37 protein-coding genes and 6 pseudogenes are annotated in these 51,628 nt (G+C 43.3%); 20 read left to right on the top strand and 23 right to left on the bottom strand.

What is annotated here, in order from left to right:
* The first annotated feature begins 317 nt into the window (after window positions 1-317).
* Entirely contained in the window at window positions 318-542 is a 225-nt protein-coding gene (locus DXA15_RS12060; RefSeq protein ID WP_009859970.1) for a DUF4248 domain-containing protein, read from the top strand.
* A 27-nt stretch (window positions 543-569) separates the two neighbouring features.
* Here the strand turns inward: DXA15_RS12060 and DXA15_RS26420 are convergent, their stop codons facing one another.
* From DXA15_RS26420 to DXA15_RS12040, 5 genes are all read right to left on the bottom strand, one after another.
* Complete coding sequence (locus tag DXA15_RS26420) at window positions 570-1,409, bottom strand: VapE domain-containing protein (protein WP_233567216.1); 840 nt, start codon at window positions 1,407-1,409, stop codon at window positions 570-572.
* Between the two features lie 11 nt (window positions 1,410-1,420).
* Window positions 1,421-2,635 carry a BT4734/BF3469 family protein gene (locus DXA15_RS26415; protein WP_233567215.1) on the bottom strand — a complete coding sequence of 405 codons (1,215 nt, stop codon included), beginning with the start codon at window positions 2,633-2,635 and terminating at the stop codon, window positions 1,421-1,423.
* Between the two features lie 118 nt (window positions 2,636-2,753).
* The gene (locus DXA15_RS12050; protein ID WP_128134180.1) at window positions 2,754-3,125 is read right to left on the bottom strand and encodes a hypothetical protein; all 372 of its coding nucleotides are present in this window, start codon (window positions 3,123-3,125) and stop codon (window positions 2,754-2,756) included.
* A gap of 599 nt (window positions 3,126-3,724) precedes the next feature.
* On the bottom strand, window positions 3,725-5,536 hold the full coding sequence (locus tag DXA15_RS12045; protein WP_128134179.1) for a DUF6383 domain-containing protein: 1,812 nt from the start codon (window positions 5,534-5,536) through the stop codon (window positions 3,725-3,727).
* Entirely contained in the window at window positions 5,533-7,371 is a 1,839-nt protein-coding gene (locus DXA15_RS12040) for a hypothetical protein (protein WP_128134178.1), read from the bottom strand. Before DXA15_RS12040 ends, DXA15_RS12045 begins: the two co-directional genes overlap by 4 nt.
* Before the next feature lie 671 nt (window positions 7,372-8,042).
* Between DXA15_RS12040 and DXA15_RS12035 the strand changes: the two genes are divergently transcribed.
* The 6 genes and pseudogenes from DXA15_RS12035 to DXA15_RS12010 all read left to right on the top strand — a co-directional run bounded on the left by DXA15_RS12035 (window position 8,043) and on the right by DXA15_RS12010 (window position 11,801).
* Window positions 8,043-8,393, top strand: a complete 351-nt coding sequence (locus DXA15_RS12035) for a CidA/LrgA family protein (RefSeq protein ID WP_009859976.1) — start codon at window positions 8,043-8,045, stop codon at window positions 8,391-8,393.
* A pseudogene (locus tag DXA15_RS12030) lies at window positions 8,386-9,082 on the top strand (LrgB family protein). The gene DXA15_RS12035 and the pseudogene DXA15_RS12030 overlap by 8 nt, the downstream one beginning before the upstream one ends.
* A 166-nt stretch (window positions 9,083-9,248) precedes the next feature.
* Window positions 9,249-9,815 carry an elongation factor P gene (gene efp / locus DXA15_RS12025; RefSeq protein WP_009859978.1) on the top strand — a complete coding sequence of 189 codons (567 nt, stop codon included), beginning with the start codon at window positions 9,249-9,251 and terminating at the stop codon, window positions 9,813-9,815.
* A 68-nt stretch (window positions 9,816-9,883) separates the two neighbouring features.
* Window positions 9,884-10,564, top strand: coding sequence for a DNA repair protein RadC (gene radC / locus DXA15_RS12020; RefSeq protein WP_199676299.1), 681 nt, complete (start codon window positions 9,884-9,886; stop codon window positions 10,562-10,564).
* Between the two features lie 151 nt (window positions 10,565-10,715).
* Window positions 10,716-11,033, top strand: a complete 318-nt coding sequence (locus tag DXA15_RS12015; RefSeq protein WP_009859980.1) for an SUF system Fe-S cluster assembly protein — start codon at window positions 10,716-10,718, stop codon at window positions 11,031-11,033.
* Between the two features lie 4 nt (window positions 11,034-11,037).
* Window positions 11,038-11,801, top strand: a pseudogene (locus tag DXA15_RS12010) (UDP-2,3-diacylglucosamine diphosphatase).
* Window positions 11,802-11,931: 130 nt separating this feature from the next.
* Here the strand turns inward: DXA15_RS12010 and DXA15_RS12005 are convergent.
* The 5 genes from DXA15_RS12005 to folP form a co-directional block, all read right to left on the bottom strand.
* Window positions 11,932-13,095 (bottom strand): hypothetical protein, encoded by a 1,164-nt coding sequence (locus DXA15_RS12005; RefSeq protein ID WP_128134176.1) that lies wholly within the window; start codon window positions 13,093-13,095, stop codon window positions 11,932-11,934.
* A 73-nt stretch (window positions 13,096-13,168) separates the two neighbouring features.
* Window positions 13,169-14,368, bottom strand: coding sequence for an acetate/propionate family kinase (locus DXA15_RS12000; RefSeq protein ID WP_128134175.1), 1,200 nt, complete (start codon window positions 14,366-14,368; stop codon window positions 13,169-13,171).
* A gap of 20 nt (window positions 14,369-14,388) precedes the next feature.
* Complete coding sequence (pta, locus tag DXA15_RS11995) at window positions 14,389-15,405, bottom strand: phosphate acetyltransferase (RefSeq protein ID WP_009859984.1); 1,017 nt, start codon at window positions 15,403-15,405, stop codon at window positions 14,389-14,391.
* A gap of 127 nt (window positions 15,406-15,532) precedes the next feature.
* Entirely contained in the window at window positions 15,533-16,318 is a 786-nt protein-coding gene (cdaA, locus tag DXA15_RS11990; protein ID WP_128134174.1) for a diadenylate cyclase CdaA, read from the bottom strand.
* Between the two features lie 4 nt (window positions 16,319-16,322).
* Window positions 16,323-17,183, bottom strand: a complete 861-nt coding sequence (gene folP, locus DXA15_RS11985; protein WP_128134173.1) for a dihydropteroate synthase — start codon at window positions 17,181-17,183, stop codon at window positions 16,323-16,325.
* Window positions 17,184-17,302: 119 nt separating this feature from the next.
* Here folP and murF point away from each other — a divergent pair.
* Window positions 17,303-18,585 (top strand): annotated as a pseudogene (gene murF / locus DXA15_RS11980) (UDP-N-acetylmuramoyl-tripeptide--D-alanyl-D-alanine ligase).
* Between the two features lie 115 nt (window positions 18,586-18,700).
* Here murF and DXA15_RS11975 read toward each other — a convergent pair.
* Window positions 18,701-21,052 (bottom strand): DUF2339 domain-containing protein, encoded by a 2,352-nt coding sequence (locus DXA15_RS11975; protein WP_128134172.1) that lies wholly within the window; start codon window positions 21,050-21,052, stop codon window positions 18,701-18,703.
* Window positions 21,053-21,096: 44 nt separating this feature from the next.
* A complete protein-coding gene (locus DXA15_RS11970) occupies window positions 21,097-22,062 on the bottom strand; it encodes a helix-turn-helix domain-containing protein (RefSeq protein ID WP_233567214.1) in 966 nt (321 codons plus the stop codon).
* Between the two features lie 109 nt (window positions 22,063-22,171).
* Here DXA15_RS11970 and DXA15_RS11965 point away from each other — a divergent pair.
* Window positions 22,172-23,064, top strand: a pseudogene (locus tag DXA15_RS11965) (PfkB family carbohydrate kinase).
* A 258-nt stretch (window positions 23,065-23,322) separates the two neighbouring features.
* Here DXA15_RS11965 and DXA15_RS11960 read toward each other — a convergent pair.
* Window positions 23,323-24,534: an MFS transporter gene (locus DXA15_RS11960; protein ID WP_128134170.1), complete on the bottom strand. Its 1,212-nt coding sequence runs from the start codon at window positions 24,532-24,534 to the stop codon at window positions 23,323-23,325.
* Between the two features lie 89 nt (window positions 24,535-24,623).
* Between DXA15_RS11960 and DXA15_RS11955 the strand changes: the two genes are divergently transcribed.
* Window positions 24,624-25,424: a DUF4846 domain-containing protein gene (locus DXA15_RS11955; RefSeq protein WP_128134169.1), complete on the top strand. Its 801-nt coding sequence runs from the start codon at window positions 24,624-24,626 to the stop codon at window positions 25,422-25,424.
* 150 nt (window positions 25,425-25,574) lie between these two features.
* Entirely contained in the window at window positions 25,575-26,135 is a 561-nt protein-coding gene (locus DXA15_RS11950; RefSeq protein ID WP_128134168.1) for a DUF4840 domain-containing protein, read from the top strand.
* A 75-nt stretch (window positions 26,136-26,210) separates the two neighbouring features.
* Here DXA15_RS11950 and DXA15_RS11945 read toward each other — a convergent pair whose 3' ends face one another.
* Together DXA15_RS11945 and uvrA are read right to left on the bottom strand one after the other, a co-directional pair.
* The gene (locus DXA15_RS11945; RefSeq protein ID WP_233567213.1) at window positions 26,211-27,170 is read right to left on the bottom strand and encodes a Fic family protein; all 960 of its coding nucleotides are present in this window, start codon (window positions 27,168-27,170) and stop codon (window positions 26,211-26,213) included.
* A 136-nt stretch (window positions 27,171-27,306) separates the two neighbouring features.
* The gene (uvrA, locus tag DXA15_RS11940; RefSeq protein WP_128134166.1) at window positions 27,307-30,093 is read right to left on the bottom strand and encodes an excinuclease ABC subunit UvrA; all 2,787 of its coding nucleotides are present in this window, start codon (window positions 30,091-30,093) and stop codon (window positions 27,307-27,309) included.
* 146 nt (window positions 30,094-30,239) lie between these two features.
* Between uvrA and DXA15_RS11935 the strand changes: the two are divergent.
* The 7 genes and pseudogenes from DXA15_RS11935 (at window position 30,240) to DXA15_RS27615 (ending at window position 36,583) form a co-directional block, all read left to right on the top strand.
* A pseudogene (locus tag DXA15_RS11935) lies at window positions 30,240-31,768 on the top strand (glycoside hydrolase family 10 protein).
* A 9-nt stretch (window positions 31,769-31,777) separates the two neighbouring features.
* Complete coding sequence (locus DXA15_RS11930; protein WP_128134165.1) at window positions 31,778-32,629, top strand: AraC family transcriptional regulator; 852 nt, start codon at window positions 31,778-31,780, stop codon at window positions 32,627-32,629.
* A 124-nt stretch (window positions 32,630-32,753) separates the two neighbouring features.
* Window positions 32,754-33,668, top strand: coding sequence for a DUF5119 domain-containing protein (locus DXA15_RS11925; RefSeq protein WP_233567211.1), 915 nt, complete (start codon window positions 32,754-32,756; stop codon window positions 33,666-33,668).
* Between the two features lie 56 nt (window positions 33,669-33,724).
* Window positions 33,725-34,660: a fimbrillin family protein gene (locus DXA15_RS11920; protein WP_158579655.1), complete on the top strand. Its 936-nt coding sequence runs from the start codon at window positions 33,725-33,727 to the stop codon at window positions 34,658-34,660.
* 78 nt (window positions 34,661-34,738) lie between these two features.
* Complete coding sequence (locus tag DXA15_RS11915; protein ID WP_128134163.1) at window positions 34,739-35,671, top strand: fimbrillin family protein; 933 nt, start codon at window positions 34,739-34,741, stop codon at window positions 35,669-35,671.
* A 7-nt stretch (window positions 35,672-35,678) separates the two neighbouring features.
* Window positions 35,679-36,026 (top strand): annotated as a pseudogene (locus tag DXA15_RS27620) (fimbrillin family protein); the annotation flags it as partial.
* Between the two features lie 74 nt (window positions 36,027-36,100).
* Window positions 36,101-36,583, top strand: coding sequence for a fimbrillin family protein (locus DXA15_RS27615; RefSeq protein WP_255419958.1), 483 nt, complete (start codon window positions 36,101-36,103; stop codon window positions 36,581-36,583).
* 837 nt (window positions 36,584-37,420) lie between these two features.
* On the opposite strand, the gene DXA15_RS11905 is transcribed toward DXA15_RS27615, so the two are convergent.
* Window positions 37,421-37,957, bottom strand: a complete 537-nt coding sequence (locus tag DXA15_RS11905) for a DUF3868 domain-containing protein (protein WP_128134162.1) — start codon at window positions 37,955-37,957, stop codon at window positions 37,421-37,423.
* Window positions 37,958-37,964: 7 nt separating this feature from the next.
* Window positions 37,965-38,525, bottom strand: coding sequence for a DUF3575 domain-containing protein (locus DXA15_RS11900; RefSeq protein WP_128134161.1), 561 nt, complete (start codon window positions 38,523-38,525; stop codon window positions 37,965-37,967).
* A gap of 118 nt (window positions 38,526-38,643) precedes the next feature.
* On the opposite strand from DXA15_RS11900, the gene DXA15_RS11895 reads away from it, so the two are divergent.
* A complete protein-coding gene (locus DXA15_RS11895) occupies window positions 38,644-39,774 on the top strand; it encodes a clostripain-related cysteine peptidase (protein WP_128134160.1) in 1,131 nt (376 codons plus the stop codon).
* 63 nt (window positions 39,775-39,837) lie between these two features.
* On the opposite strand, the gene DXA15_RS11890 is transcribed toward DXA15_RS11895, so the two are convergent.
* Genes DXA15_RS11890 through DXA15_RS11880 form a run of 3 tightly spaced genes read right to left on the bottom strand, consistent with a single transcriptional unit; the run spans window position 39,838 to window position 42,826 of the window.
* Window positions 39,838-40,176, bottom strand: coding sequence for a hypothetical protein (locus tag DXA15_RS11890; RefSeq protein ID WP_128134159.1), 339 nt, complete (start codon window positions 40,174-40,176; stop codon window positions 39,838-39,840).
* A gap of 3 nt (window positions 40,177-40,179) precedes the next feature.
* Window positions 40,180-40,431 carry a hypothetical protein gene (locus DXA15_RS11885; protein ID WP_128134158.1) on the bottom strand — a complete coding sequence of 84 codons (252 nt, stop codon included), beginning with the start codon at window positions 40,429-40,431 and terminating at the stop codon, window positions 40,180-40,182.
* A gap of 37 nt (window positions 40,432-40,468) precedes the next feature.
* Window positions 40,469-42,826 carry a lamin tail domain-containing protein gene (locus DXA15_RS11880; protein WP_128134157.1) on the bottom strand — a complete coding sequence of 786 codons (2,358 nt, stop codon included), beginning with the start codon at window positions 42,824-42,826 and terminating at the stop codon, window positions 40,469-40,471.
* 128 nt (window positions 42,827-42,954) lie between these two features.
* On the opposite strand from DXA15_RS11880, the gene DXA15_RS11875 reads away from it, so the two are divergent.
* On the top strand, window positions 42,955-43,962 hold the full coding sequence (locus DXA15_RS11875; protein WP_128134156.1) for an aspartate-semialdehyde dehydrogenase: 1,008 nt from the start codon (window positions 42,955-42,957) through the stop codon (window positions 43,960-43,962).
* A 454-nt stretch (window positions 43,963-44,416) separates the two neighbouring features.
* Here DXA15_RS11875 and DXA15_RS11870 read toward each other — a convergent pair whose 3' ends face one another.
* The 3 genes from DXA15_RS11870 to DXA15_RS11860 all read right to left on the bottom strand — a co-directional run bounded on the left by DXA15_RS11870 (window position 44,417) and on the right by DXA15_RS11860 (window position 51,487).
* Complete coding sequence (locus tag DXA15_RS11870; RefSeq protein ID WP_128134155.1) at window positions 44,417-45,976, bottom strand: sulfatase-like hydrolase/transferase; 1,560 nt, start codon at window positions 45,974-45,976, stop codon at window positions 44,417-44,419.
* 182 nt (window positions 45,977-46,158) lie between these two features.
* Window positions 46,159-48,093, bottom strand: a complete 1,935-nt coding sequence (locus DXA15_RS11865) for a RagB/SusD family nutrient uptake outer membrane protein (protein ID WP_128134154.1) — start codon at window positions 48,091-48,093, stop codon at window positions 46,159-46,161.
* A 13-nt stretch (window positions 48,094-48,106) separates the two neighbouring features.
* Entirely contained in the window at window positions 48,107-51,487 is a 3,381-nt protein-coding gene (locus DXA15_RS11860; protein ID WP_128134153.1) for a TonB-dependent receptor, read from the bottom strand.
* Between the last annotated feature and the right edge of the window lie 141 nt (window positions 51,488-51,628).

Below are 51,628 nucleotides of genomic sequence, written 5' to 3'. Positions count from 1 at the left end.
ATAGATCATGGATTACTTGTTGTGTGGTAACTTTAAAGTAATTCTTTCTTTGATATTTCCAATGGCTTTTTTCGTTTTAAGGGTATTTTTTCTTAAATTGATGACATTGGGTTAGAACCCTGGGCTGGTTTGTTAAAGCCTTACAGGCTTACATTGACACCGTAAGAGCGTTCGCGAACCGCCCCTACCAACGATGCTACATTCAAATTTGATAAATTCTGAAACAAAAAATCAGCAAAATCCCTGAAAAAACGAAGCTAAAACCTTGATTCATACATTGATTATTCGTATCTTAGAGAAATAAACCCATTCATATTATGAAACAAACAACCTTCGAAATACGAGCCTACGGAGTAGGTGAGCTGGCCGAGCTTTACAGCCCTCATATGAGTCACAGAGGAGCGATTATGCAACTTTGGCGGTGGATCAATTATCATGGCGTACTGAAAGCGAAACTGCTTGAACTGGGCTTCCGTCCCGGCATACGAAGCTTTACGCCCCGCCAGGTAGAATGTATTGTCGAGCATCTGGGAGAGCCTTGAAGAAAAAGATAAGTGCCGCAGCTGTTTTTACCGGCTGCGGCACCCATTTCCGGTGGCTGCCGCAGTAAAATAAAATAGCTGCGGCAGCCAATCTGTCCGGGGGCGGATGGGGGCGGCAAAAAGACGCTTTCCATGTCTCTTTTGCGACTCAAAACCGGCACCTTTTAACACTTTTCCCAGTTGATTTACGCTCATTGTGGTCACGGAATAGCGTGTTCGTTCCGCTATTTTAGACATGATTTCGCTGGTGGAGAGCAAAATATACACCTCGAAACGCACCGGTTTGCGAAAATACGTGAAAAGCAATTCCGCTTCGGGACTCGATTGCTGGAAAGGCTCGTTGTTCTCGTTTATCTCCGTTATATCCTGGTCGGCAAACCAATAACGGAACCCCTGTTTATAAAGCGCCAGCGCCTGAGCATAAATGGCGGTATGGTCTATCCCGGAGGTATAATCGATGCGGAGCGTTTCAAAACAAAGGAAACGGCGCGAACCGGTACGGTCGGTCAGTATCTGGCTGTCGTTCACCGTGGCGGCAAACGAAGCACGGCGCACGAACGTCTCCGCATTGCGGGCATACGGGCGGCGTTCAAGGATAGAGTCTTTCGTAATCAACGCCTTCAACTGGTTCAACTCCACGCGGCTCTGTCCCGACAACTCATCGAGGATGATCAGGAAACAATCGCTCATCAGCAACGACGAGTCTTTTGCCGTAGGATCGAGATTGCCCGAATAAACATAGTTTCTAAGTGCGGGAGGCACCAGGTTACGCAACCAGGTAGTCTTGCCCAATCCCTGCGCTCCGCTCAGCAACAAGACCGTATGGTTTGCCTTCTGCTCGTTGATGGCACAGGCCACAACGGCCACCAGCCATTTCTTCAGGCACTTCCCCCAATATTCAGGCAGGTGGTGTCGACAGTGCCGGCCAGCTGCCCGATAGCGTCCGTCTTCCCGTCCCAGGCTGGCAGGTTTTCGAAGTAAGACCGGAATGGATTGTATTCGGGACTGAAATCGGAATGGATCACCGAACGCAGGTCAGACACACGGCAAAACACATCCGCTTTCTGCAAGGCACACCAGACAGAGTTTTCCCAATAATCGGTGACAGGCTGATAAGCATCGTGCTTCGTCAGGCTCCGATACTCCACTATACGCCGGACGATATTGCGGCGAAGTTTGAAACTTTTGTTTAGAAACTCCTGTATCTGAACGACAAAACTATCCCCACGATGCGAGCGAAGCGCCGTCTTCCCGGCACCATGTTCCTCCGTATGCATATAAGCGCTATCCACAGCTTGCAGGCACTCTTCGGCCGGCAGGTCGGTAAAGGTTTTACAGGCATACTTCACAACTTCTTCTTTGGCCACTCCCAGACGGTTGCAGTTGGCGGCAAAGAGATGGACGTAATTGTTGCGGTTGCCCTCGGCATAAGTAAATTTACGAGTAGTCTGTTTACGGGCGGAAGAAATCAGCTGCATGACATCTTTTCCGATAACGGCTTCTATCGGCGGCAGATCGCCGGGCAAAGTGCCCTCCCCTCTCAGCCAGGGTTCGAAACGGGGGGAGAGATAAAGTTGCGGATCGTACGAAACAATGCAGAGACGCCCGGCATCGCTTCCCGAAGTATCGGCTTTAGTACCCAGCAGGCGTTGATACCAGTCTTTCACCCGCTTGTAGATAGCCGGATGACTCTGAGGCACCAGTTCAAGTCCGACCACCGGGTAGACAATGACTTTGATGCCATGCTCGCGCGGACTGATCCAGCAGGCCACCGTATAAACAGCCTCACGCACCAGAGCGAGCAGGTGGGGTAAATCCTCTTTTTTCAAGTCATCAAAATCGAGGATAATCAATGGATTGTAGGCTGTCATATATTCTACAAGGCGTTGCCCGCGATAGGTAGCGGAAATTGTTATAGCCGGCAATGCTTTTTTCAGCATATCGGCCGCTTCGAGATCCCCCTTGTCCATACAGGCACGGATACGGTTAATAGACGTGGCATATTTGCCATTCCGGATATCAGAAAGAACGTCTATCAGGTTGACGTCGCCCATACAGGTTTTAAACCGGGCAAACACAGTTACTTTTATCATAACAGTTCGTTTAAAATTGAGGTTATTATTACTGCTTTCAAGGTCGGCAATTCTTTACAAAGGGGCCCGTTATTTTCTCTTTTATTATGATAAACACGGGCCCTGTAAATTCAAGCGCTTATCCGGGGAGATCGTCATCCCGGTGATTGTCGAGATATTCCTGTACGACATTCGTCAGTCTGCCCAACGCCAGGTAGTCTTTCTCCGGATCATAGCGTACATGAAAGACCGAGTCGAGCGAACGGAGGAAAGGTTGCACATCGTGCCGTCCGTTCACCGTCCATTTACGGCTCATCACCAAAGGACCGATCAGTTCCACGAAATCGGCCGTCAGTCCGTTGAAGACGATAGGTTCTTCCGCTATCATATCTTCTTCCCAAACGGCATGTTCCAGCAGGTGTGCCAGTTTGTTACATTGTTTTTTCACTTCCCGAAGTTCGCCTTCGAGCTGCTCGCAACGGAGCCTCAATTCTTGTGCCGCCTCTGTCAAAAGGCCGGCTTCCAGTTTTTTTTCATTTGGATTGTTTTTATTATTAGTGATTGACTGGTTGTTGGTTCAGAGTTTATCAGAAGTGAATGAATGTAGCATCGTTGGTAGGTGCGGTTCGCAAACCGCCCTTACGGTGTCAATGTAAGCCTGTAAGGCTTTAACAAACCAGCCCAGGGTTTAACCCTGGGTTTATGAAAACTCGCTCTTGTCTTTCCGCCCTGTAGGGGTGGTACAAGATAAATATCAACCATTTCCTTCTTGTCGCACCCTTACAGGGTGCCTCAGAAAAAGAAGGATTCAAGGGAACCCAGGGTTCTAACCCTGGGCTAGTTTGTTACAGGCCTACAGCCTGAAGGCACCGTCACTAATTGGCTCATCCTATAATTTGCAGATAACTCAATTTTTTCTAACAACGAAGCCCCGGAGGAAATCCCCCGGGGCTTGTTTTTGTCTGCCTTCGCTCTTCACAGAGATCGAACAGAAGAACTTTATTTCATTACTTTAGTATTAATACTGACCGCTTGTTCGCCCTCACGGGGTAATTATCATTGTCCGAAGACAAGACACGCAGTCAAAATCTATTGATTATAAATAGTTTCTTATTTTACGATTGCTTTAACAGCAGCTTCGCCTTCTACAGCTACAAATACTACACCTGCAGGAACAGAGATAGTAGCTTCGCTTGAAGTGATCACTGTGTTAGCTACTGCCTGACCAAGTACGTTGTTGATAACAACTTTCTTGCCCTGTGCACCCTTAACGATTACAGCACCGTCAGTTGCTACTACGCTGATTGCAGAAGTACCGATAGTTTCGTTCTCTGTCGGAGTTGTAGCATTTTCAAAGTCAAATGTGAACGGAGTAGCCTGGTTGATACCTTCGTTGATTGCATCATCAGAACCTTCATGGTTACCGTTCTTGTTTGCTTTCTGAGCTAATACGGCAACACCGTCTTCTTCTTTCAACCAAGCAGCTGTTTCACCCTTGAATGTACCATAACCTGTTGCAGCTGTTTCGATATAGAACTGATTTTCTACAGCTGAACCGTCACCTTCGAAACCAACTCTTCTCAAAGCAAATGCAGCTTTGTTAGCATCGTCAGCCTTAGTTACATCAATTACAGCCAGGAATGCTTCGTTATCCTTGAAATATTTCGGATTGATATATTTGTGACCATCCTGTTCGATAGCGATAACAGTCTTGCTGTCTTTCTTTTCCCATGCTTTCAAACCTAATGTATAGTCAGATTTCAGGATATACAGCTTATCTCCTTTATGGATTGCTTCTACAAATGCCAAACGAGTTTTGTTGTTATGTTTGAAGATGCTGGCATTCTGGAGCTTATTGATGTTTTCATACAGGTCTACTGAATCCTGCAAGTTGATCATGAAACGACCAGCCAGGTAACCATCATAAGATTCTTCGTGTCCGCAAGAAGGATTCAATCCGTGAGGAGCTTCGATATTACCGTCTTTACAGAATGTGTAAGCAGGTACGCTATCCGGATCAACAACAAACATATACAACGGTCTGTAATCATCTTTCTTTGCAAGGTCGATATATACAGACGGAGCTTCCGGAGTTACATTCTTCGGCTGAACACCTACGAAATTCATGCCTTTACCTGCTGAGTAAACAGAACCACCATCTTCATACAAGAATGCCTGATACGGTTCTTTCTGGATATTAGCAGGAACATAAACCTGTTCGTCAGCCAACTGTACATAGATATGACTCTTAACCGGTTTGATATCGAAGATTGTAGTAGTTGTTGTACCCATTGATGTACACAGATCATCCACTTTCATTTCATTGCTGATCGGTTGACGACGCAATACCTGCAGAGCTTCACCTTTTGCATTTGTAAGGATCATTGCATAATAATGAGCGCCATTTGCATGTGCATCTTCTTTAAATGCAAACCAAGCCATTGTCAAAGAAGGATCGCTTGTAATATCTTCTTCGTATTTAGCTACAAACTTATGATTCTGATCCAATGCGATATACTTGTAATCGTTATCGATCTGGTTAGCATCTTTAATCTTCAATCTGTAGATAGTCTTCGTCCAACCGTTTGCCGTAACAGATGTTGCGTTGTCCAACTGGAATTCCAATTGTTCTTTAGCAATTGTCAATGTGTCATTTACATCTGCAGTCAGGAACATTTCATTGTTCAAACCATCGATCAGGTTGAATACGTAAGTTGTATCGGTAACTTGTTTGCCGCTCAGGTCCAGATAACCTCTTGTAGCATCTTTCACGTCATCGAAATAGATTGTATCGCCACAGTTCAGGAAGTTATAAGCTGCACCATGCTGGCTCAGACCTTCCAGATAATTTACATTAGCATCTTTTGTATGATCGATAAAGTAATATTTACCGGCAACAACATTACCTTCAGCATCTTTCACATTGTAAAGCTGACCTCGAATGCTATATTATCAAACTCGCGGTTAGTAATTTTTACGCGCGGAGTTTCATTGTCCTGAGGAGCAGTTCTGTTATCACATCCCAGTTGTTTAACCACCCACTGAGTGGCAGGCATATGATTGAAGTCCTGTTCGTTTTCTTTTACATCATAATACATATGTCCGGCAAAATCGGAAACGATATATGAACCGTCTACTCTCTTTTCACCCTGGCTAGCTGCTTTTGTTGTAGACAAACGAACAAAGTAAGTACCGTCCACTTTTGAAGCACGAGCCAAATAAGAATAATCGTGATCGAAACCGATACGGATTAACATATCAGCCTGCTTGTTAGTTACATAAGCCTTACCATTTGCTTTATCCTGAACTGTCAGACCTGCATTTGCAAATTCGTCACCTGCATATGTGCGAGCACGACCTACAGTCGGAACAACAGATCCATCAGATAGGTAAGCGATTGTTATTGCAACCGGTTCTTGCGCAGCTTTCTTTACACCTGTATTATCAGCAGCAGTTAAAGCACCTGTACCACGAGCTTTACCTTCGTTCACTGAGTTATAGAATTGATCGATAGTTGCATTTGCCAATGTTGTAGCAGTCCAAGCTGTATTTGCCTGATATTCGGCAACAGACATAGAAGAAGCATTCAACGGTTCAATAACCAAACTGTCCTGAGTCGGGAAATAAGTAAACTTAAAGATAGAACGTGCATTATATGCAGTCAAGTTTGCATAATTAGCAGGAGCCGGAGCATTCACCAACTTCAAGTTAGGACTCTTTTCCGGGTTCAATTTATCTGCTTCGTAAGCTTCTGTAGATACCATTAATACAGAATCAGGCTCACTAGTTGAAACCTTCTTCACATTCAAAACGATGTTGAAGCCTGCATAAGCTGTACTTGCTCCATTTTCTAAAAGTGTATGTTCTTCTGCCACATAACCTTTTTCTCTTACGAAATAGCTATAAGCATCAGCAAGAGCTACTTCTGCTGTTTTGCCAGAATGGAACATATCGAACATAGCCTTATTCCAATTATCTCCGGCAACACTATTACCATATTCCCATGAGCCATCGGCATCGATCATGCTATTGATATCATCAGCAGAAAGAACTTTAGCACCAGCAACAACCGGAGTCAAAGCAATTACATTCTGGTCTGCCATGTTTACACCGGCATCTGCATCTGAATATTTAACAGCTACAACTTCGCCATTATCATTCTGAGCTAAAGCGACTGCTACTTTAGTATCATGTACAAAAGCCCATAATTTTTGCGCACCAAACGTTCCTTTTGTTAATTTAGCAACATTGTACCAAGTCCATCTGTCGATACAACCGTCTACTAATGTTTTAGTTGCACCAGCTTTCACAGATTCAGAAGTAAGAGTTCCTCCATCAACTGCATTTTCATGGTCAAATGTCAAAGGATAACCAGTTTCCTTATTTACAAATTTGAAGTTGACGCCATTAGATGCATCAGGCTGTACATCAATCTTCCATAAAGAAGATGTCAGTTTAGCTCCATTCTCTTCGGCTTCACTAAGAGCAACAACCTTCAAATACAATTTGCCGGTTGTATAGTCTCTGTCTTGTACAAGTACTTTTACTTCTGCTCCTTCCGCTTCTGCTCCAGTTTTTTCATTTACCACCAATTGGTAATACTTGTTTGAATCAAATTTATTGATTTTAGCAACATCGGCCTGATCCAGCTTGGCTGCAGTTACATCTTGGGTGCGAAACGGTACTTCCCAATCACTCTTGTTCGCATGCTGAGCACTTGCGACAGTAATTGATCCTACCAATAACGCTCCCGTCATCAAAGTAGAAAACTTTTTGTTCATAATCTTTCGTTTAATATTAATAATAGTGTTATTTAAAAAGTCTTTTAACCTCAGATCAGGAACGTCTCTAAGAGCAGATGACTAGAGAAAACGTTCCTTTTTTCTAATCATTGTTTCTTGCCTATTTTGTCTTTGTAGTCAAAAGGATGATTTTCGTACTAGTTTTGCTATTCTGTTGATAAGAAAGGATATAGGAAAGGAAAAAATATTTTGAAAAAGATTGGAGGATTAAAAGAATGTAGTAACTTTGCTGGCGAGAAAAAAGGAACCTTAAAATTAGTCATTCTCATTTCACGTTCCATCCTTTATTATTCAACAGATCATAAGCTATTATTTATTACCATTATACATATAAATATGTACCCACGCGCGTTCATAATAGACTGTGTTTCAATATCTACTTTTTCAGCTTTTTGCCGAGAATTGTTAAAAGATAGGATTTAGCCTGTTTTAGGAGGGAATAAGCGGGGGATTTTCATTCAGAAAAAAGACTATAGTATAGAACAAATACATCAAGTTATAACACAACCACGCTAAAGTACCTAGCAGCCTCATTCAACAAGTATTTATGTTAAATTACTATGTTGTAGAACATATTTCCTACAAAGCTGTTATCTTTGCAGTGTCTATTTAAACAGCAAAGAAATATGCTAAAACAAGCATTTTACATTCTGTTCTTCTATTTTACCGGAGAGTTTATCAGCTCTTTTATCGACGGTTTCATTCCGGGAAGCGTGATCGGTATGATATTGTTATTCCTGGCATTGGTCTTTAAGCTGGTAAAGCCTGCCAACGTAAAAAAACTATCCACGATCCTCACTGAAAACATGGGGCTGTTCTTCCTTCCCGCAGGCGTCGGGCTTATGACGTCGCTGGGAGTCATATCACAATATTGGGCAGTTATTCTTACTGCCTCCGTGGTCAGTACGATCCTGGTAATAGCGAGTGTCGCACTTATCCAGCAAAAACTCGGCAAGGAGGTCGGAAGCAATGAATAACCTCGCGCAATCGGAAGTATTTTCACTCACACTGGTGATCGGTACTTATATGGCGGCATTGGCTTTGTATAAGAAAACCCGCATCAGCCTGCTGCATCCGCTGTTGACATCTATCCTCGTTATTATTGCCGTACTGAAAATGATGGGAATCGAATATGAGTCTTTTCAGCGGGGAAGCCATCTGATCCATTTCTTGCTGGGGCCATCGGTTGTCGCATTGGGATTTGTCTTATACGAACAGATGCAATACCTGAAAGGAAATGTGATCTCTATCCTCACCTCCGTATTCGTCGGAGCCATTATCGGCATCGTGAGCGTGATCGTGATCGGCGACTGATGGGAGCGACCAGGCATTGATCGCCACCCTCCAACCGAAATCCGTAACGACTCCTATCGCTATGGGTATTGCCGAAAAGGCCGGAGGAATGCCTTCGCTAACAGCCGTTATCGTTGTAGCAGTAGGTATATTCGGCAGTATTGTCGGCCCGTTCGTGATGAAAGTATTAGGTATTGAAAGCCGGATCGCCAAAGGGCTGGCATTGGGCGCATCATCACATGGACTGGGAACTTCCGTTGCCATACAGATCGGAGCTGTCGAAGGAGCACTGAGCGGACTGGCTATCGGCCTGATGGGAATTATGACCGCCATTCTGGTTCCGGTAATCAGTTTTATCATTTCCCTGTTTTAGGATAATACCTTCTTCTGTGCCTTCTGAAATCATATCAGACTGATTTGCAACCTATTTCTGAATAAAAACATAGGCATATATTGGTACTTTAAGAGGAAAACACTACTTTTGTACCCGAAAATGATCGAAGACAATTCAAAAAAACATTATAAATAAAAACATTCATATGATTAATTCACAAGACATTAAAAAAGGGACTTGTATACGTTTGGACGGTAAACTCTATTTCTGTGTTGACTTCCTTCACGTAAAACCGGGAAAAGGTAACACAATTATGCGTACTACATTGAAAGACGTAGTAAAAGGAGGCCAGATCGAACGCCGCTTCAATATCGGTGAAAAACTGGAAGATGTACGTGTAGAACGTCGTCCTTACCAATATACTTATGCAGAAGGCGAACATTACCACTTCATGAACCAGGAAACATTCGATGACGTAATCATCGACAAAGACTTGATTAACGGAGTAGATTTCATGATCGAAGGTCAGATTGTGGAAGTTGTTTCCGATGCATCTACAGATACTGTTCTTTTTGCTGACATGCCTACCAAAGTACAGTTGAAAGTAACTTATACAGAACCGGGTGTAAAAGGCGATACCGCTACAAACACATTGAAACCGGCTACCGTGGAATCTGGTGCAGAAGTTCGTGTTCCGTTATTCATCAATGAAGGCGAAATCATCGAAATCAACACAACAGACGGTTCTTACGTAGGACGTATCCGTGAATAATATTTATATATTGTAAGGGCGGTTTTATGGACTGCCCTTCTATTTTTTCTTATCCAAAACATATCACTATGAAAATAAAAGAATGGGCAGCAGAAGACCGCCCGCGCGAAAAAATGTTACTCAAAGGTGTCGCCTCTCTCAGTGATGCCGAACTTTTAGCCATCCTCATCAGTTCGGGTAACAGCAATGAAACAGCCGTACAGCTATCGCAGCGTATCCTCAACACGGCAGACAATAATCTGAATGCATTGGCTAAACTGACAATCCGGGAACTGATCTCCGGATTCAAAGGTATCGGTGAAGCGAAAGCGATCACAATATGTGCTGCACTCGAGCTCGGCAAACGCCGCAACCTGTCCGATCCGGTCCTGCGCCAGTCGATCCGGAGCAGCCACGACGCCTACTCTTTGTTTCACCCCTTGCTCTGCGATTTACCTCACGAAGAATTATGGATTGCCCTGACAAACCGGGCCGGAAAAGTGATCGGCAAAACCCGGATCAGCCAGGGAGGAACGGCCGAAACCTCCGCCGACCTGCGTATCATACTGAAAACGGCTATCAACGGACTGGCTGCCGGCATTATTCTCTGCCATAATCATCCTTCAGGAAACACTCACCCGAGTTCGCAGGATGACTCCCTGACCAAACGCCTGCATAAGGCCGCCGAATTACTTGAAATAAACTTATTAGACCATATCATCCTTGCCGACGGCAGCTACTTCAGTTATGCAGACGAAGGACGGCTTTGAGGAATTGAAAATTAAGAATTGAAAATTGAAAATTAAATGAGAGACGATAAGGGTGAACAAGAGGGACTTGCAGAGTGTTTTCTTATAAATTTTCAATTTTCAATTTTCAATTCTCAATTATTTAGTAAGTTTGCATTCAAATTAAAAGAAGATGAACAACGAATTCCTCCAAACAGAAGAAGCGATTGTCGCCATGCTGAAAACGGTATATGATCCGGAAATACCGGTCAACGTATTCGATCTCGGCCTGATTTACAAAGTAGATATAGACGACGAAAAGAACGTCCGCATAGATATGACCCTGACGGCTCCGAATTGCCCGGCCGCCGATTTTATTCTGGAAGATGTCCGCATGAAAGTGGAATCGGTAGATGGTGTGAACAACGTGGAAGTCAACCTCGTATTCGAACCGGAATGGGATAAGGATATGATGTCGGAAGAAGCGAAACTCGAACTAGGTTTCCTATGAATACATCCCGGAAGAAATATATTTTGCCTCGGACGCCCATTTGGGCGCCCGTTTTCATAAAGACCCGCTGGCCGTTGAGAAAAAGTTGGTGCGTTGGCTCGACAGCATCAAAGACGAAGCTATGGCAATCTATTTTCTGGGAGATATGTTCGACTACTGGTACGAATATAAATATGTAGTACCCAAAGGATTTACCCGTTTCCTCGGTAAGCTGGCCGAATTATCGGACAGCGGCATAGAAATCCATATTTTTATCGGCAACCACGACATCTGGATGTTCGATTACCTGCCAATGAAATCGGTGCAGTGATCCATCGGGACGTATTGACGACCGATCTGCTGGGCAAACGTTTCTTTCTCGGCCATGGCGACGAGGTGGACTACCGCAGCAAAGCCTTCCGTTTTATCCGTGCCCTTTTCCGTAACAAATTCTGCCAGTGGCTTTATGCCGGCATTCATCCTCGCTGGACTTTCGGTTTTGCCCTAGGCTGGTCACTGAGCAGTCGTAAAAGCGGACTGGAAAAAGAAGATGCATTGAAATATAAAGGTGAAGCGGCAGAATATCTCGTCCTTTTTGCCAAAGACTATCTGAAAACACATCCGGACATCAATTTCTTTATTTTCGGCCATCGTCATATCATGCTCGACCTGATGCTTTCACGCACCTCCCGCCTGCTGATCGCCGGCGACTGGATGACACTCTTTTCTTATATCGTATGGGATGGGGAAAACCTGTTCCTTGAACAGTTCGAACTAATTGAAGATTAAAAAAACTGCCCCAACCGGTGTCAGAGCAGTCTAAACACTAATCCTGTGTTTTGTAAGCTGTGAGGATTAGTTATTATTAACCGGATGCAAGTTACACAGTTTTCTCTAATTATAGACAAAAACAAGAGGATTATTTTTCCGAAGTATTACCGGATAGAATAAAATTGCGTATCAACCCAATGATTACCAAGAAATAAAAAATAGTCATCGGTACTCCCAGATAATGAATCAATGTCTCGTTGAGCGAAGTACAAAGTGCATAAGAAAAGAAAGAGACAATAGGAATCCCCACTGCATAATAGAATTTCCGGGGGAAATACAACATATAAACAACGGCCAGCAAATCACCCGCATACATATATCGTTCATGCATTCCCGGCAAAATAAAAGGAAAAACCACAGCCGAAAGCAATGCCAACTGAACCAAATACTCGTTCGTCAAATTAACCGGACGTTTCCAGGCCAGATATCCACCCCCTATTAACGCGAACAAAAAAGTAAACAGTATTCCTATCCATTTTACCGGTTCGTAGTAATCATTGCTGATCCACATATAAATATTGGGAAACTGTAAAGAAAGTTCCTCATAATGCGATGACTGTTTTATAAACACAGACAACAAATCCACCAATGGCCGACCGGCTATATAAGAAGGAAGAAGCGATACCAGATAAACAGCAGGAATCAACAAAAAATAATACCATTTAATCCTGTTCCTCAGCAACAAAACAAAGAAAAAAGGAAAGAGAAGTACAGCCTGTAATTTAAAGGAAAAAGAAATCCCCAGAAACAAAACGGAAAGAAGCGAGCGCTTCTTCATCACAAAATAAATACTCCCCAACAGGAAAGAGACATAAATTGAGTCACATTGAGCCCAGTAAGAACTATTAATAAGGACTGTCGGAAGAAGCGGCACCACAGCAAACGCACACCATCTCACCCAATTTTCCTTATATTTCTGATAAGCAATCGCCCCCACAAACCAGGCAGCCACATACTCAAAGAGAACAGACAACAATTTAATCCCCACTAAAGGAGCTACCCCAAGCTTAGCTATCAGTAATAAAAAATACAGATAAGCCGGTGTGTAATTAGCAAACGGATAACGGAAAGCCTCAAAATAACCGTTCGACTTGATAAATTCCACCCACGGCAGAAGGAAAAAAGTATAATCCCCCGGTTGAGGGTAAAAAGGAAGCATACATAATTTTACTACTATGCCGAACAAAATCAACAAAACCAGAAACTTTTTGTTTCTGAAAAGAGAAAACAAAAAAGAGATAATTTTCTGCATAATAGTAGTCTTTAATGAAAAGACCGGAGAAAAGCTTTTACACCCTTCCTCGGTCTTTATCAATTACCAATATTTATTTACCTAATATATCCATTGTATCGGAAGCGATCATATATTCTTCGTCAGTCGGCACAACGATAATTGTAACTTTACTGTCCGGAGTGCTGATCACCATTTCTTCACCACGCATACCTTCGTTCTTTTCAACATCGATCTTCATGCCCATGAATTCCATGTCTTCACATACAACACGACGAGTAGCCCATTGGTTTTCACCTACACCACCAGTCCATACCAGGATATCGCAACCGCCCATAGCAGCAGCATACGCACCGATATATTTCTTGATGCGGTAGTTATAAATATTCAATGCCATGATAGCACGTTTATCTCCTTCGGCAACAGCAGCTTCGATTTCACGCATATCGGAAGAAATACCGGAAAGTCCCTGTACACCGCTCTGTTTGTTGATCAGATCAGACAAACCTTTGGCATCCAGTTTTTCCTTATCCATGATAAATGCAAGTGCACCGGCATCTACATCACCACAACGGGTTCCCATCAGCAAACCTTCTACCGGAGTCAGTCCCATAGAAGTATCTATACTCTTACCGTTTTTAACAGCTGCGATAGAACCACCGTTACCTACGTGAGCCGTAATGATACGCTGTTCTTCGTAAGGAACACCCAAGATATCGCAAGCACGTTTTGATACATAGCGATGGCTGGTTCCGTGGAAGCCATAACGACGGATACCATATTTCTTATACAAAGAATAAGGCAGACCGTACATATAAGCATAATCCGGCATTGTCTGATGGAAAGCTGTGTCGAACACACCTACTTGACGGATTCCCGGAATCAATGCGCTCATGGCACGGATACCTTTCAGGTTTGGCGGATTATGAAGCGGTGCCAAGTCGATGCACTCAACCATTTTACCGATCACTTCCGGAGTAATTTCCACACTACTGCTGAATGCTTCACCACCGTGTACCACACGATGACCTACAGCATCAATTTCGTTAAACGACTTGATACAGCCGTATTTATCGTCAGTCAGCACACTCAGGATGAACTCGATAGCTGCATTGTGTTCAGGCATTTCTTTTTCGAGAATCACTTTCTTGCCATCCGGCTGAGTGAATTTCAGGAAAGAACCCGGCAAACCCAGTTTCTCTACGCCGCCCTGTGCCAGTACTTCGTGTGTGTCCATATTGAACAGCTTGTACTTAACAGACGAGCTTCCGCAATTTAATACTAATATCTTCATATCTTTCTTGTTGTGTCTTTTTACTTTTTAGCAGCTTTTAAGCCGATAGACTGATTGCTGGCGATAGCAACCATCTTATAAATATCATCTACTGAACAACCGCGTGACAGGTCATTAACAGGAGCAGCCATACCCTGAAGGATCGGGCCTACAGCTTCTGCGTCACCCAAACGCTGAACCAGTTTATAAGCAATATTACCTACTTCCAGTGTCGGGAATACCAGTACGTTAGCCTTTCCTGCCACTTCGCTGCCCGGAGCCTTCAATGAAGCAACCGATTCTACCAAAGCTGCATCCGACTGCAATTCGCCGTCGATCTTCAGTTCCGGAGCCATTTCTTTTGCCAGACGGGTAGCCTCAACTACTTTGTCTACCATTTCATGAGAAGCACTGCCTTTTGTAGAGAAGCTCAACATAGCCACACGCGGTTCAACACCAACGATATCGCGGGCTGTTGCAGCTGTTGCTACAGCGATACTTGCCAGTTCCGGAGCAGTAGGATTCGGCATTACGGCACAGTCGGCAAAAACCAAAAGACCTTCTTTACCGTATTCCGGTTTCTTTGTAAACATAAGGAATGCACCTGATACGCAACTCATGCCCGGAGCAGTCTTGATGATCTGCAAAGCAGGACGAAGCACGTTACCTGTCGTATTCTGCGCACCGGCAATTTCACCGTCGGCATCACCGGCCTTGATCATCAGGCAGGCAAGGAACAAAGGATCTTCTACCATAACGGCTGCCTTTTCAGGAGTCATGCCTTTTTTCTGGCGCAATTGGAAAAGCAGGTCGGCGTAAGCGGCTTTCTTTTCATGATTTTTGGGGTCAACAATAGTAGCCTGTCCGATGTGGTTTAGACCGTAGTTTGCTGCCAGAGAAGAAATCTCGGCAGGATTTCCGATCAAAATGATGTCAGCAACTCCATCGGCCAATAAACGGTCGGCGGCTTTTAATGTTCTTTCTTCTGTTCCTTCGGGAAGAACAATGCGCTGCTTGTCAGCTTTAGCGCGTGCAATAATCTCTTGCATTAAATCCATAGCGGAAGATATTTTTATAGAATTTAGTAATTGCTACTGTTTGCGGATACAAAAGTAGACAAAATGCAACATAGAGTTTGCAAAAAGTGCAAAAGAATTGCATCCCGACCTGCCACTTTCAGAACATTTAACAGTAATTCACTACTTCACGCTCTCCGGAAAGGATTTGCTGGAGTTCTTCGGCTGAGATATTGATTGCCAGCCTGCCGTTATGAGCCACAGATATCTTGCCGCGTTCTTCCGATACGATAATAATCAAAGCATCCGTCTCCAGCGACATTCCCAGTGCCGAACGATGGCGTAAACCCAGGTCTTTCGGCAGATTGGCGTTCTGCGCAACCGGCAGGATACAGCCGGCAGCCTTGATCCTTCCGTCCGCTATGATCATGGCACCATCATGCAAAGGACTGTTTTTGAAGAAGATATTTTCTATCAAACGGGCATTCACATCAGCATTGAACATTTCGCCGGTATGTTCATAAACCGACAGGTCTACATCTTGTTGGATAACGATCAGGGCACCGGTCTTTTTACGCGCCATATTCATACAGGCCAGAACCACCGGAGCGACAAACTTACCTTCACTCTCCTTATCCGCTCCTCTTTTTGAAAACAGTTTCCCCAGAAACTTCCAGCCGCGGTGCGAACCGAGGGCCAGCAGGAAACGCCTGATTTCATCCTGAAACAATATAACCAGTACGACAAAACCGACACTGATAAACTTATCCAGTATGGCACCCATCAAACGCATTTCCAACACCTGCGAAACCAGGATCCATACAACAATAAACGAAACGACCCCGCTAAAGATAGCCAGCGTGCCCGAACTTTTCATCAGTTTGTATGTCTGATAAAGGAAGAAGGCTACCAGCAGTACATCGATCAGGTCTTTTATTCCGAAATGCATCCACATAATATTATGAGTTGATAGTTGACAATTGACAGTTAACAGTTTTGGTGACCAGCTTCACCGCTTCTACAGCAGCTTTCACATCATGAACGCGAAGAATATCGGCTCCGTTTATCAGTGCCAGCGTATTCAGTACCGTAGTTCCGTTCAGGCTGTCGGCAGGCGTTCCTCCCAGGAAACGGTAGATCATACTTTTGCGGGATATACCGACTAAAAGAGGAAGATCGAACACGCCGAACTCCTGTAAACGATTCATCAAAAGGTAATTCTGATCGACCGTTTTACTGAAACCGAACCCTGGGTCAAGGATAATATCGTTTACCCCCAGCAAACGAAGTTCACGTACTTTCGATGCGAAATACAGCATGATCTCTTCCATCATATCCGTATAACCGGTATGCTGCTGCATTGTTTGGGGAGTTCCGCGCATATGCATCATAATATAAGGAACATTCAGCTCGGCAACAGTACCGAACATAGCCGGATCCAATTCGCCGCCCGATATATCGTTTATGATGGCAACACCATAATCCTCCACACATTTACGGGCCACATCAGCACGAAATGTATCGACCGATACGACAGCCTCCGGATAATGTGCGTTCAATATCTTTAAGGCAAAAGCCAGCCGTTCCATCTCTTCTTCCGGCGAAACCTCCTCTGCATCGGGACGGGACGAATATCCGCCGATATCAATGATCTGACCGCCTTCCGACAATATAGCCCGTATGCGTTCTTCAATATCTGCTTCCGTTTGTTTACGGCTTCCGGCATAAAAAGAATCAGGGGTAACATTCAGAATCCCCATCACTACCGGAGTAGAGAGCGACATGAGTGTTCCCTTAATATTGAGCGTTTTATCTGACATTTCAATTTTATATTTCCAGCAAAGATACACGATTATCACTGAAATCTTCCCTCTTCATTCCTCATTCTTCATTTAATTACTACTTTTGCTCTCTAATAATCAGCAAACGAAAGAAAGCTATGAGTATTTCAGAACTGTATGAATTATTTATACACCATCCGAAAATAACGACAGACAGTCGCAATTGTCCGCGTGGTTCCATCTTTTTCGCCCTGAAAGGGGAAAAATTTGACGGAAACCAATATGCAGAAAAGGCACTGGCTACAGGTTGCTCTTATGCCGTGATCGATAACCCGGACTATGTCACAGGCGAACGCACCATCCTGGTCGACAATGCATTGACGGCCTTACAGCAATTGGCACACCGCCATCGTAAAGCATTAGGTATTCCCATTATCGGTATTACCGGGACAAATGGGAAAACAACCACCAAAGAATTACTGGCGGCCGTATTATCCACCAAGTTCAACCTGCTTTATACCGAGGCAACCTGAACAATCATATCGGTGTCCCCCTGACCTTGCTTCGACTAACACACGATCATGAGATGGCTGTTATCGAAATGGGCGCCAGTCATCCGGGAGACATCAAGGAGCTGGCGGAGATCGTTTTGCCGAACTACGGTATCATTACCAACGTCGGACGCGCCCATCTGGAAGGTTTCGGTTCCTTTGAAGGCGTCGTAAAAACAAAAGGGGAATTGTACGACTATATCCGCCGCACAAAGGGAAAGATATTTATAAAGAAAGAAAATAAAGACCTGCAGGGGATAGCTAAAGGGATCGAACAAATCACTTACGGAGCAGACGATACTTCGTTCGCTTCAGGTCATGTGATCAGCTGTAACCCGTTCCTCACTTTCGACTGGAAACAACAGGGAAAAATTCATACTGTAGATACACACCTGATCGGGGCATATAATCTGGATAATGTACTTGCCGCCGTCGCCATAGGCCGTTACTTTAAAATTCCGGCAGAACGCATCAGCCGTGCCATTGCCGCTTACGAGCCGACAAACAACCGGTCGCAGCTAAAAGAAACAGCAAGCAACACCTTACTGATCGATGCTTACAACGCAAACCCAAGCAGCATGAAAGTTGCGTTAGAGAACTTTACAGCCATGCCGGTATCCCCTAAAGCCGTCATTTTGGGTGACATGCGTGAACTGGGGCCGGCTAGCGACGAATTGCATGCCGAAGCGATAGAAGAAATCAAAGCCGGAAAATTCGATAAAGTATTCCTCTGCGGAGAACATTTCCAAAAAGCAGGCAAAGACTTTGCCACCTATGCCACAACAGAGGAATTGATCGACGCATTAAAAGCCAACCCGTTAAAAGGATACCATATCCTGATCAAAGGTTCACACGGGATGGCATTGGAAAAGACAATAGAAGTTCTATAATAACTTTCTGTCCTGTTCGCTTGCCGACAATTGTCGGCAGGCCTGCTCACAATTATCGACAGGTTTGCTCATAATTGTCGACAAGCCTGTCCATAATTATCGGCAGCCAATATGATCAAGTAGTTCCTTCCTCCTGATTATCCATAAACAATACCTTCTTCAGCTTCTGATACAGGAAAGACAATACGAGCAGGATGACTCCCAGCATGATAAATACAATGATCTTACCAACCGTTGGCAGTAACCACAGATCGACAATGACCAGCTTCAAGAGGACAAGACCGAAAACAACCAGACTGATCATACGCAATATTTTCAGATGCAAACGCATCCCCAACGCCATCAGGATAAATCCGGCAATGCTTAAAGAAATGGACAATGCCGCACTCGATTCATTCTGCAAACCGGTCAGATATAACATATTATTAACCGCTACCGCCAACAGGACCGTTGAGATAACCGCAATAAACGAAGTCATCTTATCCGAACTCTTCCGTCTGAAATCAAATGAAGCATAATACCATTTGGCAAACAAAGACAGATGAGCGATCAAAACCACCAATACACCCCATTGTAACAAAGACAAAGAGGTATAACCCGAATCATTCGCCTTTGCAGACAACCAAAGAAAGAAACCTGCGGAAAATCCCGCCAATATAGCATAAACAGTCGCACAACGTTCTATCGGAAACCGCTTTCTCATACCGACCTGCACCAAAAACAATGTCAAACTACTGAAAGCCAGGCAGGAACAGTCAGACAACGATTCAAAAACAATATTCCTATGAAAATCTACGATAAACGACAGATATACGATACCGCAACCGGCAAACAAAGCGATCACACTGAAAGGTATATATTTCAGACTCGTAGCCTGCCGGAACAATTCTTTTTCACGTTCCATCAACCAGGAAAATACCCCAAAAGCCAAACCGGCAAAAAGACCGGTCATAAACGTTCCGTTCATCAGCAAAGGTTCAGTCATACCAGCTACCAGCACATCTTCGATATCCATCAGGAAAGATATGATCGTCAGAAAAACAAGAATGATAGTAAAGTATTCATAAACGGGAAAACGGAACTTTATAAATATCCATAGCAAAACAACCATCTCCGTTGCCCAAAGCAACGTAATAAACGTTCCATCCAGCTGGATCGGTATGGTAATGGAGACAAATGCCAGCGCCATCCCGATCAGTGCCGTAAACAGGAAACCGGCATCCGATTGCCTGCTGCGTATCACAAAAGCAATACAGGCATTCACCAATGCAATAAATAAGGTAACCGCCCCTTTCAGGTTATAAGCAAGTTGTAAATCTTTCAGATACCACAGCGCAAAATAGAGAAAGAAGAAATTATTCAAGACCACAACGATCATTAACGGCTGATTCACCTTCCTGTTATCCGTACGTAGTACCGAAACAACCGGCAACAGGAAAATCAGATAATATAAGGTAGAGAAAAGCAACATATGAACCAATTGCGTACTCCGGGCAATATCCAGATCGGCCACCAGTGAATAACCGAGCATGATCACATAGGTCGCCACAAAACAGATCAGCGGCAGTTCGCCCCACTTCTTATACAACGACAATCCGAACATTCCCATATTCAGAATCGTCATATAAGTGAACAACACCAGATAATTCCCCATCCCGTCACTCACCAGGAAAGGAGCAATAAAACCACCGATCAGCGCAATAACCGCCAACTCCCGCCGGTCATACAATACAGAGAGAAGCGACATAAAGACCGTCAGCACCACCAGTATGATAAAAGCAGCCGTCTGACTGAACAATCCATAATAATGATAAGCTATCCCCACCGTTACATAGAAGATGGCAAATGCACCGCCTGCCAGCAGGGAGCTGAACGTACGGTATGTATTTTTAAGCCTTTGTGATAAAAACAGTAACCCTCCGCCAACTACAAATCCGAGTACTGTACGAAACAGTTCATTGATCCAGTTCTTGTCGATCGCATATTTGACAAACAATCCCATACCGACCACCAGCACCAGGATACCGATCTTCCCAAACAGATTCTCTCCGATATATTTCTCATAATTGACTTTTTTCTTTTCTTCGACAAGTCCGAATGGCTTGATCTGCGGTTTAGGGACAACCTTTTTATCTCCAATGCCGACGGACGGAACGGTCTCTTCAGGTTTACTTTCAACCGGCTTTTCTACAACAGGAGTCACTTCCGTCGCCTTTTCCACAGGTTTCTCTACCAGCCTTTCCGCGATCTCTTCGCCCACTTTCCCAACAACCTCCTCAACCTGCTTTTCATCGGACGATGTTGTTACCGCCTGCTGTCTCCTGAGTTCTTCCAACTGAGTCTCGATATACTTTCGCAAACTATACAGATCTTTCCGCAAGGAATCCATATGAGTATTCATCTTACTTATGTGCGAATAGAGGCTGATCCATACAACGACGATCAGTATGACAAGCAGTGTTTCCATGATCTTAATTTAATGAACGCAACTAAGATACGGATTAATTTAAATTACAGGCTATCCATAATCCTTCTTTGTTTCTCAAAAAACAAAATACGCTGTTGTTCACCGCTGACCGATATCATAGTAGAGGCTTTCAGCAATGACTGAAGCCAGTTACGGACAATCTCATACGCCTTTTCATCCTGCGAAACAACCGTATTCAAAATAAATGCCCGAATAATACTTATCCGGTAATTTTGCGAATCCAGATAACTGTAACTGGCATCAAAATTAATATTCGAAATATAGAACGAAACCGGATTACCAGTCTCGCTATACATACCATGGGTTGCCAGTAGTTCCATATTATTCAGGAAACGGAATAAATCCTGTTTTAAAAGACGGATATTTTCAGTATCTATCAGTTGAATACTGCGACAATACAATATATCATTCACGATATATTGGAAAATCAGAGGGTCCCAGATGTAAGTAGTTTTTCCGATATGCTTCGATTCTGCGGCGGTAACCCGCTGCACTTCCAGTAATTTCGCCGAAGGTTCTATATCTCTGAAATGAACCGCTTTATCCGAATGACCGTACTGGTTATACCATTTACAGAGATAAAAACGGGTTATATAATCGTAATCAAGCAAGAAAGTAGCAGGAAGAACATTCATACACTCCACCCCGCAGGAAGACGGATCGGTGCCGGCTTCCCGCAACCGTTCGTTATACATTTCCCACATTTTAAAATCATCCTCTATCGGTTCTACATACTCCACCAGACTCAGCTGATAAGGACGACTCTTTGCCGCACATCCTCCGACCAGATTATCCAACGAGACCCCAAACTTATTGCAGATCGCAGCTATCTCTGCAAAAGAAAAAGCCACATCGCCCCTCATACGGCGGTACACAGCTTCTCTTTCTATACACAGTAAATCAACCAAAGCATTGGTCAGGGTCGCTTTATGTGGCATTTTCTCTCTGATCGCGCTGATTAACTTTTCGTAAATCAGGTCTTTACTCATAATAACAATTTTAATGATTGCCAGTAGACAAAAATAATAAAAATAAAGAACCATTCCTACCAATACTCATTTTTGACTACTTTTGTACATTTATAAACAATATAATAATATGCACGATCTTTGTTGTATAGGTCATATCACACTGGATAAAATTGTGACCCCTAAAAATACAGTACACATGGCGGGAGGAACCGCTTTTTACTTCTCCCATGCAATCAAACATTTCAACGACATCGATTATTCGTTGATCACGCTTTAGCCGAATCGGAGATGAAAGAGGTTGATAAGTTACGGTCGGAAGGAATCGATGTGGCGGTTATGCCCAGCAAACATTCCGTTTATTTCGAGAACATCTACGGAGAGAACCAGGATAACCGCACGCAGCGGGTTCTGGCGAAAGCAGACCCGTTCACAGTCGATTATCTGAAAGATATACAGGCCAAGATCATTCATCTGGGAAGCCTCCTGGCTGACGATTTCTCACTGGATGTCGTGAAATACATGGCAGGAAAAGGACTTGTATCCGCCGACTCTCAGGGTTATCTCCGCGAAGTCCGTGATAAAAAAGTCTACGCTGTCGACTGGACAGAAAAGGAAGAAGCATTAAAATATATCCATTTCCTGAAAGCAAACGAACATGAAATGGAAGTGCTCACAGGCCACGACGATATTGTCGGCGCTGCATTGAAAATGTATGAATGGGGAGTAAAAGAAGTACTGATCACTTTGGGCAGCCTGGGCTCTGTTATATACGATGGGAAAACATTCCATAAAATACCGGCCTACAAACCAAGAGAAGTGGTTGATGCCACCGGCTGTGGCGACACTTATATGACCGGTTACCTGTATCAGCGTGCCAAAGGTGCTTCCATAGATGAAGCCGGCCGTTTTGCCGCCGCCATGTCCACCATCAAGATCGAAGCCTCCGGCCCTTTCAGCGGAAGCAAAGAAGATGTCATCCATTGCATGGAGACGGCGGAACAAAGGTTTCCGGAAATTTAGAAATAATTGAGCTATCCAACTGTCAAAGTGACTCATCTGTTACAGGTTCATTTGCCGTCTGCTTTAGCTGACGGTTTACAAGCTGATTCTTTTTTGGCTTTAGCCACATTTCTCCCAGATAGAGAGTTTTAAGAAATGGGACTAAAGTCCAAAGAGATAAATACTTTATTAGTCCGTCAGCTAAAGCAGACGGCAAATGAACCTGTAATAGCCAAGTGACATTGATGACGGGATAGTTCATTTTTGATAAAAATTGAATTATCTAAACGCCTTGCTGAACGTGGTCATCAACAGAATACAAAGTCCCAGCAAGCCGACCACCATATAAGCATATTCCATATTGAAAGCCTGTGAGATTGCTCCGATCAGTAATGGTGCGACAAGCGAACCGATAAAACTGATACTTGATAGAATGGTAAGCGCAATCCCCACCGGTGTTTTCGACTTTGCCCCGACAAGGCTATAAATAGTAGGAACCATACTCGAAATCCCCAATCCGACCAACATAAATCCGAATGAGTTGACAATCACCTTCAAGGCCATCGAATCAACTGTGCTGCCTAATAAGGCGGAAGTAAAGAACCCGATAAAAATAAAAGCGCCGGACAACTGCAACACCCGTTGCTTTCCCCATATACGGTACGCATAATTAGCCAGGAAGCGACCGACAGTCATCATCACCATAAACACCAGAAAACCAATCTGCAATGATTTAGGCACCTGCAAAACCGATTCAAAATAGACACCGCTCCAGTCGAACATCGCACTCTCAACCACCAAAGCGAACAAACCGACCAGTCCCAACTTAATCAGCAACATCTCCGGCTTCTTTATATATTGCCATTTCTCCGACTTATCTTCTACAGCTTCCTCCTTCACATCTGCTGTAGATACATCATCCTGCAAATACCTGCGGCTCACCATGGTAAGCAACAGTATCAATGCAGCTATCAACGTAAAATGCCAGAACGGAGTAATATCCGAAACGATCATAATAAAACCGATCAACGCCCCCAGACAGGCAGCCAGACTCCATCCCCCATGAAAAGAAGCCATGATCGTCCGCCCGTAAAGTCGCTCTATCCCGATCCCCTGTGTATTCAACGATATATCACACAGATTCCAGAACACACCGAAACAAAACAGAAACACCCCAAGCATATAAATATTCAATGCCGTCCCAATCGCAAATAGAGAAAGGGCATATCCCATAATACTGATCTGCACCATAATACGACTTCCCAGCTTCGACACCAGATAACCCGCCAGCGGGATCGCCACAAACTTCCCCACCGGAATCATAAACAGCACAATCCCCCAATACAGAGCATCATTCACCGTAAAAATCTCCTTAATATCAGGAATACGACTCGCCCAACTTGAAAAGCAAAGCCCCTGAGCAAGAAAAAAAGAAAGAACCGCAAAACGTATATGTTCTTTCGAATAAGCTACATGGTTATTAGAATCCATTTCGTCAGATATTTATTGAACAGACAAATATACTCATTAGAACAGGAAATAACAGAAAAAAAGGTATGTTTGTACTAAATCCAAAAGACATGAAAACCAGAATACTAATTATCTTCCTGTTGTTTTTCTGCAAAACCTTGCTTTCAGGACAAACGATTGCAGAACGAATAACACCTCCCGAAGGATATGTCCGAACAGAGGTTGCAACAAATTCTTTTGCCGCATATCTCCGTCAGCTACCTCTGCAACCGGAAGGAAGCAAGGTTCTGCTTTATAATGGAGAGACAAAGTTTAACCAACTAGCTGCTTATGCCGTCGTCGATCTGGATATCGGGAAACGTGACCTTCAGCAGTGTGCCGATGCCGTTATCCGGCTGAGGGCGGAATATCTTTACGGACAGAAACAGTATGCAGCCATCCACTTCAATTTCACGAACGGATTCAATGCCGAATATACCAAATGGGCAAAGGGCAACCGCATCCGTGTGAACGGCAATACGGTGTCGTGGTATCCATCCAAAGGCGAAGATTATTCCTATAAAACATTCCGTTCCTATCTGGATATGGTATTTTCCTATGCAGGAACAGCCTCCCTATCGAAAGAACTGGCTCCGGTCAATTACCAGGATATGAAGATAGGTGACGTATTTATCCAGGGCGGTCACCCGGGGCATGCCGTTATTGTCGTCGATATAGCCGTTCACCCAAAGACAAAAAAGAAAGTATTCCTGCTGGCACAAAGTTATATGCCTGCCCAGCATATCCATATACTGACCAATCCGGTAAACTGGAAGAAATCCCCCTGGTACGAACTGAGCGACTCGGATGACGAAAAAGTTTATACCCCGGAATGGGTATTCAATAAAAAAGATCTGAAACAATTCAAATAAAAAAGCATTCCAAAAGTAACTACATATCAACGCCTTACATTTAAATATATTATTTTTCTCATTTATTATTCAATAAAGATGCAGCCTTTTTGCAGCTTCTATCATCTTATTAGTCGTACATAATTTATTAACACTAAAATAAAAGAAAAAATGAAGAAGACGTTGAAATGGTCGCTTATGATGATGTTAGCAGTAGTTGGTTTAACTTTTGCTTCTTGCAGTGATGATGATGACACTCCTACAGTAGGAACTGTAGAAGATGTTAATGGCGAATTTACAGGAAAGATGACTTATGCAGAATCTAAGGCAGAGGCAGAAGCTGATCCTACTGCTACAGAATTAGAACTGAAAGTAGCAAATGACTCAATCATTTTTAATAAGTTTCCTTATGAAGCATTAGCTGCCAAAATTGTTGGAGAAGAAAATGTTCCAGGTATTGTTGAATTGGTAAAAGATTTGGAATATAAGATCAATTACACAGCTACAATGAATGCAGCAAAGGATTCTGTTATAATCACATTAAAACCGACAGCATTGAAAATTGAAGCTGCTGCAGTTGAAGTTACTATTGAAGCAGAAAAAACAGCTTCTTATGCCATCAAAGATAAAAATCTGAAATTCGACATAAAAGCAGCCAACGTAAAAGTAGGTGGAACAGACCTCCCTGGTTGGACTCCGATGGACTTGTCTTTCGATATGAAGAAGAAATAAGACTAATTCTATCCAATATAAACGGAGGATGTTTCATTGAAAGCATTCTCCGTTTTTGTATTCCAACAACAGGTCCTATATAATATATGTATAGCGCGTCAAACTTTTCTCTCCTTCTTTCCGCAACAGATTACTATCAACCGCCTCTTTTAAGTCCCTGCTGGCCGTAGCTGTTGATAACTCTTTAAAATATCTCAGATAGTCTTTACGAGTAAAAGAAGCATCTGCTATATAATCCTTAAACAAAGCAATTCTGTCACGCCCCGTAAGTGTTACATTCTGCGATTGCAGTAATTCTTCGAGCGACTCTTCTACTATTCTCAGCATAAATTCAACAAAGACAGTAGACTCCCCTTGTCTGTCAGCAATAGCCAAAATCCGATAATACTCTTCCTGATTTTCTTTAATGAGAGACTCTACCGGCAAATATTCAAACACCGGATTATACTTCATCAAAATAGCACTTTGCCACAAACGTCCCATTCTTCCGTTTCCATCAAGAAACGGATGGATAAATTCAAACTCATAATGGAAAACACAACTCTTGACAAGCAATATTTCATCCTCATTCTCCAAATAACCGAACAAGTCATTCAACAGCGATTTAACAAGAGTCCCTGAGGGAGCAACATGTGCCAACTGTTTTCCTTTCATGATGCCAACAGATTTATTCCTCAGCCTGCCAGCATTTTCTACCAGACCATCCATCAATATCCGGTGCGCCTCACATAAGGATTCTATGCTAAAAGGATCAAAAAGGGCAATATTTTCATAAACACGAATTGCATTTTTCACTTCGGTAATATCTTTTAATGGAGCTATTACACGTTTCTTTTCCAATAAAGCCGTAACCTGATCGAATGTTAACGTATTTCCTTCAATAACAAGAGAAGAGTGAATTGTGCGTATCCTGTTCCTTTTTCTTAGCTCAGTAGGAGGCCTATGCAAACGGACCGCTTTAATTTCACCCAGTTTTTCTGAAATAGAAGCGACTTTAGCCAATATATAAGGTGTTATTTTATAAGGAGGTTTCATTGTGATAGTATCATTTGATAGTATCAAAGGTAAGAAATATATTTATATAAACATAAAAAATCTCCTTCCTGTATACGAATTAACATGTAACCGGAAGGAGATTCTTATATTCAACAATCTTTTCAGGATTGGTCTACTACAATTTCTCTTTCAAATAATGCCCTGTATAAGATTCCGGGCACAAGGCCACCTCTTCCGGCGTTCCGACACAAACCAGATAACCGCCGGCGTTACCTCCTTCCGGTCCTAAATCGATCAGGTAGTCGGCACATTTGATTACGTCCATGTTATGTTCGATGATCACTACCGTATGTCCTTTATCGATCAGCGCGTTAAATGCTTTCAGCAGGGTCTTTATATCATGGAAGTGCAAACCCGTAGTCGGTTCGTCGAATACGAACAAAGTCGGCTGCTGCTTTTCCTGCCCCAGGTAATAGGCCAACTTCACACGTTGGTTCTCACCGCCGGACAAAGTCGAAGAAGTCTGTCCCAGTTTGATATACCCCAGGCCGACATCCTGCAACGGCTTCAACCTTTTGACGATCTTCTTTTCCTGCGAACCGGTATGTGCTTCGAAGAACTCGATTGCCTGGTTGACAGTCATTTCCAGCATATCATAGATATTCACACCATGATATTCCACATCCAGCACGTCCTGTTTGAAACGCTTTCCATGGCAGCTTTCGCATTCCAGCGTGATATCCGCCATAAACTGCATTTCCACCGTGATACGACCGTCCCCTTTACATTCTTCACAGCGTCCGCCTTCCTTATTAAAAGAGAAATAGGCAGACGTATATCCCAGCTGTTTTGCCAGCGGCTGTTCACCGAACAGTTTACGGATCTCGTCGTAAGCACCGATATAAGTCACCGGATTCGAACGCGAACTCTTACCGATCGAGTTCTGGTCGACAAACTCGATCCCCTGTATCATCTTCATATCACCTTCCAGGCCGGAACAATCCACCATCAGCCGGGCCGCATCATCCAGATAATGCTTTACCCCTTCGTAAAAGATATCCCGCACCAGCGAACTCTTTCCCGAACCGCTGACACCGGTAACAACCGTCATTACGTTCAACGGAAATTTCACATCCACCCCTTTCAGGTTATTCTTACGGGCCCCTTTCACCTCTATATAATTATTCCACAGGCGGCGGAAAGCGGGAACTTCAATCTTATCTTCACCGGTCAGATAACGGACCGTATAACTGTCGCTGCTGGTTTGCAGGTTATTCACATCCCCCTGGTAGACCACTTCACCCCCCAGACGTCCCGCCTTCGGACCTATATCTATAATATAATCGGCCGAACGGATAATATCCTCGTCATGTTCCACCACGACCACCGTATTACCCAACGCCTGTAACTGACGCAACACCTTTATCAGCAAATCGGTATCTCTCGAATGCAACCCGATACTCGGCTCATCCAATATATATAAGGAACCGACCAGACTGCTGCCCAACGAAGTCGCCAGATTAATACGCTGGCTTTCACCACCCGACAACGAAGCCGAAAGACGGTCGAGCGTCAGATACCCCAGCCCGACATCCAGCAGGAACTGCAAGCGGTTCATAATCTCCGTCAACAGACGTTTTGCCACAGCCGCATCCGTTTCGTCCAGCACCAGGTTGTCAAAAAAGGCTTTTGCTTCCGTGATAGGCAATGCCACCAGTTCAGCAATATTCTTGCCGCCTACTTTCACATAGAGCGCTTCCGGTTTCAGGCGGGCCCCTTTACAGGAAGGACAGGTTGTCTTTCCCCGATAACGAGCCTGCATGACACGGTATTGTATTTTATAAAGATTCTCTTCCACAAACTTGAAAAAGTCGTCGATGCCGTGCAAGCCGCGGGCACCATGCCACAACAGGTCTTTTTCCTTCTGCGTCAGGTCGTAATACGGACGATGTATCGGGAAGTTGTATTTCTCGCTCTTGGCGATAAACTCCTTCAACCACTCTCCCATCACTTCGCCTTTCCAGCAGACTACCGCCCCCTGAAAGACCGACAGGCTCTTATCCGGCACCACCAGGTTCTCATCGATACCCAGCACTTTTCCGAATCCTTCACAGACCGGACAGGCTCCCAGCGGATTGTTAAAGCTGAACATCATATCGGTCGGTTCGATAAACGTGATACCGTCCGCTTCAAATTTCTTGGAATACTCTTTTACCACCGTCCCTTCGGCAGCATAGATACGGATGATACAGGTATCATGCCCTTCAAAGAACGCCGTTTCCGCCGAATCGGCCAGACGGCTTTTCAATGTCTTATCGTCCGAAACCGTTAGACGGTCGACCAGCAATTCAATAGTGGGAGAACTGAGCAATGCCTCATCCGCCAACACTTCCTGGATACGGTAAGCCGTATCGTTGATCGACAAACGGGTATATCCTTCTTTCTGTAAAATCTCCAACTGCTCCTTCATGCCGCGGCCTTCCGGCAGGACTACCGGGGCAAACACGGCAAAGCGGGTACCGGCCGGATATGCCAGAACCTCCTTCACGATGTCTTTCACCTGATGCTTTTTCACTTCCATCCCCGACACAGGCGAAATCGTCTTGCCTATCCGGGCATAAAGCAGCCGCAGGTATTCATATATTTCGGTAGATGTACCCACCGTCGAACGCGGATTGCGGGTATTCACCTTCTGCTCGATCGCAATAGCGGGCGGAATGCCTTTGATATAGTCGCACTCCGGCTTGCTCATACGCCCCAGGAACTGGCGGGCATAAGAAGAAAGACTCTCCACATAGCGGCGCTGCCCTTCGGCATATAACGTATCGAAAGCAAGGGAGGATTTTCCGCTGCCGGATAATCCGGTTATCACGACCAGTTTGTCGCGCGGGATCTCTACATCAATATTCTTCAGGTTATTAACACGAGCCCCTTTGATAAATATAGCATTATTTTCAGACATAAATCTTTTCCTAATAAGGATACAAAAATAGCAAAAAGAAACGAGAACCTGAATTTAGTACAGAGGTATTCGGGTTTGTTATTATTTATTATCTTTGCCGCGGAAATGAAGAAAGTGTTACAATAATCTCAAACCAGACAATATTCATGAACAATCAGTATATCCGCCTGCTTCTGGCAGTGGTCCTTTGTGTAGTTACCTCCTGTTCGACTACACGCCAACTTCCTGTCCGTGAGACAGAAGGAAAAGACAAACGGGAATTCAGAGGAGCCTGGATACAAACAGCTTTCCAAGGAGAATATAAGGATATGACTCCCGCCCAGCTACGGAAAGATTTCGTGCGTAAGTTGAATTACCTGCAATCCTGCGGTATCAACGCCATCATCTTCCAGGTCCGTCCCGAAGCCGATGCTTTCTATAAATCGGACATCGAACCCTGGAGCCGTTTCTATACCGGACAACAGGGCGTCGCTCCGGCAGGCAATTTCGATGTGATGGAATTTCTGATCGAAGAATGCCACAAACGGAATATGGAGTTCCATGCCTGGCTGAACCCTTACCGCGCCAGCACGGCTGGCAACACCCGTTTTGCCGATTCGCATATTTATAACAAACACCCGGAATGGTTCGTTACCTATAATAAACAGATCCTGTTCGACCCGGGATTGCCCGAAAGCCGCCAGTTCATTAATAAGGTAGTACGCGACATTGTCAGTCGTTACGATGTGGACGCCATCCATATGGACGACTATTTCTACCCCTATCCGGCAGCCGGCATGCCTTTCCCCGATGATGACAGCTTCCGCAAATACGGACTGAACAAAGGATATACCAATGCACAGCGCAGTGACTGGCGCCGGGAGAACGTGAACACCCTGATCCGCGAACTGAAACGGACCATCCTGCTCACCAAACCCTGGGTGCGTTTCGGCATCAGCCCGTTCGGTATCTACCGTAACAAGAAAAGCACGTCCGACGGTTCCGGTAGCGACACCAACGGCCTGCAAAACTACGACGACCTCTATGCCGACATCCTCCACTGGGTGAAAGAAGGCTGGATAGACTATAACATGCCACAGATATATTGGGAGATAGACCATCCGGCAGCCGACTATATCACCCTGATCCAATGGTGGAATAAGAACGCAACCCTCGAGGTCCCCATCTCTATATCGGTCAGGACGTGGCACGCACCATGAAAGCCAGCCAGCTGACCCGCAAAATGTGTTACGAACGCGCCCTGTCGAAAGTCAAAGGCAACTGCTTCTGGCCCGCCAACGAACTGTTGTGGAACAACAAAGGCGTAGCCGACAGCCTGAAAAGGAACTACCACCGTTATCCGGCACTGATCCCGGCCTATACCCATATGCACAATCGGGCACCGCAGGAGGTGAAAAAGCTGAAAAAAGAATGGACCGCCGACGGTTATATGCTGCACTGGAAGGCCGAACAAAGCCCGACAAATCCGGAACTTGCCTCCTACTTTGTCGTCTACCGTTTCGAGGATAAAGAACCGATCGACCTCAGTAACCCGGCAAAAATCGTAAAAATCACCCGTAACACAAGATATTTAATGCCTTATGATAACGGAAAGAAAAAATATCGCTATATTGTGACCGCCGTAGACCGTTTTCATAACGAGAATACGGGAAAAAGTATAAAGGTAAAATTATAATGACCGTCTATGTTCTCTCCGGACCTTAGATACAGCAAATTTACGGATTGTGGCTCCTGTGCCGAATACAGGAGAAACATCTTTAAATATCGTTCCTATCCCAAAGGACTTATCATCCCACGGGAACGTTGTTTGCAGAATACATTGTATTTTCTGCTGAAAGGTTCCGTGCAAGTCAATAGCGAAGAACATCCCAATACCATTTTCAGTGCAGGCCAGTTCATCCTGCAACCGATCGGCTCGAAGGTCGAATTCAAGATCCTCGAAACCGCCGAATGTATCCTGTACCTGTTTGAACGCCCGATCAATATCTGCAACGAACGTTTCAACAAAGGGGCCAGCATAGCAGAGACCTCCCGTATCGAACCGATTGTAATGAATATGTGCCCGCCGTTACAGTATTTCGTGGAAGGGGTACGGATGTACCTGAACGACGACCTGCTGTGCGCCGGTTTCCTGAATGCCAAACGGACGGAACTGGTCTACCTGCTCAATTGCTACTATACATTAAAAGAACTGGCCGCTTTCTACTCGCCGATCTACCGGTACAGCAAAAGCTTCCGTTACTTCGTCATGCAGAATTATATGAAGGTAAAAGATGTGGAAGCCTTCGCCCAGATGGGAGGCTACAGCACACCTACTTTCCGCCGCCTGTTTAAAGAGACATTCGGCGAACCCGCTTACCAGTGGATGCTGAAAAAGAAATGTGAAGACATCCAGAACGACTTAACCACTACCGAAATGTCTATTTCAGAGATCAGCTACAAATACGGTTTCGAATCGCTTTCCAACTTTTCCCACTTCTGCCGGACCAATTTCGGCATGTCTCCCCGTGCACTTCGCAACAAGAAAGAGGAATAACCAGTAAAAATCAACAACTTTCGCAGTTTTACAACTTATTGAATAGAAAAAGCAATTTTACGTCTGCTTTTTCCCGATACATTTGCGTCAGAAACAAGAAGAATTGACTTTCAACGCATATTAAATGATGATAAGAAGTGAACTAGGTTGCTCGTGCGGAATCGCAGTCTGTATATTAATGATCATTACATGTTTCATTAAATGCAGTTCGGAAGAAAAGCCAGAGCAGTCTTCCTACGGTTTCATTTGGTATTCGTTGAAATGGGAACAGGCCATGAGCGGCTATGAAAGTCCTAAAAAAGTTCGTTATTGCTTTTATCCTTTGGGAAAGGGTGCAATGATACAGATCGAGAGTGACACAAGCGGTCTGAAGTTCACACTGCCACCGGATACATACCGTTTACTGGTTTTCAATTGCGATGCCGACAACATCCAGTTCCGCAATATGAATTCATTTGAGACGGCAGAAGCATTTATCCCGGAAACGAAAGCGGCCGGGGGCACGACATCGGGACGCATTCCTTTATATGGAATAGCCATCGACAACCTGGTAGTGGAAGCCAACAACGGGACAAACAACCAACGTGAGTTCAGTCCGGCTTCATTGATCCGCGAAGTAACGCTCGACATAAAAGTCGAGGGTATGGAGTACATAAAAGAATGCAAAGGGCAGCTGACAGGCGTACCTGCCGCTTTCAACCTGAGCAAGCAAGAGATCGTACCGGACAGAACGACGACAGTTAACTTTGAAACAACAACTTCAGCGGAAGGTATAAAAACAAATGTATTGATATTAGGCACTCCCCCCAAACAAGGAACAACCCCACCTGCCCTCCCCAAAAACGAAGTACAGCTGGATTTCACCCTCAATGACGGAAGTACCACCACTTCCACCCTCGACCTGGGCAACTCGATCGGAGAAACGGAAGGAAACAAAGTAAATGTAAACGTATCAGTAACGGTAGAAAAAGACGCATCCTTCACTGTCACAATCAACAAGTGGGAAGTCTCTGCCGGAGATAACATGGTCATCGAATGAATTGAATGATAATAATAAGCAACGAATTAAGTAATAACAATCTAATTTTTATAATTATGAAGACATTAGTATTAAGTATGATTTCAATTGCTGCAACAATTGCAGCAATGACCGCTTGTACAAGCGAAGGTGATCCAATAGATAATATTGATAATGGACAACCGGTGGAGATAAAAGCATCAGCAGGTATCGGACAAATTATTACAAAAACTGCGGGAGTAATTACCGACGGAAAAGATGTAGAAAACATTGAGTTTGTAATAGTAGAAAAGGAGAGTGTTCCTTCTGATTGGAGCACAGAAGCATTAAAAGCAACAGATGCAACCATTAATACTGATGGTTTTAAATTCTCGACCCCTCAATACTATAATCCTATTAGCACTATAAAAAGTCACTTGATTGGATACCACCCTAAAACTGAAGGAGGTGGTTCAAGGAGTAATAATGTTGTGACTTATACTACTATAACAGGACAAGAAGATATAATGTGTACAGGTATAGTAAGCGGGAATAAAGAGGATAATAAAACCAAAGCACTAGATTTCACTTTCGATCATCAATTGGCACAGTATACTTTTAAGATTCAGGCTGAAGACCAACAAGCTGTAGCAACATGGGGTAAAATCTCAAGCATTAAACTTATTGGACAACAAACAGCTGCAACACTCACCTTAGATACAAAAACTGTAGAATTTACCGGAGTAAGTACTGGGGAAATAACCGTGGGAGATGAAGCAAAAGCCTTTGACGCTACAGACCCAGTAAACAATGCAGTCACATACGGCTCACCAATTATGGTAAAGCCAGATCAAACAAATATGAAAGTCAAGATTGTTACAGAAAAGAACCCAGGTATCGAGATTCCACTAACAGTAGCTTCTGTTAAAAGTACATCATACATTGTTACATTAACTTTCAAAGCAACCGAAATTGGCGCAACTGCTAAGATCGGTGAATGGAAAACTGGAGTTGGCACTGGTGATGTTCAATAATCTGTATTCGTAAAATAGTTTAAGATCACCTATCTAATACAAATTAAAGATAGGTGATCATATTCTACAAATAAAAATATGAATATTAATACTTCATACCTTTTGGCCCTCATTCTCATCCTCACCGGATGTAGCAATGAAATCGGGATAAAAGAGGAACCTCATCCGATAAACGAAGTTCCTGTTCCCATCCTGATTATGCCAAAAGGGATTGATGCTACAACTAAGGCATTAGTAGATGTATTCACAAATGATAATATTAATGAAATAGGTATTTACGGTACAAGTAGTACAAAAATCATTTACAACGGAATCTCTCCCGGCCAAATAGGAAGCAATCAGGAATTAATCTTTACGAATCCATCACTGGTTTATCCGACAGATGGAAATTCAATCACTTTAGCCGGATATTTCCCCCGTCAATCAAAAGGTACAGCCTATACAATCAATAATAACTCTTTGCAGTTCACACTGACCGGTGAAGAAGACTTAATGCATGCCGCTCCAATCAATGCCGGAAACAAAAAAACGCCGGAAGCTGTCAACCTAAACTTCACCCACAAGCTAACCAGTGTAAAATTCAACTTGGTAAACGGGACAGAAAATATGTTGCCTGACGGAAATATATCCATTACGACCGATGCTCCCAATAGCGGAAGTCTGGATCTGTCGAATGGCATAGTAACAATCGACCAAACTTCCACAACAACATTCACATTATCAACCGATATCAATGCAAACACAATGGCTAGCAAAGAGACAATATCCGTAAACGGAAATCTATTGCTATTCCCCGAACTAGCTTATACTTTCAAACTAAAGATTGGCGATCAATCTTATAATATACAGATAGACACAACCAACTCACCTGCATGGAAAGCGGGCATTTCCTATCTGTTGACAATCACAATCAAGAAATTAAACACTCTAAAATCATTCACTAAATCGGACAACAAAGCCGAATCGTCATCCGATTCTTTCATTCAAGGCAATATTATACAAATAAAATAATTACAAAATGAAGAATATAAAGCTATTACTCTCTGTTCTTTTCTTTGCGACTTTTAGTTGCAATAATGATGGCGATGTTATAAAATCAACCGATGGTCAAGGAAGTATTATACGCTTTGGAGGGAATATCATTCTGACGAAAGCAATTGTCGACAATACAGCTTTTCCTGAGAACTCCCAGGTCGGGATATTAGGTTGGGGATATAATAAAAACAATTCCGGAGGAAATATGGCTCTCCGCAAGGACCTTAACAACTCTCCCTACACCAAAACCGCCGGCAGCAATGAACTCACCTGCGACACCCACGCCCATTACCCCATCAACCCCGACACCTTACTAAACTTTTACGCTTATTACCCTTACACCGAAGCAGCGACAGCCGCTCCGTTAAACATCCCCTTTGACCTGAAGAAACAAGACGACATCATGTGGCAACTCCCGTACTGGACCGGGATAAAACTTCTGGCGATACCCCTGTCAATCTCTCTTTCAACCATATCCTTTCCGCCATTACGCTTAAATTCAAGAAAGCGGATGATATTAAGGAAGAGATGATCCTGCAAAGCATTTCGATGGAAAACTATCCGTCAACTATACAACTGAACGTACAAACCGGCAAGCTAAGTGCCGCTCCCTCGACTACGCCTTATACACTTATCGACAACCTGAATAAAGAAATAACTCCGAACGAAGAGACAATCGTTACCAACCATCTTCTTTACCCGGTAGAGAAACCTGTTTTCATTGTCCGGATGAGTAACAAGGATTACCGCATCGAATCGACAAAAGCATTCGAAGGAGGAAAAAAACAAACCTACTCTTTCACCATACAAGCTCAGGACATCAGCATCTCAGGCAGTATCAATCCTTGGCTAAACGGTGGCACCAGCGATGAAACAGTTTATTTCTAAGCATCATTTTTTACACACACCAGAGTCACCCAACAATAAAACTCCTGGAGTCCCTGTATTTATCAGTATCTTCAGGTGACGCTGTCCTGCAAAAGCAGCGTCACCCGAAACGATTTCGGATTCACCTCATGGCTTTATCCCCAAACAAGCTAAAACAACATTCTGTTTTGAATGCTTAGAGGAAATACTAGGAAATCTATCGGTTCAGAATTTATCAAAAGTGAATGAATGTAGCGTCGTTGGTAGGGGCGGCACAAGATAAATATCAGCCCTTTCAATCTTGTCGCACCCCTACAGGGTGCCTCAGAAAGAGAAGGATTCAAGGGAACCCAAGGTTGGAACCCTGGGCTAGTTTGTTACAGGCCTACAGCCTGAAGGCACCGTCACTAATTGATTCATCCTATAATTAGCAGATAGTTCAATTATTTCTAAATTGGCACATTGACATATTGCCACATTGGCTCAATTTTTTCTATAAGTAATCCTTTTATACTATATCACACTAACACAAAATATATAGCTAATTATCAACGAACAAGTAAGCCTTTAACCTTTCGACCAAGGGAAAACAATAAGTTGACCTAGGTCAACTTATTGTTTCACCCAGGTCAACTAATAGTTTCACCTGGGTCGAAAAGTTAGAAAGTAAGAGGATTTGAACTAACCTCCGCTTATATCTGCGGTAAACAATTATAGGCTTCCGGATAAAAAACAGACAGTACCACCGGTGATGCCATTCCAACAGGGTAGCGTCACCTCAAAACCCTGATGAATACAAAGATAAAAGGCCTCACCCGGAGAGTGAAGCCTTATTTCGTAAAACTTTTTCAGGAAAAACTATTTTTCCTGCCCCTGACGAATATACAAACGATCGGTCAAAACATTCGTATAAGTCTGAACCGGGATATCATCGTAATCTGTCAGTTCGCCGAGAAGGATCAACTCTGCATTCTCCATCCACGGACGGAAAGAAATCTCTTTTTTATAGTTTACCTCCTGCAACAAAGTAGGAGCACTTTTCAATACAACATAAGCATCTCCGTCGGCCACCTGTTTACCTTGAAAAGCAACCGTGCGCTCATACATTTTATGTTTATTCGCCCCGTTGATACGGATGGGTGACAAACGAAGCAGATAATTGTCCTTGCGCAAAACGGGAGTCAGTATCAATGTCTGATAACGTCCGACAGACAGGCCGCTCAGCAAAATATCCATATCCAGCTTCAAAAGGTCGCCTTCTACCTCAGCCTTATTCTGTTTGATATTAATCAGGCCGTTATAAGTAGTAGCCGGAGCTTGCGTCTGCGACTGTGCCTGAACCGGGAACAGCAGCGCAACCAGCAGAAAAATAAATATATAGACCGGAGTTTTCATCGTTCACTTATTTAATTATATATACAATACTGACACCGAGTTTAGTCGGTCCGAAGTAGTTATTACGGTATTTATAAGCCTTTTCATTATCCGAAGGGTAAGCCGACTTGTCATATTCAAAATGCAGGAAGCCGACTCCCGCCGAAAACTCGATGTTCCAATGCGGAGAAAGATACAACTGATATCCATAAGAGATACCGCCGCCATAAGCGTTGCCGTCGTAAGCAAAATCCTTTTTCATTACCGACATGAAATTCACATGAGACATATCGTAGTCCATATAAACACCATGAACTCCGAAATAATGGCCGTTAAACTTTTCATGCAGCCAGTAACGTGCCTCAGGTTGCACCATCCAATGCTTCCACGACTTGTCGCTCGCAACATCCCAGCCATTATAATTGCCGGAGATATCCAACGACCAGTGTCGGCTGAAAGCAACTTCGGCACCCAGGTTCACCGTTGCAGTTGCATCATACAGAATATTAGACTTGACTGCCACAGTCTGCGCTTTCGCTCCCCACCCGATACCGCACAGCAACAGTGCGATGAATAATACTTTTTTCATATCAGTGTCTTTTCTCTACATGCTTTAAAATCTATTAGCACACAAAGATAGAAAAAAGAAATATAAAACATTAGAGACAACCAAATTATACGTAACTTTGTAATTTAAATAATAAGGCATGAGAATCAAATATATTATATATAGCGTTTTATTCGCGCTATTACTGGGGAGTTGCAGTAAAGAAGACATCGAAATAAAAGGACCGGCCAAACGAACCGTACTTGCTTATATGATTGCCAGTACCAATCTTGGTAGTGATATACGTGCCAATATCAGACAAATGATGACAGTAGCCTCCAATAAAGCACTCAACGGAGGAAATCTGGTTGTATACTATTCGGAAAGCAAAAGCAGATCTTATTTGTTCCAGATAAAAGAAGACAAGAAAGGGAATATAGTAACAGACACCGTCCGTTTTTACGAAAACCAAAGTGCTATCCTGCCGGAAACCATGCACAAGGTGATCAAGGAAACAACAGAATTGTTTCCAGCAGAAAGTTTTGGTCTGGTATTATCCAGCCACGGCACATCATGGCTTCCGGGCAATTTCAGTTCTTTACGTTCTTTCGGAGAAGAAGACAGCCAATATATGGAAATAACTGAAATGAACGAGGCGCTGGAAGGTTTTCATTTCGACTTTATGTTATTCGACGCCTGTTATATGAGCGGCATTGAATGTACTTATGAGTTGAAAGACAAAACGGATTATCTCCTGGGATCGCCAACCGAAGTCCTTGCCCGCGGATTTCCTTATGAAGATTTCCTGCCTGCCTTGTTTAAAGACAAAGCCGATCTGGAAGCAGTTACCAAAAGTTTTTATGAATACTACAGCAATAACGGCAATGCTTCATACGGTACAGTATCTCTGATAAAGACAAGCGAATTGAACGAATTGGCACAAATTGTCAATGACATATTAAAAGACAAAACAGAAGAGGATATTTATGCTCTCCCTTTGTCGAATATGCAGATACTTGAATATCTAACTGCCAGGCAGCCACATATGCTTTATGATTTCGATGATTTTATCAAGTATCTAGCAAACGACGAACAGTATCAGCGTTTTTCCGCTTGTATGGAAAAAGCGGTCATCAGCAAATATACAACACCTTATTCATACTATGCGGCATTATATGGAGCAAGAAAAATCGAGCGTTTCTCCGGCCTGTCGGTCTTCGTGCCCCAACCCTCTCTGACGAAGTTGTCAGACTGGTACAAGCAGCTTGCCTGGTATAAGACGGTTTATTAACTAAAATAAAAGTAGCTGTGAAGGGATTATTGTTAAAGTCTCCTCATAGCTACTTTCACCCTATTATAGGCTCGCAATATTATTCAGCTTTTTGCGTATATCTTCCCAGGTTACCTTATTCTGCTTTTTCGAAGCTTCGATCATCTTCTTTTCATAAGCTAGTTTAGGTATTTCCTCTTTGGCAAATTCGATCAACAACTCAGTACCTTTCACCAAATTATCCCAATCTTGTTTACGTTCTTCCGGAGACATAACATCCAATCTTGCCTTGTGTTCTTCAAAATAAACACGCCGTCCGTCTTCATCAAGATCCATAAAACGTACGAAATCCTCATACATTTCCTGCGTTGGAAATAAACTTCTATATTCCGGATGCGATTCTAAATATTCTTTATTATCCATAAATTACTCCTCCATCTCTTTAACTAAAGCATTATACCAATCAAGAATAACATCTATATTCTTCATTATTAAATCTTTTTCCTGATCAGAATGATCATTCATCTGTCCTGAATAGTTCATAAAAAGGCTTTCCAGGAATCCTTTTCTATGTTTAAATTCTTCTTCTTTCATAGGCATTACAATTATTTTGATTAATGTTCTATGCCCATTGGAGATATTACAAAGGTAAAGCATCCAAACATCTTCAACAAACATAAAGCGATTTATTAATAAACTACTTATCCACATTCTTTTACCGAACAAGGAATACCTGTTTATATCTTTTTACTGTGCCGCTGGTATGATACAATTCAGCATAGAAGATATAAACACCAGTCTGTAGTTGCTTCCCGGACAGGGCATAACCGTCCCAGGTCAATTTTCCCGTCAACCCCAGCAATTCGTGATTAGCTATTTGTGCTACACGCTGACCGGCGATATTGAAGACAAAAGCACGGCAGTTATATCCCGGTTGGTCCAGATAATAGGATATAGTATAATGGCCGGCACTTTCATCCCACTGCGGTGTCTTGATGCCGGTCGGTTCATCCGGAGTATCCGGATCATCGGGCAGGGAAACATCCGATTGTGAATTAGGATAACCGGGAGTACCATAACCCACTGTAGCAGATGCAGAAGTCCAGTTCGAAGGCGATTGCGTTTCCGCATCGGGATCGATCCGTTCCAGGGAGACACCTTTCTGATCTTTAATTGAAGAAGCATGCCATTTGGAGGTATAGGAAACTTCATCGATCACTGTTCCGTCTTTGCTCCGGAACAGGACAAGCGTAGAGGAAGTATTCGCCAATATAGGAAGTTTAGGGACTTCAAACAGTGAAGAAGAAGACTGGATTGTGTAAAAATCGGTAACGCCCTCCAGATTCTTCGTCAACAACACATAACCATCCGACTCGATTGTTGCAGTAACAGAGGATAACGGGTAGCGGGTATTCAATGTTCCATCGGCTTTCCTGACCGCGACCGATAAGCCGGATACCGGCAAGGCACGATCGGAACGGTTGTACAATTCGATATATTCGCTGCCACCGGCAAAAGGATTAGGAAGAAGTTCGTTAAAAACAAATTCTCCCGGTTCGACGGTAATATCTGGAAGAGACGGATCGTCCGGGGTATCCGGCTCATCGGGGTCGTCAGGTGTAACAGGTTTATCCGGTTCATTAGGGGTTTCCTCACCTTTACCGGACGAGTTAACAGAGCCGGGAGTTCCGCCACGCGGATCGGAAGAGAGATGCCAACCGGAAGAAGAACGCTCCCAGGATTTGGCAGGGGTAGCTTTTTCATAGGTTACTTCATCAATGATAACACCGGATGGAGTCTTCAGGGCTAAATGTTGCCCGGCATCATTTAAAGCATAAAATTTTTCGATTGGTATAACGACACCATCACCGCTGTAATCTATATTACTATTATATAACAAGGCATATTCATGAGGTGGTAATACAACATCAGGTAATATCTTACGTTTATTCCCATTCCAAAGTTCTAATTCATTTAATGAAAATATACGATCTGTCGGATTATATAGCTCTACATATTCGAAGAAGGGACCGTCGCCAGGTTTAGCCATAATTTCATTAATAAAAATTATACCAGAGGAAACTTCAGGTTCCTCATCCTCATCTTCCAATTTAAACTCTTCAGATGTTAAGCTCAATGGTTTACCAGACAAATCCGTAAGTCCAGTAAATGAAATAATATAAGATTCTCCAAGAATCATATCGTTAGGAAAACCAGCATTCACGATTGCCTTTGTATCACCATATTTTAGGTAATCGGCTTGTCCTATCCCTGATATAAATGAATTAGCATTAGATATATCAACAGGAGATTCAAAGGTAAATTGTAACTCTGATAAACTTACAACTTCTACATCTGGAAAATCTATATTTACAGATGGCACATCGGGGTCATCCGGTTCTTCGTCTGGAGTTTGCGGAGTTTCTGAAAGTTTATGCCGGACTACAATATTATCAATATAGTAAAATCGATCTTTATACTTATCTGATGTGGATTTACAGATGCATGATACATTCAAATTACCCGCATCTAAAACATCTTGTATTTCCTGAACAACAGGAATTCCTTCCATTTGATAACCTTTTTCATTTCCCAAACGGGTATAAAGAGTCCAAGATTTATGATCTTCTAATACAAGCTTAATATGTACGACTCTCCCATCCAGTTGACGTTTACCAGTGATTAAAGCTTTCGGCTTACCTTTTGGAGGATATATATACAAAGAAACATTATCTTTATTACTTCCAACTTGGATATAAAAAATAAGATCACTCGGCTTACCTGTTCTATATAAATAAATACAGGCTTTATTGACATTAGAAGGTTTAAATGCAAAAGAGACATCCATTTCCCACTCCATTGTAGGAGCATAATTGATCGGCAGATAAAGAGAGCATGTATCTGCTAATCCAGAGCCATCAAACACTAATTGCCCATTACTTATTACAAACTTATCCAAATCCCCTTTCCAGGGATTAGCAGAGTTTACTTCAGGTCCATCAAATGTTTCTGTAAACTGTGCGAATGCACAAACAGGAAGCAATACAAGGATAAAAAGAATAAATTGTTTCATAGTTATATAGTTTTGTTATAAAATTATCTATCTTTGCACGCTAATAGCTTACAACTATTATTGTGTCCGATTTTGGATGCGGTAAAGTTATAACATTTTTTTATATTACAATTTAATTAGTGCTCAAAATGAAAGTAGCAATTGTTGGCGTGAGTGGTGCTGTAGGACAAGAGTTCCTGCGCGTGCTCGACGAAAGAAACTTCCCAATGGATGAGCTGGTGCTTTTTGGCTCATCTCGCAGTGCCGGACGTGTTTATACCTTCCGTGGTAAACAGTACACCGTTAAGGAGCTTAAGCATAACGACGACTTTAAGGGAATCGATGTTGCTTTTGTTTCGGCCGGTGGCGGTACATCTATCGAATTTGCAGAAACCATTACAAAACATGGTACTGTGATGATCGATAACTCCAGCGCATTCCGTATGGATAACGATGTACCTTTGGTAGTTCCTGAAGTGAACCCGGAAGATGCACTGAATCGTCCTCGCGGTATCATTGCCAATCCGAACTGTACTACCATCCAGATGGTCGTTGCATTGAAGGCAATCGAAAAGGTATCGCACATTAAGCGTGTACATGTATCAACTTATCAGGCAGCCAGCGGTGCAGGTGCAACAGCTATGGCTGAACTGATCAAGCAGTACGAACAACTGTTGAAGGGCGAAGAACCTACTGTAGAAAAATTCGCTTATCAGCTGGCCTACAACGTGATTCCTCATGTTGATGTGTTCACTGAAAACGGTTATACGAAAGAAGAAATGAAGATGTATAACGAAACACGCAAGATCATGCACTCCGATATCGAAGTAAGTGCCACTTGTGTCCGTGTTCCGGTTATGCGTGCCCATAGCGAAGCAACCTGGATTGAAACAGAACGTCCTATCAGCGTAGAAGAAGCACGCAAGGCTTTTGCTGAAGGCGAAGGAATCATCCTACAGGACGATCCGGCAAACAAGGACTATCCGATGCCGCTGTTCGTTGCAGATAAAGAACCGGTTTACGTTGGCCGTATCCGCAAGGATATCAGCAACCCGAACGGTCTGACATTCTGGACTGTAAGCGACCAGATCAAGAAAGGCGCTGCCCTGAACGCTGTTCAGATTGCCGAATACCTGATCAAGGTGAAGAATATATAATAATAATCTTACAATCTTTCTATATAGAAAGGGACGGTCTGTTGGAGATCGTCCCTTTTCGTTTGATAGGGTACAAACATATTTCTGTAAACATCGCCTCTATACCTCTTTTATCTTTTATGATCGATAAACAGATAAACTACTCATCATTACTCACGATGAAGAAGAAATGATTGTGGAAGACGGAAAAGAGATCGCTGTTGTTCCGATTTGGAAATGGCTACTTGAACAGGACAGTCTGTTGGAAAACAGGTAGTGCTGACAGACGCCCGGAAGGAATGGATTAGCCTCCTGAACGAACCGACGAAGCCAAATGTAGAGTCAGCAAAATGCCAAAGTTTATTCATATCACATCTGTGATACAAAAGAAACTCAACCGTGATACAAACGGAATCCATCTGTGATATGAAAGGAACACAGATGTGATATGCATTAATCTGTGTTCCCTGAGTAGTTATCCGTATCTGTTTACCCCATTTTCCAGGCTTCCGTCACATTCCTTCAGCATAATAGCTTTCAGTTCTTCCGCTTTCTCCGGATATTTATCAATCACGTTCTTGCGCTCCTGCGGATCGTCGGACAAGTTGTACAACTCATAAACACCTTGTTTCCTGTAATAACGGAGTTTCCAGCCATCGTTCATAACAATGCCCGGTCCGAGATTGGAGCCATATACGACATACCGTTTCGGATCTGTTTGCTTCCCATTCAGCAAAGTAGGCAGGAAAGAGATACCGTCTTTCTTTACCGGAAGCGAAACGTTTAACAGATCAGCCATCGTTGCCAGAAAATCGTAATTGGAAACCAATTCCTTGCTTTTCACGCCAGCCGGTATCAATCCTTCACCGTAAAAGACCAGCGGAATATGTACGCCGCCATCCAGATTACTCCGTTTCAGTCCGGCCATACCGGCATTCCCGTTAAAGATATCGCCTGCCAGGTCGCTGTAATATTTATCTGTATAGTCATCAAACAATTGGTCGGTTTGCAGATTCTTATAAGGTTTTTCACATCTTCCTTTTTGCGAATAATAGATCTCATGCCCGTTATCGGCGGCAAAGACTATGATCGTATTTTTATCCAGTCCGAGATTACGAAGCTCATTCATAATTATCCCCACATGATCATCCAGCAACTTAATCATAGAAGCGTATTCTTTTTCTATCGGTGTTAACTCAGGGTTGGCCGCCAACTCCGGATGAACGGCCGGAATAGCTACCGGACCATGCGGCAACTGGGTCGGATGGAACAGGAAAAAGGGTTTATCCTTATTCTCGCGGATAAAAGACAGCATCTTATCCAGAAAAAGGTCCTGCGAATAAACAGATTTACCATTTCTATCCCATCGCTCCCACAAAGTCTCATCTGTTTCATTTTCCGTACTCTTTCCACAGTTCGGAAGAGTATTCCCGTCAATCGTTACAATCTCACCGTTGTCAAACAGAAACGGCGGATAGAAACCATGGCAACGTACATGGTCGAGATAACCATAATAATAATCCCATCCATGTTCCTTCATCTGTTTGCGGGTAGCCGTAAAACCCCATTCCAGCTTTCCGATCTCGGCGGTTACATAACCGGCTTTCTTAAATACCTGCGGAAGATAATAGTCGCCTTCCTCTAAAAGAATATCCCCATCGTCTATCTCTTTCTCAAAAGCCGGAATCAATGAGAGATTATCAGTCGGAGGAATAAACTGTCCTCCCTTCGATATCATCCATTTATCCGGATGACAATCGTGATAGCCGGTCAGCAGAGAGGCTCTTGCCGGAGCTGACAACATACAACCGTATGCATTATCGAAAGAAGTCCCCCGGGTAACCATCGCATCAATATGAGGTGTCGTGAAATGCCGTTGACCATAGGCAGACAACATGCCTTTCCCCATATCGTCGGCATAGATATAGATAACATTGGGTTTAACCGGTTGCTGCGCCTGTACATAACCGGGTATGGAAGAAACGCCTGCCACAGACAAAACCGCTGCAAATGAAGATGAGAGAGTTTTATTCATACTATTTTACTATTAAACAAAATTCACTGTACAGGATACAAATATACTATTTTACAAACACTAAAAAATCTACATTTCTAAATAAATATACCCTCAAAAGAGATAAGGTTCGCCTTTTCTCTAAACAAAAAAAGTTGCCCCTTTTATTGAGGCAACCTTTTTTATATAATACCAATAACCTTCTATTTGTCTTCCCACCCTTTGGTCTGAAGCAGATTCGTATTCAACAGCAATTCACCTTTCGGAATAGGCCAGTAATAACGATAATCGGACCATGGCAATGTACCACTCTGGATATTCGTACTTTTCGGATGAAGGATAATGAAACCTTCTTCATCCAGAAATACATCCTTATCGACAATAGCAGTCACCGCAGTTTCACGAATACCCGTTTCCGGGTCTACCACGCCATTGTTATAATCACCGCTATAAAGCTCTTGCACTTCTTCGGTAAATTTCACACCCCTCATCGGGACAGTCAATAAACCGGCTGCTTTCCAACGCATCAAATCCCAGTAACGAAGATCTTCCTGAGCCATTTCGATGCGTCTTTCACGACGTATTTCACGCAACAACGGGGAAACGGTATAATCCAACTTCTCCCTGTAAACGGCATCCAAACGAGGGTCGGCCGGGATATTTCCCATATCCAATCTTGCAGTAGGATATTTATCAAAGTCGAAACCGGCCCTCTGGCGTAGCACATTGATAGTAATATCAATATCATTCTGAGAAATTGTTCCCAACTCACATTTTGCTTCTGCATACATCAATAAAGCTTCCGCATATCTGAATTCAATGGCAGATTGTGTAGATCCACTGGCTCTTTGGTAGTTTACCAGGTCCGGTTTCCAATGTTTGATGAACCGGTAACCGGATTGCTCACGACCAAGGTATTTCAAATCAGGATAAGTTATTCCGTTTTCTTTGATACCATACACCCCCGTATTTCTGTTCCAAATGGTGATATATTCCCCCGGTTTACAGATTGTCTGCGACATACGGGGATCACGATTGTTCAGTTCACTCCATTTTCCATATCCTTCAAACAAAGGATTCGCATCATAATTGCCTTTCGAACCGCTTAAATAAATCGGACGTCCGTCTTCACACAAATATTCATCGACTAAACTCTTTTGAGCACAAATACCCATGTGATTATTCTGGTCATAATAACGGAGCAAATCATTACCTATCTTATTGTCAAAACTGTACTCCACACCTAATATGGCTTCCGGATTAGATCTGATTTCCGCATCGAATTGAGCGAATAGCGCCCAATAAGAATCCTTGTTTCCGTTATCAAACAATTTGTATCTGCCCGACTTGATCAGATAATCGGCAGCTTTCGCAGCTTCTTCCAACCACATGGCAGCCGTATTCTGCAAATTCAATTCTGTATGATATTTCCGGAAAGTTCCTTCGTTCAAACAGATTCTCGCTTTTAGGAATTGCGCCATGTCCTTGTTTATACGACCTACCGAATTGGGAGTTGTAACTTCCGGAAACCATTCAATGGCACGGTTTATACAAAACAAAACTGAATCCATCACCAATTCCCTCGAGTCGCGCGGAGCATACAATTCTTCCGAGTCGATGTTCAGATCGCGGCTAAGCCAAGGTACATCGCTAAAAATCTGTACCTTTTTGAAATAATCCCATGCTTTGAAGAAATAAGCTTCAGCAGCATAAGCTTTTTTCTTATCTTCAGTGATAGGTGCCCTATCATAGTTTGTCAAGAAGTAATTCACACGGCGCAGATCTCCCCAACTCCATCCGTTGTAACTGTCATTCAACGGTACGGTATAAGCATTAGTCAAACGAACATTCACATTTTGTCCGCTGCGGACAGCATTATCCGAAAAAGCATCACCGTAAGCAATATGACTACCTCTGAAATTCAGTGGTGCCACATACGGATCCTGATTATGTCCGCGGGCATAAATACGGTACATTCCATTCAGGTAAAGCTCCAGGTCGGTCTCCGTATTCCAGAAATTTTCACTTACTATATCGTCTTTAGGAGGACGGTCCATAAAATCGTCATTACATGCAAAAAGGCAAAATGACAACGCTGATAAAGCCAGCACTTTTATATTTGAACTATATTTTCTCATATTATCATATCATTTAAAATCCAACTTGTACACCTAATGCGATACTTCTCATCTGAGGATAAGAAGTCGAAAGCAGATCCGGATCATAGACATCGGGAAGTTCTGTAATTTCAAACAGGTTAAAACCGGATACATACACTCTGAGTTTACTCATTTTGATCTTGTTGGTAATCTCGGCCGGAACCGTATAACCCAAGATTGCCTGTTTCAAACGGAGATAAGCGCCATTGAACATATAAGCAGATTGCGTATACCAGTTCTGTGAACGACGGGCACCGTAAAGAGGATATTTGGCATCCGTCTGTTCCGGAGTCCATGAATTTTCATACACCTTTTTGCTACCCGGACCGTCTTCATCGCCCCAGTATGTCTTGTCACTAATCCAAACGTCTCTCTTACCAACACCTTGGAAGAAAAGATTTAAGTCGAAACCTTTCCAAGCAAAATTGCCTGTCAAACCGAATTTCAAGCGCGGAGTATTATTACCCAAAACCTTCAAATCCCCATGATCGTCCAATGTATTCAGGCCTCTGTCTACTTTTCCGTCTCCATTGATATCTTTATACATGATATCGCCCGGATAATAAGCGCTGTTCGATTCGTTCGGGCGGTGCAGGTTATTCCCGTTTTCATCCGTATATTGAATAATCAGGTTGTTTGCGATATCACCTTCCTGCAAAATCCGGTCGGTTACATATCCCCATATTTCCCCTACTTTCTTACCGGTATACAAAGAACCCAGGCTGCAATTGTCGTTACCATTGAATAGAGCAACTTCAGTTTGATAATCAGACAATACAAAATTCAAGTCGTAGAAAAAGCCGTTTGAAAGACGGTCTTTCCATCCGAGACTCATTTCCCATCCATGCGTTCTCAACTTGCCGGAATTCACCATCGGTGCACTGGTACCCAACACTGAAGGATATGTCGAACCATCCATAATGATATCTTTTGTTTCACGTCTGTAGATATCAAAAGAATAGTTAAGCCTGTTACTAAGCAAAGATACATCCAAACCGCCATTGATTGTCGTAGCTGTTTCCCAGGTAAAATCCGGACTGATCAATCCGGGAGGGTTCACCTGATAAGGACGCTGCCCGTTGATCATCGCACTAGACTGACTGGATCCCATACGGGAATAGAAACCGTAGTTGGCTACATTCTGGTTACCGATAGAACCGTAAGAGGCCCTTATCTTCAAATTATCCAACCAACTACGCGTATCGGCCATGAAGCTCTCTTCCGAAAGACGCCATGCAGCAGAGAAAGAAGGGAAGAACTTGAAACGTGAGTCATGCGGGAATTTGGAAGATCCATCATATCGTCCGTTCATTTCAAAAAGATAACGGTCGGAATAATTATAATTAATTCGCATAAATACACCCCGTACAGCCCAATGTTCATCAACCTCCCCTTTAGAGGGATTTACACCATACGTATTGCCAAGCGTAGGCGCACCGATACTCATAATACCTGTATTTCCTGCCGACAACTGTTCTTTCTTCCAGACCTCCTGGTTAAAGCCGACCAATCCACCCAACGTATGTTTTCCGAATGTCTGGTTATAATCCGCATATACATTAGTCGTAAAAAGTTGTACATCTTCTTTTATCTTACTGATACGCCCGGTTTCCGTATTAACGGCAATATCCATCGACTCCCAGCTATCCTGGATATAGCGGAATTCAGGTTCCACATCCTTTACATCATAAGAAGAAGGACGATAAGAAAAGTCTGCTTTCAATTTCAACTGGGGCAACACCTGGTATTCCGGACTTGCAGTAAATACACCAACCGCCCTGTCTGTTTTTTTATTCCTGTTACTATAAGCATAAGCCGACACAATGCTGTTCGTCGGAGCATTGGGTACAGGGTCATTCGGCCCTGTCAGCAGAGGCATGTTCTGATTCCATTTTCCCTGATACAAGATGACCGACCACGGATTGCCTTTATAAGAATAAGGTAACGGTTCGTCATAACGAGTCGCGTTATATGATAATTTGATATTCACTTTAAACTTATCATTAATCTGGGCATCCAAATTAACCATACCATTATAACGACGCATATTATCATTACGAAGTTTATAGAAACCATCCTGGTCCTGAAAACCCAATGAAGCGTAATAACGCAAAGCTTCAGTACCGCCCGAAATGCTTACGTTATGTTTCTGTGTAGGACTCCAATCTCTTACCATCAATTCAAACGGGTCAAAGTTACCTACCCACCAGATCGATTGCTGATTACTTCCCGGCGCATACATCCAGGCATTTTCGGGGACAGGATTATCAATATAATTCTGCAATGCTTCCAAACGGATATCATCATCCGTAGTTCTGGTACCACCTGTATATACCCGGTTCATCACTCTGGCATATTCAGACTCATACGAGTTCATGAAGTCTGGACGCGCCGAAGGATGGTTCCACTGCACATCGTACGAATACTGTACCCTGCCTTTCCCCTTTTTCCCTTGTTTAGTTGTTACCAATATGACTCCATAAGCAGCACGCGCACCATAGATAGCTGACGCTGAAGCATCTTTAATAACGGAAATACTCTCCATATCATTAGGATTCAAAGCACTAAGATTGAAATTTTCCATCTCGATACCATCTACAAGAATAAGAGGACTGCCATTATCAACCTGCCATGCACCGTCACTGTTTTTCGACATAGATGTTGCACCACGGACATTATAAGATGCAAACGTATTAGGCGCACCGTTTGAGATATCGACATTCAGGTTAGGAACAACCCCTTGCAACGCCTGAGCAATATTTGTCACAGGACGGCTCTCCATGACTTCAGCCGAAACAGAGGAAACAGCACCCGTTAAATTCACCTTCTTCTGTGTACCGTAACCTACGACAACAACCTCATCCAGGGTTTGTGTATCCTCTTTCAGTACGACAGAAATATTCGTCTTGTTTTTAACCGATACATTCTGTGTCATATAACCGATATAGGATACTTCTACCGCATCGCTTTGTACTAGTGTCAGCGAGAATTTTCCGTCGATATCCGTTATGATACCGTTCCTTGTCCCCTTTTCGACTACGTTTGCACCGATAATAGGCAATCCGGATTCATCCGTTACAATACCTGTTATCGTTTTCCTGCTATCTTGCTGAGTCTTTACTGGTGCCGGTTTGATTAAAATCAGGTTTCCTTCGATAGTAAATACAGCGCCTGTCCCTTCCAATATCTCGACCATTGCTTCTTTTACCGGTTTACCGGCTATATTTACCGATACCAGGCGGTTCTTGTCAATGGTAGATTCACTGTAAGCAATAGATAATTTTGTTTGGTTTTCCACTTCTTCAAAAACATCGGCCAATGTGACGTTTCGCTTGTTTATATTTACATTTTGTGCCGATAGAATTGTGGTCATGAAGAAAAGGAATAAATAGGTAAATATCTTTCGCAAAGTTACTACAAAAAAGTGAAATGCGGAAAGATATAGTGATAGAATTGAGTTACAAGGGTTTTGGTTGAAGTGGCGATAATCCGTGAAGCCATTACAATCCCTGCC

The organism is Parabacteroides sp. AM58-2XD (assembly GCF_003463685.1).
GTDB lineage: Bacteria > Bacteroidota > Bacteroidia > Bacteroidales > Tannerellaceae > Parabacteroides > Parabacteroides segnis.
This window is presented reverse-complemented; position numbering and strand designations above follow the sequence as displayed.

Excerpts from the sequence above, each read along its gene's own strand:
- DXA15_RS12060 (WP_009859970.1), top strand. The coding sequence starts at position 318 with ATGAAACAAACAACCTTCGAAATACGAGCCTACGGAGTAGGTGAGCTG.
- DXA15_RS26415 (WP_233567215.1), bottom strand. The coding sequence starts at position 2,635 with ATGATAAAAGTAACTGTGTTTGCCCGGTTTAAAACCTGTATGGGCGAC.
- DXA15_RS12040 (WP_128134178.1), bottom strand. The coding sequence starts at position 7,371 with ATGACGGGAGCGTTATTGGTAGGATCAATTACTGTCGCAAGTGCTCAG.
- DXA15_RS12035 (WP_009859976.1), top strand. The coding sequence starts at position 8,043 with ATGCTAAAACAAGCATTTTACATTCTGTTCTTCTATTTTACCGGAGAG.
- efp (WP_009859978.1), top strand. The coding sequence starts at position 9,249 with ATGATTAATTCACAAGACATTAAAAAAGGGACTTGTATACGTTTGGAC.
- radC (WP_199676299.1), top strand. The coding sequence starts at position 9,884 with ATGAAAATAAAAGAATGGGCAGCAGAAGACCGCCCGCGCGAAAAAATG.
- DXA15_RS12015 (WP_009859980.1), top strand. The coding sequence starts at position 10,716 with ATGAACAACGAATTCCTCCAAACAGAAGAAGCGATTGTCGCCATGCTG.
- DXA15_RS12005 (WP_128134176.1), bottom strand. The coding sequence starts at position 13,095 with ATGCAGAAAATTATCTCTTTTTTGTTTTCTCTTTTCAGAAACAAAAAG.
- DXA15_RS12000 (WP_128134175.1), bottom strand. The coding sequence starts at position 14,368 with ATGAAGATATTAGTATTAAATTGCGGAAGCTCGTCTGTTAAGTACAAG.
- pta (WP_009859984.1), bottom strand. The coding sequence starts at position 15,405 with ATGGATTTAATGCAAGAGATTATTGCACGCGCTAAAGCTGACAAGCAG.
- cdaA (WP_128134174.1), bottom strand. The coding sequence starts at position 16,318 with ATGTGGATGCATTTCGGAATAAAAGACCTGATCGATGTACTGCTGGTA.
- folP (WP_128134173.1), bottom strand. The coding sequence starts at position 17,183 with ATGTCAGATAAAACGCTCAATATTAAGGGAACACTCATGTCGCTCTCT.
- DXA15_RS11975 (WP_128134172.1), bottom strand. The coding sequence starts at position 21,052 with ATGGAAACACTGCTTGTCATACTGATCGTCGTTGTATGGATCAGCCTC.
- DXA15_RS11970 (WP_233567214.1), bottom strand. The coding sequence starts at position 22,062 with ATGAGTAAAGACCTGATTTACGAAAAGTTAATCAGCGCGATCAGAGAG.
- DXA15_RS11960 (WP_128134170.1), bottom strand. The coding sequence starts at position 24,534 with ATGGATTCTAATAACCATGTAGCTTATTCGAAAGAACATATACGTTTT.
- DXA15_RS11955 (WP_128134169.1), top strand. The coding sequence starts at position 24,624 with ATGAAAACCAGAATACTAATTATCTTCCTGTTGTTTTTCTGCAAAACC.
- DXA15_RS11950 (WP_128134168.1), top strand. The coding sequence starts at position 25,575 with ATGAAGAAGACGTTGAAATGGTCGCTTATGATGATGTTAGCAGTAGTT.
- DXA15_RS11945 (WP_233567213.1), bottom strand. The coding sequence starts at position 27,170 with ATGAAACCTCCTTATAAAATAACACCTTATATATTGGCTAAAGTCGCT.
- uvrA (WP_128134166.1), bottom strand. The coding sequence starts at position 30,093 with ATGTCTGAAAATAATGCTATATTTATCAAAGGGGCTCGTGTTAATAAC.
- DXA15_RS11930 (WP_128134165.1), top strand. The coding sequence starts at position 31,778 with ATGTTCTCTCCGGACCTTAGATACAGCAAATTTACGGATTGTGGCTCC.
- DXA15_RS11925 (WP_233567211.1), top strand. The coding sequence starts at position 32,754 with ATGATGATAAGAAGTGAACTAGGTTGCTCGTGCGGAATCGCAGTCTGT.
- DXA15_RS11920 (WP_158579655.1), top strand. The coding sequence starts at position 33,725 with ATGAAGACATTAGTATTAAGTATGATTTCAATTGCTGCAACAATTGCA.
- DXA15_RS11915 (WP_128134163.1), top strand. The coding sequence starts at position 34,739 with ATGAATATTAATACTTCATACCTTTTGGCCCTCATTCTCATCCTCACC.
- DXA15_RS11905 (WP_128134162.1), bottom strand. The coding sequence starts at position 37,957 with ATGAAAACTCCGGTCTATATATTTATTTTTCTGCTGGTTGCGCTGCTG.
- DXA15_RS11900 (WP_128134161.1), bottom strand. The coding sequence starts at position 38,525 with ATGAAAAAAGTATTATTCATCGCACTGTTGCTGTGCGGTATCGGGTGG.
- DXA15_RS11895 (WP_128134160.1), top strand. The coding sequence starts at position 38,644 with ATGAGAATCAAATATATTATATATAGCGTTTTATTCGCGCTATTACTG.
- DXA15_RS11890 (WP_128134159.1), bottom strand. The coding sequence starts at position 40,176 with ATGGATAATAAAGAATATTTAGAATCGCATCCGGAATATAGAAGTTTA.
- DXA15_RS11885 (WP_128134158.1), bottom strand. The coding sequence starts at position 40,431 with ATGTTTGTTGAAGATGTTTGGATGCTTTACCTTTGTAATATCTCCAAT.
- DXA15_RS11880 (WP_128134157.1), bottom strand. The coding sequence starts at position 42,826 with ATGAAACAATTTATTCTTTTTATCCTTGTATTGCTTCCTGTTTGTGCA.
- DXA15_RS11875 (WP_128134156.1), top strand. The coding sequence starts at position 42,955 with ATGAAAGTAGCAATTGTTGGCGTGAGTGGTGCTGTAGGACAAGAGTTC.
- DXA15_RS11870 (WP_128134155.1), bottom strand. The coding sequence starts at position 45,976 with ATGAATAAAACTCTCTCATCTTCATTTGCAGCGGTTTTGTCTGTGGCA.
- DXA15_RS11865 (WP_128134154.1), bottom strand. The coding sequence starts at position 48,093 with ATGAGAAAATATAGTTCAAATATAAAAGTGCTGGCTTTATCAGCGTTG.
- DXA15_RS11860 (WP_128134153.1), bottom strand. The coding sequence starts at position 51,487 with ATGACCACAATTCTATCGGCACAAAATGTAAATATAAACAAGCGAAAC.